Below are 56258 nucleotides of genomic sequence, written 5' to 3' on the forward strand. Positions count from 1 at the left end.
CTGCACACCCTGCGCTGAACGTCCCCTGCGGGAGCTCTGCCCCGGCCGMCCCCSGACGCACCCCGGAACCCGGGCGCGCCGGAGGTCGGCCGGGGCAGAGCTCCCGCAGGGGACGTTCAGCGCAGGGTGTGCAGGCCGTCGGCGTGCCGCGCCCCGCTCTCCGCGGCGATCTCGTCGAGGGTCTGCGCGTCCCGGACGGGTGCGCAGCGCACCGTCTCGCCGTCGAGGACGTAGCCGTGCACCGCGGGGCGGGGCAGGCTGTTGTACGCCCAGGGGGTGGAGAAGTAGTAGGCGCCCGTGTCGTACAGCACCACATGGTCGCCCTCGACGAGGGCGGGCAGCGGCCGCGCCTCGGCGACGACGTCCCCCGCGAAGCAGCAGGGCCCGGCGATGTCCTGGGCGACGTCGGGGCCGGACTTGGGGCGCCCCCGGGCGTCGAAGGCGCCGACGCGAAGGGGCCAGGCACGGGGCATCAGCACGGTACGGGTCGCGGTCTGCGCCCCCGCGTGGGTCACGGCGATCCGGCGGCCCCCCGCCTGCTTGGCGTACTCGACGCGGGCCGCGATGAACCCGTTCTTGGCCAGCAGCGACCGGCCGAACTCGGTGACCAGGCCGTATCCTCCGTCGAACAGATCCGGCACGGCGGCCCGCAGGGCGGCGGTGTAGTCGTCGTAGGTGGGGCGCACGGCGTCGTCGGCGAAGTTGACCGGCAGGCCGCCCCCGATGTCGAGGCTGGTGACCTGCCGCCGGCCGAGGCGCTCGTTGATCTCCTCGGCGAGCCGGTACGTCTCGGCGACGCCCTCCGCGATGAGCTCCAACGGGCAGCCCTGTGAGCCCACATGGGCGTGCAGCCGGGTCAGCCACGGCCGCTGGGCGAAGGCGCGGTGCACGGCCTCGCGACCGCCCTCGTCGCGCAGCGCCACCCCGAATTTGGACGTCTCCGTCGCCGTGCTCATCGCGCCGATCGACCCGCCGCCCACCTGCGGATTGACCCGCAGTCCGACGACGGAGGCGCAGCCGTCCGGGCGGACGGCGCCGATGCGGTCGAGTTCGTCGAGGTTGTCGGCGTTCAGGGCGACGCCGAGGGCGAGCGCCTCGGCGATCTCCTCCCGGGTCTTGGCCGGTGAGTCGAGGACGATGCGTGACGGGTCGCAGCCGGCGTCGAGCGCGAGCCGCAGTTCGCCGGGGCTCGCCACCTCGCAGCCCATTCCCAGGCCGGTGAGCAGCCGCAGCACCGGCACGAGCGAGGACGCCTTCACGGCGAAGGTGTGCAGGACGTCGGGGACCGGGGCGAACGCGGTGTGCAGGGCCCGGACCGACGCCCGGATCCCGTCGGTGTCGAGGAAGCCGGCGACGGGCTCCCCGGGGGTGAGCAGTCCCTCGTCGAGGGCGTGGCGCAGGACCCGGGCCGCGCGCCCGGCGGCGGTCGACGTGTCCTCGGCGGGCAGGGCGGTCGGGGACGGGTTCTCGGGGATCTCACTGTGCGAAGTCACATGCCTGCTTTCGTCGCGCGGGTCGGATGGCACGAGCGTGCTCCGCAGGCGCCGCCGCCGTCTTCGTGGCACAGGACAAAGGTCCGGCGATTGCTTGTCCGTGCGGCACAGGACCGTACCGAAAGGTGTCATATCACCTCACCCGTGCCGCGAGCGCTCGTGGCGAGGCGTACCGCCAGGGTCACCAGCAGCCGGGTGTCGGGGTCGTCGAGGTCCACACCGAAGCGCTCCCGTACGCGTCGCAGCCGGTACCGCAGGGTGTTGGGGTGCAGGACGAGGCTCCGCGCGGCGCGCGGGACGTCGCCGGCCGCGTCGAGATAGGCGGTGAGCGAGCGGACGAGCTCCCCTCCCGCCGCGAGGTCGGCCTCGACCATGGCGTGGACCGGCCCGCCCTGGCGTTGCCACAGCGGGCGGACCGCGTCGAGCACCCGCAGCACGGCCACGGTGGGCGCCACGTCGTCGGGGCCGGCGTGCCGCACGGGCCGCTCCGCCTCCCCTGCCGCGCCGGATGCGCCGGGCAGCCCCGGCGCGGCCCCGCGCGCCCGGCGCGCCTCGCGCTCCCGCAGGGCGCGGACGACCAGCACGGCCTCCTCGCGGGAGTCGGCGGCTTCCAGCGGTGAGCCGACCAGCCGGCCCGCCCCGATCCAGACGGCGGGGGCGTCCGGCACGGCGGCGGCGAGCGAGTCGAGCTCCCGGGCCAGGGTCACGGCCTCCCGCCCGTCCCCGTCGGGCACCGGCAGCAGCACGGTGAGCCGATGGCTCTCGCGCAGTACGCGCACGGCGGGCCGGTGGGCGGCCGCCTGCAACGCGAGTGCCTGGAGGCCGCGTTCGGGCACCGGGGCGGTGCTGCGGTCCCGTTCGGCGACCAGGACGACGCAGGGCAGCTCCGGGGCGAGCCCGAGGGACCAGACGTGCGCACGGCGGTCCCCGCCGCCGCGCAGCAGTTCGCGCAGCGCGTGCTCCTCGCGGCGCCGGTTGCCGCTCACCCGCAGGCGGTGCTGGAGCAGGTGGGGCACGGCCACCTCGGCGGCGCGGCGCAGGACCTCGCGGGCGTCGGGCGAGAAACTGCGGCCGTCGGCCGCCGCCCAGATCGAGCCGAGGATCTCGCCGCCGCTGCGGACGGCGACGACCAGGCGTTCGGGGTCGGTGCCGTCCGCGGCGCGGTGGATGACGTCCCGCGAGGTCCACAGTGCCTTCAGCAGCCCGCTGCGCCGCAGTTCCGCCACCCGCCAGTCCGGGACCCTGCCGCCGAGGATCGTCGACTGCCGCAGGGGATCCGCTTCGGGGCTGGTCGCGGAGTGGGCGAGGACCCGGAAACGGGTGTCCTCGACGGTGATCGACGCCTGGCAGGAGCGGGCGACGACCGCGGCGAGGCCCGGGAGTCCGCCGCCCGCGACGTCCCCGGCGAGACGGTCCCCGGTGCCCACCGCCGCGAACGCGAACGCCGCGCGCAGCATCTCGATCGTGTCGGACCAGTCCGCCCAGCCGGCCCGGGCCAGCAGCGCGACGCCCGACGCGCGCGCGGCGGCGACGACGTCGCCGTCCGGCGTCCCGTCCCCGCGCCCGCGGACCACGACCGCCCCCGCGCCCCGCCCCGCCGCCTCCCGCACGGCCGCGGCCGTCGCGTCCGCGGACTCCGCCGAGACGCCTGTCACCAGCACGATCCGACCGTCGTACGACCGGGTGGCGTCCTCGTCCCCGATGATCACCCCGACCAGCGCGGTGTCCTGCCCGGCCGGGGCGAGAACCAGCCGCACGATGCCGTCCTCGTCGTACGCGAGCACCTGCCGCAGGGTGACCGCGTCCTGCGGGGCACCCCCGTCCGCTCCGCCGCTCATGCGGGACCGGCACGGCGGCCGGTGGGTGCGTCCATCCCGCCAGCATAGGAACGCCGGCTCACCTCCGGGGCAGCGCACCCGGCGGGCGCCGTGGCCGCGCGTCCCGGGACGGCCTCGCGCCTGCACGAAGCGCCCGGGCGGGCCCGACGAGCGGCCGCACCACCGCCCCGCCGGGGGTCCGGCGCGGGACGGCGTCGAAATCCGTGTGCGGGCCCGGGCGGGGGCCTGTCAGGCTGCGGCGGATGGACCGTGAAGAGATCTCCCGCCTCGCCCACACCGACCATCCGATCGCCGCGCCGGTCGGCGACGACGCGGTGCGGCGGATCCTGGCGCACGCCGTTCCGCCGGGCGACGGCGCGCGCGTGCTCGATCTCGGCTGCGGCGGAGGGGAGTGGCTGCTGCGGGCGCTGGCCGCGTATCCGGGACTGCGGGCCACGGGCGTCGACGTGTCCGCGGGCGCGCTCGCGCACGCCCGGCGGAGCGCGGACGAACGAGGCGTCGGGGAGCGCCTGACCCTCCATCACGGGGACGCGGCCCGGTTCGCCGCCCCGCACACCTACGACCTGGTGATCTGCGTCGGCGCCACGCATGCCTTCGGCGGTCTGCCGGCCACGCTCGCGGCGGCGCGGCGGCATCTCGCGCCCGGCGGGCGGGTCCTCGTCGGCGAGAGCCACTGGGCGGGCGACCCCTCCCCCGAGGCCGTGGAGATGCTGGGCGAGCTCGCCGGTCTGGCGGAGACGGTGGACCTGGTCACCGCCGACGGCTGGGCGCCCGTCCACGGTCACATCAGCACCCGGCAGGAACTCGACGCCTACGAGTGGGCCTGGACGGGGGCGCTGACCTCGTGGGCGCTGGACCACGCCCAGGAGCCCGACGCCGCCCAGGCGCTCGCGGTCGCGGCCGGCCACCGCGACGGGTGGCTGCGGGTGTACCGCGACGCCTGGGGCTTCGTCTGTCTGGTGCTGCGGCCGTCACCGGCCTGAACGGAACGGCTACGCCTTGCGGGCCACCGCCCCGTAGAGCGAGATCACCGCGTCGGGGTCGGCGATCTCGTCGACCCCGAGTTCCGGGTGCCACTCGGTCACCGTGACGACTCCCGGATCGACGAGCTCCAGCCCGTCGAAGAACCGCGACACCTCGGCGTGCGTCCTCGGCGCGAGGGTCACTCCGGACGCGGAGTACATCTGGACGCCGCGCAGCACCGCCGTCGGGTCCAGGTCCGCCGTCAGCTGCGACAGCACCAGGAAGCTTCCCGGGGGCAGGGCGTCCACGAGCGCGGACACCAGCTCGTACGGGCGGTCGTCGTCACCGAGGAAGTGGGTGAGCGCGACCAGGGACAGGGCGAGCGGCCGGTCGAAGTCGACCGTCTTGCGGGCCTGTTCCAGGATGCGGGCCGGATCGCGCACATCGGCCTGGACGTAGTCCGTGGCGCCTTCCGGTGTGCTGCGCAGCAGCGCCTCGGCGTGGGTGAGCACGATCGGGTCGTTGTCGGTGTAGACGACCCGGGCCGCGGGGGCGACGGACTGCGCGATCTGGTGCAGGTTGGGCTCGGTGGGTATGCCGGTGCCGATGTCCAGGTACTGGCGTATGCCCGCCTCGCGCGCGAGCCAGCGGGTGACACGCTGCATGAACCAGCGGTTGGTCCGGGCGACGTGCTGGGCGGTGCCGTCGAGGCTCATGATCTGCCGAGCGAGGGCCTCGTCGACGGGGTAGTTGTCCTTGCCGCCGAGGTACCAGTCGTACACGCGGGCCGGGTGGGGCCTGCTGGTGTCGATCCGTCCCGACGTGGCTAACGCGTCACGGTGCGCCTCGGTCCCGGTCATGTTCACGCTCCTTGAGTCCGCCGGCACGACACCCTCGCGCCGGCCGGGCATGATCCTTGCAGCAGGGTGGCGTACGGGCAACCAACAGGCTTTCCGCGAAGGGGGGTTCGCCCGTGCCGGGCCGGGGCTTGCCGTCTCAGCGCGGGGGCGCCACCAGGCCCCACTCGTAGGCGGTGATGACGAGGTGGACCCGGTCGCGGGCGGACAGTTTGGTGAACAGGCGGCCGACGTGGGCCTTGGCGGTGGCCGGGCTGATGAACAGGGCCGCGGCGATCTCGGCGTTGGACAGGCCGCGGCCGACGAGCGTGAGCACCTCCCGTTCCCGCTCGGTGACGCCCTCGCCGCTCGTGCCCTTCCCGTGCCGCGAGGTCTCGGGACGGGCGGCGAACTCCGCGATCAGGCGGCGGGTCACACCGGGCGCGATCAGGCCGTCGCCGGCGGCGACCACGCGGATCGCGGTCAGGATGGCGTCCAGGTCCATGTCCTTGACGAGGAACCCGGCGGCCCCGGCGCGCAGGGAGCCGTAGACGTACTCGTCGTCGTCGAAGGTGGTGAGGACGAGGACACGGGCGCCACCGGGGGCGCCGGTGATGCGCCGGGTGGCCTCGATGCCGTCCGTGCCGGGCATCCTGATGTCCATCACGACGACGTCCGGACGTGTCTCCCCCGCCATGCGGACCGCCTCGTCGCCGTCGCCGGCCTCCCCCACGCACACCAGGTCGTCGGTGGTGTCGACGAGGACGCGCAGTCCGGCACGGACCAGCGGCTGGTCGTCGACGAGCAGGACGCGCACCTCGGACGGCGCGGTCATCGGGTGCCCTCCGGCAGCGGCAGCCAGGCGGCGACGCGGAAGCCGCCCTCGGGACGGGGGCCGGCCGTCAGACGGCCGTCCAGCAGGGCCGCGCGTTCGCGCATCCCGGTGATGCCGTACCCGCCGCCGGCGTGCGGCGCGCCGTCCGTGCCGTCGAGGCGGTCCGTCGATCCGTGGGGCCCCTTTCCGACGCGGGGCCCGCGCCCCTCCGGGGAGCCGCACCCGTCGTCGGTGACCTCCACGGCCAGGCGGTCCGTTCCGTAGTCGACGACCAGGGTGCACCGCGCAGTGCCCGCGTGTCGGGCTACGTTGGTGATCGCCTCCTGCACGATGCGGTACGCGGAGAGCTCGACGTCGGGCGGCAGGGCGCGCCGCTCCCCGCGCCACCGGACGCCGACGTCGAGGCCCGCGTCCCGGAACGTGCCGAGCAGACGGTCGAGGTCGCCGAGCCCGGGCGCCGGGTCCCGGGGGCGCTCCTGCGGATCGGCCCGCCGCAGTCCGCCGAGCATCCGCCGCAGCCCGGCGAGGGTGTCGCGGGACGTGGTCTCGATGGCGGCGAGCGCGTCCCGGGCGGCGGCGGGGCGGGAGTCGACGACCCGGCGGCCGACGCCCGCCTGGATGGCGATCACGCCGATGCTGTGCGCGACCATGTCGTGCAACTCCCGTGCGATGCGCAGGCGTTCCTCGGTGACGGCCTGGCGCGCGGCCTGCTCCCCGAGCGTACGGGCGTGTTCGCGGCGCTCGCGGATCATCAGCCCGGTCATCCAGGCGATGGCCACGGCGAGGACGATCAGCAGGACGGCCGAGACGAACCGGTCCGACCCGGAACGGTGGTAGCTCGCGGCCGCGACCTGGACCGTGAGGGCCGCGCAGGCGCCGGCGACCACGGTCCGCGTCCTGCGCGTGGCGGCCATGTACGCGAGCGCGGCGTCGGTCACCACCGCCTGGAGGGCGGCAACCTGCCAGGCGTTCCCCTCCCAGCCGCGCTGCGCCGTCCCGGGCGGCGGGCCCACGGGGCCGGGGCCCGCGGCGAGCACCGATGCCGCGGTCACCGTGGCGGCGAAGCCGCCCGCGAGCACGAGTACGAGGGTCACCAGCGGCCGCCGCCGCAGCAGGGCGACGGGCAGCACCGCGAGGAGGGCGGGCAGGACGAGCCGCATGCCCGTCGGCTCGCTCTCGTGGAGCACGGCGGTGTGGAGCAGCAGGGGGTACGCGAGGGCGGTGCACCAGGCCGCCACCGACCGGGCGACGCCGCCGGCGGCGTGCCGGGCGGCCTCCTCCCCGTCCGGGCCCGTCTCACGGGCGGGGGCGTGCGCGGGTGCGTCCTCGTCCGGGGCGGGCGTCCCCCGGTCCGTTCCGGGTGCCCGGGCGGGGGCGTGCCCGGCGGAGGCGTCCTCGTCCGGACGGCCGGTGGACCGCACGGAGGCGTCCCCGTCCGGACGGGCCGCCCCGTCCGGGTGGGCCGGGACGGGACGTGGGGAAGCTGTGCGTATCCGGTGCCGCCAGGCCCTCACGGTCCGGCGGCCCGGCTGCGGGGCGGTCATGGGCCGATCCTAGGGAGGCGCAGGTCCGCGGGCATCGGCCCCGGGGCGTACACCCCGGGGCCACCTCGGCGGCGAGTGCCGTGTCCCGCGGGCCGATGCGCGGCGGCCCCCACCCCGGCACGGTGTTCCCCGTGATCGACATCCACGAACTGACCAAAAAATACGGGGCGAAGACGGCCGTCAACGGTCTGAGCCTCACGGTCCGCCCGGGCCGGGTCACCGGCTTCCTGGGCCCCAACGGCGCCGGCAAGTCCACCACTCTGCGGCTGATCCTCGGCCTGAACGCCCCCTCGGCAGGGACGGTCACCGTCGACGGCAGACCGTTCCGCGACCGCCCCCGGGGCCTGCGCCACGTGGGCGCCCTCCTGGACGCCCACGATGTGCACGGCGGCCGCAGCGCCCGGGCGCACCTGTCGGCGCTGGCGGCCGGCAACGGACTCGGCGGACGGCGGGTCGCGGAGGTCCTGGAGGAGGTGGGGCTGGCATCGGCCGCCCGTCGGCGCATCGGCGGCTTCTCGCTCGGGATGAAGCAGCGGCTCGGCATCGCGGCGGCCCTCCTCGGCGACCCGCCCGTGCTGCTCTTCGACGAGCCGCTCAACGGGCTGGACCCGGAGGGTGTGCTGTGGGTGCGCGGACTCTTCGCCCGCCTGGCGGCAGAGGGCCGCACGGTGCTGGTGTCGAGCCATCTGATGCGCGAGATGGAGCACACCGCCGAGGAACTGGTCGTCATCGGCCGGGGCGAGCTCATCGCTGCGGAGAGCCTGGCCGCGTTCTCGGCGCGGGGCGCACGGCGGACAGTGTCCGTCCGGACGCCCGATCCCGCCGCGCTGACGGCCGTGGTGACGGCCGAGGGCGCGGAGCTGCGTGCCGAGGCGGACGGCTCCTGCACGGTGACGGGCCTCGGCGCGGACCAGGTCGGCGCCCTGGCGCACCGGCATCGGGTGCTGCTGCACGAACTCACGCCGCAGGGCGCCTCCTTGGAGGAGGCGTTCATGCAACTGACGGCCGGTACGGTCGAGTACGGGACGGGGAACGCACGATGACCGCACACACCACGGGCCCGGCCACGACCACGCCGCTTACGGACGCGAAGGCGGGCCCGCGCACCGCGCCCGCCGACCCGCGGCCCCGCTTCCGTCATCTGCTGGCCGCCGAGTGGATCGCGCTGCGGTCGCTGCGCTCCACCCACTGGGTGCTGTGGGCGGGGGCTCTGCTCGTGAGCGGCATCAATGTGAACTCGGCCCTGTCGAACGTCCGTTGGCTGTCGGACATGCCCGCGCCGCCGCCGGGCCTCGAGCAGGATACACGGCCGGAGTTCCTCTTCGACCCGCTGACGAGCGCGTTCACGACGCCCGCGTGGCAGATCCTGATGGTGATCGCGGGCAGCCTCGGCGCGATGGCCGTCTTCGGCGAGTACACCACCGGCCAGATCCGCACCACCTTCGCCGCGGTCCCGGACCGGCGGGCGGTGGTCGCGGCCAAGGCGGCGGTCCTGGCGGGCGTGACCCTGGTGCTCGGCACGGCGGTGACAGCCGTCTCGTTCGGGGTCACCCAGTGGATCCTGCGGGACCACGACGGGCTGTCCGTCACCTCGCCGGGCGCCCTGCGCGCGGTCGCGGCGTCCGCCCTGCTGGCCCCGCTGTGCGCGCTGGTGGGCCTGGCGCTGGGCGCGGTGATCCGTCATGCGGCCGGGTCGGTCGCGGCGGTGGTCGGCGTGCTCGTGCTGCTGCCGACGCTGTTCCTGGGCGAGACGTACCGCTGGGTCAAGGAGATCGGCAACGCGATGCCGTTCAACGCCTGGAACGCCCTGGTGGAGAACCCGGCCCGGGACCACGCCCCGCAGAAGTACCCGGTGTCGCTGACCGAGGCGTGGACGGTGTTCGGGGTGTGGGCGCTGGTGGCCGTGCTGGTCGCGGTGGCAGTGACGGACCGCCGGGACGTGTAGCACCCGGCCGGGCCCCGCGGGTGGGGCCCACCACCCGTACTGCCCTCAGCCCGTCACCCGTACGGCGACGGCCGCCGCCGGCAGCTCCACGACCACCTCGTCCCCCTCGGTCTCCGCCGTGGGCCGGAAGCCCAGCGACGTGTAGAGGTGCCCGGCGGCCGCGTTGTCGGGCTCGTACGACAGGCGCAGGACGCGGCAGTCCTCGCGTCCGGCCAGCCAGGCCATCAGCGTCCGCACGGCCGCCCGCCCGACGCCCGCGCCCTGCGCGGGGCCGTCGATCAGCATGCCGCCGATCCAGTGGGAGCCGTCGTCCTCGTCACGAGCCCACATCACATGGCCGACCACCGTGCCGTCGGCGGTGACGGCAAGGGAGTTCCACACACCCTCCCGCGACGACAGCAGCAGATAGCGGGCCGCGAGCGCGGGCGCGAACCGGCGCTGCTCGTCCAGCGGGGCGACATCGGCGACGGCCCGCCAGTTCTCGTCGTCCACCTCGCACAGGGCGACGTGACGCCCGGCCCGGTCCTGGAGTCCTGAAGTGATCACCGGCGCAGACTACGCAGCGGAAGGCGGTGACGCGAAGCGGTTTGCCCAGCCGCCGGGCCCCGTCCGCCGGCACGGGGCCCGCACCGGACGCCGGCGAGCGCACCGGTAGCCTCCCGGTGGTCCCCTCGGTCGACGGCTCCACCGACCGGCGACCGGATGACCCGAACGAGGCCCCGGGGGTGCCGTGATGACCAGTCCTTCCGCCGACCGCGCCCTGTTGTTCCTCGATGTCGACGGGCCGCTCATCCCGTTCGGCGGCGATCCGCAGGAGTACCCCCGCTTCCGGCACCCCGGCGCGGACCTCGGCGGGAACCCGCTGCTGTCCAGGCTCGACCCCCGGCACGGGGCCCGCCTCGCCGCCCTCCCGTGCGAGCTGGTCTGGGCCACGACCTGGACGGACGACGCCAACGACTGCATCGCGCCGCTCCTCGGTCTGCCGCGACTGCCGCTGCTGGACTGGCCGGACACACCGGACCGGCACACGGCGCTGCACGGAAAGACCCGGGCGATCGTCGCGCATGCCGGCGGGCGGCCGTTCGTCTGGGTCGACGACGAGATCACCACGGCGGACCGCGTCTGGGCGGCGGCGCACCACCCGGGACCCGGCCTGCTCCATCGCGTCGACCCGCGCGCCGGCCTCACCGACGCGGACTACGCCACGATCGGGACGTGGCTGCGCGGCGCGCCCGGGGCCGGCCGGCCGCCGCAGGCGCGACGCTGACGCGGCCGGGAGGCGGGTGCCGGCGACCCGTGCCGCGGCCTGCTACGCCAGGAGGAGCGTCGCCCACACGGTCTTGCGGGCAGGCGGCGGCTCCGCACCGACGTCGACGCCCCAGGCGTCCGCGAGGGCGTCGACGATGAGCAGGCCGCGCCCGCTCTCGGCGTCGCAGTCCTGGGCGGGCGGTACGGGCAGCCGCTCGGCCCGCAGGTCGGTCACCTCGATCCGCAGCGTCCTCGGCGCCTCCAGCACCAGGGTCAGCCGGAAGTCGCGTCCGGGCACCCGGCCGTGCCGGACGGCGTTGGCGGCCAGCTCGGCGACGACGTGCTCGGCGGCCCGCGAGGGGCGGCCCCAGTCGGCGAGCCGGCGCTCCGTCAGTCGCCGCGCCAGGCGGGCACCGCGCCGGGTCGGCGACAGCAGCACGGTGAAGCGGCGGCTCTCGCGAGCGGGCTCGGCGGCGGAGGGGGAATCAGGGGAGGGCCGGGACGGCATCTCTACGTTCACACGACTCAGGGTGTGCGCTCCGCAACGCTGTGACCAGCACGTTCGCCGGTACATGCGGGCGCGGTACGGGTGCGGACGGCCGCTGGTGACGGGCGTCCCGCTAGCTGCTCGCCCGGGGGCGCGCGTCTGGCCTGCCCGCCCCCGACACGCCCCACCCGATGGGGTGTTGTCCGCCCGGCAGGCGGTGGGGCCGCGCACGCGCGCCGTAACCTGCTGTGCAGGTCCGGTACACGCCGGGTGCGTACCGGCGGCTGCGCGGAGCGGGGGCGATTGCGGGATGGAACTGACGGGACCGGCGGACGGCGAGGACGAGACCGAGGACGCCGCCGACCTCTTCCGGGTCGTGGGACGGCAGTTGCGGCTGCTGCGGGAACGGGCCGGACTGACGCAGCGGGAGCTGGGCGAGCGGCTCGGCTACAGCGAGGAGCTGATCCGCTCACTGGAACGCGGACGCAGGACGCCGCAGCCGGAGTTCCTCGACGCGGCGGACGAGTTGCTGGGCGCGGGCGGGCTGCTGGCGGCCGCCAAGGAGGACGTGGCGCGCGCCCGCGCCAGGGCGCGGGTGAAGCATCCGGCGTGGTTCCGGGACTACGCCAAGCTGGAGGCGGAGGCCGTCGAGGTCCACGAGTACGGCAGCCACGCGGTCCCGGGGCTGCTTCAGACAGAGGCCCACGCGCGAGCCCTCTTCGCCATGCGCATCCCCCTGCTCGACGAGGCGACCATCGAGCAGCGCGTCGCCTCCCGCCTCGATCGCCAGGCGTTGCTGACGCGGTGGCCCGCCCCCATCCTGACGTGCATCATCGAGGAGTCGGTCCTGCGCAGGCCGATTGGAGGCGAGGTCGTCCACAAGGAGCAGTTGGAGACACTGCTCAGGCTCGGCCGGTTGCGAAGTCTGGAGCTTCAGGTCATGCCCACCAGGAGGGACGAGCACGCCGGGATGGGTGGCCCGTTCATTCTCCTCACTCCCAAGTCCCGTCCGCAGGTGGCCTATCTGGAGGTGCAGAACATCAGCAGGTTGGTCACCGAGCCCGATGAGGTACGTATCCTGGCGGCACGCTACGGCAGCATCAGGGCGCAGGCGCTGACCCCACCGGAGTCCTTGGCTGCCATCAAGGAGTTGTTGGGAGAAGCATGACTGCCGATGACGTCACGTCGTCACTCGCGTGGCTCAGGAGTTCGCACAGCTCCAACGAAGGCGGAGCGTGCGTCGAGGTCGCCGCCACCGCGCGGGCCGTGCACGTCCGTGACTCCAAGGACCTGGCCCGCCGCCCGTTCACCGTGGGGCGTCACGGCTGGGCGGACTTCGTGCGGTACGCGGCCGGGCACTGAGCGGAGCGCCTCACCCGCAGGTCGGCGGGCGGTCGTCGAACGGGACGATGCGGAGCCGGTTCATGGGCAGCTTCAGTGCCTTCCCGGCGCCCGCGTCCCAGAGGACGACCGTGCCCTGGGCGTCGCCCACCTTGACGTACGGGCGGGACGGCGCGAGGACACCGCCGTCGACGGGGATCTTCTCCGGTTCGCCGACGGGCTGGACGCACACCCATTCCGGCTTGATCCCGAAGTAGGGGCTGGGGGTGCGGCCGGCCTTCGCCGCCGCCACCGCCTGTTCGCCCGCGCGGCCCGCCGGCAGCACACCGTTGTCGAGCGTGCCGATGACCAGGAGGTAGAAGGTGGCGGCGACGAGTGCCGTGGTGCCCAGCCAGCGGTCCTTGATGAACCGGTGGTAGTGCTTCATGTATCCCAGGAGTGAGAGCGCCACCAGCCACAGGCTCATCGACGCCATGAGCTTGAACGAGACGACGAGTTGCCACGCCTTCGGCACGGACACGTCCTCCAGGTTCAGCCCGAAGGCCTCCAGGTAGAACGTGTGCAGCCCGAGCCCTGCCGTGGGCACCAGGCCGAAGAAGACGGGCAGGAGGGCCGGGAGCAGCCAGGGTGCCGTGCGCTGCCAGGTCCACTGCCGCACGAGCAGGCGGATCCCGTTGAAGACGAGGAAGCCCGCGATGACGTAGGTGAGGACCTGCGAGCCTTCGCCGCGTACCGGCGCCTCGCTCGCGGTGTCGGCGCCGATGCCGAGGCCGAAGGCGGCGAGCACCGTGACGGCTGCCGCGAGAGCGGGGGCGGGGAGTTCCGGCAGGTTCCGCCGGGCCACGGCGACCATCGCCGGGAGCAGCGCGGCGACGAAGAGGGCGAATCCCCACCACGAGCCCGGGCCCTGGGCCCAGCGGTCGGTGATGCGGGCTCCGGCCCAGACCGCGGCCACCATGAAGGCGAACAACCAGACGAACGTCCGCGCCGCCTGCCTGCGGTTGCCGAGCCGGGTCGGCCGGCGGCGTGACGATCCCGCGTACCGCCGGGCGGCGACCGGGGCCGGGGGCGGTGTCGCACCGGGGAGCGGACGGGCCGCGAGATGCTGCGCCGCCGAGGCGGACGTCGCCGTGATCAGACGCCCGGTGTCCTGGCTGCCCATGTTCTCGGCACGCCAGAGGGCCCAGCGTTCGCTCCAGCGCCGGAGGCGGGGCAGAGGTGCGGTGCGGGGGTGCACCGGGGGCCTGCGGTAGGCCATCCAGTGGAGTCTGTCGACGGGGTCGCGGACGACCCGGTCGACCGCCTCGACGTTGAGGTCGAGCTGGAGGTCGTCCGAGACGACCTCGATGCGCTCACGGGCCCCGCGCACCGCGTTGAGCGGGCTGCCGGGGAAGCGTGCCTCGATCGTGTACCAGACGCGGCGCTCGGTGGTGGCCGATGCACTGGTGCCCCGCTTCTCCAGGACGGGCCAGCCGCGTTCGGCCAGCGCCTCTTCAAACATCTCGCATTCGAGCCGCGTTCCCCGCAGTTCGACCAGCGCGACCGCACGCTGGTCGAACCTCGAACGGTGTGGCATCCGTCGCCCCCTCTCCCTCGCGTCTGCGGCGCCGGCCGGCGCGCACGCCGGCATGACGCGTCCTGTGCATGTCGGTCGTACGGCGTCGCTCCCCGCGCGGGCCCGGTCACGTTCCCGGCGCCAGAGCACGTCGTCTACTGCGCGCTCGTCGCGGTCTCCTCGGTCCACGCGGTGCGTTCCGCGGCGGTGAGCCAGTGGTGGTACCACCCGGCGAACGACAGATGCCCGCGGGTGGAGTCGAGGCGCAGCGGGACGACGCCTTCGCCGACGGCGCGCACGTCCTCCCACACCGTGCCGCTCAGGGGGCCGGTGACCACGAGGAGGTTGTCGTAGGCGCAGCCGCGGTCGCCGAGGTGGAGGGTGCCGTCGACGAGGGCGTCGTACAGGGCGTCCTCGCGGGCCTGCCAGGCGGCGTGCGCGGCGACGAAGGCGTCATCGTCGGTGTGATCGGCGGGCTGGGGCTCGGTGCGGGCGTGTTCGTCGAGCAGGGCGGTGAGTTCGGGGCGGAACGGCCGCGCCGCCTGCCGGTCCGCGGGCGGTGCGCCGGGGGCCGGGGGCCGGAGCGGGAACAGCCCGTAGTCCGGGCCGGCCCCGCCGGCGCCGACCTCCAGCAGGAAGGCGCGGTACTCCCGCGGCAGGGTGACACCGAGGCGCGCCTCCACCGCCGCGAGCTGTCCGGGGGTGAGAACGGGGAGCAGCTCGAACCCGTGGCCCGTGCGGTCCGCGCCGAAGACCTGGCGCCAGCGTGGCGCGTCCCGCAGGGCGAGCACCCGCTCGCGTACTCCCGTCCACATCATGGCGTCCTCCCCGTGCCGCGGGTGCGGATCAACTCCCGTACAGGAGACTGTCGTACGGTGCCGCGACCACCGGTCCGCACAGTCCGGGGGGCAGGCGGACGCCGTACGCGTCCCCGACGGGCGCGGATGCCGGTTCGGGGCGGGCGAGCCGGGGTGCCGGGGTCATGGGCGGCACGCTACCCGTTCGCCGTGCGGTGGGTCCCGGCGGGTGCACCGGGGGCGGCGGCCACGGGCCCGGGGCCGTCCCGTCCGCCCGGAGCGGCCGGTTCCCCGCCCTCCGGCGCCGGCCGTCCTCCTGACGTGTCTTCAGGTGCGCGGCTCGCCGTCGGGGGCCCTGAAGGTCACGTCCGCCGCCCGCGGGACGACCTCCGCGTCGCTGCCGAGGGCCCACTCCGCGACCCGGGAGACCACCGCCGCCGGCACGCGGTCGCCGAGGCCCTCCGCGGGCGGGATGTCCTGGGTGGCGTGGGCGTCGTGCGGCAGGACGACCCGGTAGTCCAGCGCCAGGGCCGTACGGGCGGTCGCCTGGACGCACATCTCGGACATCACCCCGCACACGGCGAGCGCCCGCACCCCGTGCCCGTTCAGCAGCTCGCCGAGCGCGGTCCCGGCGAAGCCGTCGTCGTGGGGCTTGCGGATCACGGTCTCCGCCGGGCCCTCCTCCACCGGGTGATGGAGCTCCCAGCCCGGCGTGTGCGGCTCGTCCTCCGCACCGGGCGGGCCGTCGTTCTGGAGGTGCACGACGAGTGCGCCGCCCGCACGGGCGCGCGCGAGGAGGTCCGCCGTCCGGTCGGCCAGCCGCGCGGCGTCGGGTACGGCGCCGGCACCGGTGACGAAGGCGGACTGGACGTCCACGACGATCAGGGCGTCGACGGGCGGTACACGGTTGCTCATGCCGTCATGATGTCGGCCGGGGCGGGCGCCGCTCCACCGGGTTTCCGGTGCGCAGGCGCGGGCCTCCGGCTGTCGGTGGCATGTGATCGGATGACGGCATGACCGACACCGCCGCCTCCTTCCGGCTGCTGCCCGGAGCCCCCGACTCCCCCGTCGTGCTGCACGTCCCGCACGCCTCGCGGGCCGTGCCCGAGGACGTCCGGCGGGACATCGTGCTGGACGGGCCCGCCCTCGCCGGGGAACTGGACCACATCACGGACGCCTGGACCGACGAGATCGCGGCCGGGGCCGCCGCCGATGCGGCGGTCCGGCCCTGGCGCTTCGTCAACCGGCTGTCGCGGCTGGTCGTCGACCCGGAGCGGTTCCCCGACGAGCGGGAGGAGATGCTCGCGGTGGGCATGGGCGCGGTCTACACCCGCACCACGCACGGCGAGGCGCTGCGGCCGGAGGGATTCGACAGCAGCGCCCTGGTCGCCCGTTACTTTACGCCGTACGCTCAGGCGCTCCAGGAGGCCGTGGACGCTCGGCTCGCGGCCACCGGGCGCGCGGTCGTCCTCGACGTGCACTCGTATCCGACGGTCCGGCTCCCCTACGAACTGCACGGCAAGGGCCCCCGGCCGCCGGTCTGCCTGGGGACGGACGCCTTCCACACGCCGCCCGAGCTGCTCGCCGCCGCCCAGGAGGCGTTCGCGGACTTCGGCGGGACGGAGCCGGACAGCCCCTTCGCCGGGACCTACGTGCCGCTGAAGCACTACGGGAAGGATCCGCGGGTCGCCGCGCTGATGATCGAGATACGCCGCGACGTCTACATGTCCGAGCCGGGTGGCGCCCCGGGCCCGGGCCTCGGGGCGCTCGCCGACGCCCTGGCCCGGCTGGTGGACGCGTCGGGGCCGCGGGACTGAGCCGGGGCACCGGGATCGGCGGTCCGGGCGGGTGCCCGGATGCGGGCCCCGGGGGCGCCGGGCGCCCTGCACGATGCCGGGCGGGTGCCGGCGCGCGTGCTTCCGAACCGCGGACGCGCCCGACCCGGGTCGTCAGGGACACCGGGCGGGTCAGCCGTGCCAGCGGCCGTCGGTCATCAGGTCACGGCCCCGCATCTCGTTCACCTCGCGCCACGCCTGGATGTCCACCGGGGTGACGCGGAAGTACGGGTACGGGGGCCGGGCCGCCCTCGGGTCGAAGCCGGTGTGGGCGGCGAAGGCGTCGGCCTCGCCCGGAGCGAGGTCCTCCGCCTCCAGCACGGCGGCGGTCCCGTGGACGAGCACGACGTCGCGGGTCGCGCCGAAGGCGAGGCGCACCCGGCCGCTCGCGAGCAGGTTGCGGGCGGTGGGGTTGGTGCGGTGGGTGGAGATCAGGAACGTCTCGCCGTCCCAGCGGAACGACAGCGGCACGAGGTAGGGCCCGCCGTCCGCGTCCGCGGTGGCGACCCAGACGTCGACGTCGGTCTCGAAGCGCCGGCGGGTGTCCTTCAGCCGCTCGTCGAGGGTGCGGGGTGCGTCGGTGGTCATGGGCCGCTTCCGTTCGGTCGGCCGGCCGTGGGCCGGACAGGCGTGCCGGGCACCGGCCGGTGCCCGGCGCCCGGTGCCAGCATGGCCGACGGCCCGGCCCGGCCGGCGCCCGGGGCGGACCACGGGCGGGGCGCAGAGCCCGTCCCCGGGCCGGTGCACGATCCTTCCTGCGTCGGTGCTCTGCGGGCACACTCGGGCGTTCCGCAGCACCGCGCACCCGTTTCTCCGCTGCCGCGGCGGGGCGCGGCGCTGTCGTGGTCCTGCTGGTGGCGACCCCGCGCCGATCGCGCGCACGGCGCGTCCGAGGAAAGGGGCGCTCACGGGCCGGCAGCGGCCTGCGGCCGCGTCGTCGCGCGCCGGACGGGCCGGCGGAACCGGGAGCGGTCCGCCCCGAGCGGCGGGCGGCCGTGCAGACCCGGCACCGGCCGCGCGCCGCCACGGGAACCCCGGCGCGCGGCCAGGGAAACCCCCGCACCGCCGCGCCCCACGCGGAACGCCCGGAGCCCCGGGGGCGGTTGCCCCCGGGGCTCCGGGCGAGACGGTCGGCTGGCCGGCCGGGCTAGCGGCGGCTGCGGACGAGCAGCCACAGGAAGTACGGCGTGCCGATCACCGCCGTCATCAGGCCCGCGCCGAGCTGCGCCGGGGCGATGACCGTTCGGCCGAGCAGATCCGCCGTGCACACGAGCACCGCGCCCAGCAGCATCGAGACCGGCAGCACCCGCACGTGCCGGCGGCCCACGAGGGCGCGCGCCGCGTGCGGGGCGACCAGGCCCACGAAGGCGATGGTGCCCGCCGCTGCCACCGAGGTGGCGCTCAGCAGGACGGCCGCCGCGAGGAACCCGAACCGGGTGCGGGCCAGGCTCAGTCCGAGCAGCCGCGGGGTGTTCTCGTCGAGCGAGACGAGGTCGAGCTCGGTGCGCCGGACGGTCGCCGCGACGGCGCTCACCACGAGGACGCCCAGCAGGGGCAGCGCGTCGGGCATCGTCCGGCCGTAGGTGGAGCCGGACAGCCAGGTGAGGGCCTTCGTCGCGTTGAACGGGTCGGTCAGCACGATGAGCAGGCTGATGAGTGCCGTGGTGCCGGTGGCGACGCCGATGCCGACGAGGACCAGCCGGTTCTGCTGGAAGCCGCCGCGGGCGGACAGTCCGAAGACGAAGACCGCGGCGACGGCGGCCCCCGCGAAGGCCGCGCCCGCGATGCTCCACGATCCGGCCAGCGGCACGGTGGTGACCAGGAGCACCGCGCCGAGCGCCGCTCCGCCGGAGACGCCCATGACGCTCGGCTCGGCGAGCGGGTTGCGGGTCACCGCCTGGATCAGGGTCCCGGCGAGCGCCAGCGCCGCACCCGCGAGGATCGCGGCGACGACACGGGGCACCCGGGTGTCGAGGACGAAGGTGATGGACCTGCCGGCGTTGCCCTGCGCCCAGTTGACGACGTCGCCGAGCAGCAGCTTGGCGTCTCCGATGAGCACACCGGCGATCGTGATGCCGACGAGCGCCGCCACCAGGACGCCGACGGTCGTCAGGAAGACGGCCCGGCTGCGGATGCGGAGCCGGTCGACGGCGGCGGCGCCGGCGGTGTCCTTGACCCGGACGGCCATCACCACGAGGAAGACGGCGCCCACGATGCTGGTGACGACTCCGGTCGGCACGGCGACGGCGAGGTCGGTGCTGACGAAGGTGCGCAGCAGGACGTCGGCGCCGAGCACCAGTCCGGCACCGGTCAGTCCGGCGACCGGTATCGCGCTGCGGGACCTGGTGAAGCCCCGGAACCGGCGGGCGAGCGGACGGACCAGCGCCGGGGCGACGAGTCCGACGAACCCGATCGGTCCGGCGAGGGTGACGGAGGCCGCGGACAGCAGTGCGGCGAGCGTCACGACGGTGACGCGGGTGGCACGGACCGGGACGCCGAGGCCGCGGGCCGCGTCGTCGCCGAGCGCCAGGGCGTCGACCCGGCGGCCCGCGAGCAGCAGGCCCACGAGTCCGACGAGGGCCAGTGGCAGCATCTGGAGGACGCCGTCGAAGCCGTTCTGGCCGATGCTGCCCTGGTTCCACTGGTAGAGGCCCTCGGTCTGCTCGGGGAAGAGCAGCAGGAGTCCCTCGGTGACCGAGGTGAGGCCGAGCATCAGGGCGGTGCCGGCGAGGACGAGGCGCACGGTGCCGGAGCCGAGGCCGGAGAGGCCGAGCACGACGGCGGCCGCGGTGAGTCCGCCGATGAGGGCGACGCCGGACGAGGCGATGAAGGGCAGCGAGACGCCGGTGACGGACACGACGGCGAGCGCCAGGTAGGAACCGGCGTTCACGGCCAGGGTGTCGGGCGAGGCCAGCACGTTGCGGCTGACCGCCTGGAGGGCGGCGCCGGCGAGGCCGAGGGCGAACCCGACGAGGATCGCGGCGGTCATCCTCGGCAGCCGGGAGGCGATGACGACGGACGCGTCGCCGGGGTCGGCCCGGCCGGTGAGCGCCTTCATGACCTCGGACGCGCCGACCGCGGCGGTGCCCTGGGTGATGTCCACCAGGGCGAGTGCCGCGACGAGCAGCACGAGCGCGGCCGTCACCGCGGCCGCGCCCGTCCGCGGCGTGGCCTTCGTGTCCGGCTGGTCCTGCGAAGGCCGGCGGGTGTCGGGAGTGGTTGCGGTGACGGCCATCGCGTTACTTCGTGAGCGCGGCGACGACGGCGTCGATGTACGCCTCCATCGAGACGGGTCCGCCGAACATCCAGATGCCGTCGTCCAGGCGGTGGACGTTGCCCTTCTTGACGAACTCCAGGTTCTTCCAGACGGCGTTGTCGGCGAGCTCCTTGCCGAACGGGTCGCTGGAGGCGTCGGTCTTGTTGCCGATGTAGGCGAAGTGGACGTCGCCGAGGGAGGTGAGGCCCTCGACGTCGGTGGAGGCGAGGCCGTAGGCCGGGTCGCCCTCCATCTTCCAGGCGTTCTTCAGACCGATCTTCTCGCTCACCGCGCCGAGCAGCGAGGTGGACGTGTACGGGCGCACCGAGACCTGGTTGGACTGGGCGTAGCCGTCGGCGAAGGCGTACCGGGCACCGCCGAGTCCGGCGTCGGCGAGGGCCTTCTTGCCCTCGGCGATCTTGGCGTCGAGCGACTTCCTGGTCTCGTCCGCCTTCGCCTCGGTGCCGGTGGCCTGGGCGATGAGGTCCAGGTTCTTCAGCATCTGGCCGATCTGGTCCTTGCCGTCGGCCGAGGTGAGGGTGAGGACCGGGGCGACCTCGCGCAGCTGCTTCACGGCGGGCGCGGGCAGGTCGCTGGTGGCGACGATCAGGTCGGGCGCGAGGGCGGCCACGGTGTCCATGCTGGGCTCGCCGCGGGTGCCGATGTCCTTGGGCTCGTTCTTCAGCGGGACGCCCGCGGCCCAGGCCTTGTAGCCCTTGACGTCGGCGACGCCGACGGGGTCGACGCCGAGCGTGACGAGGCTCTCGACGACGTTCCACTCGGTGCCGACGACCTTCTTGGCGGGGCCGTCGAGCTCGACCTTCGCGCCGGTGGCGTCGGTCAGGGTGATGGACGTGGGCTCGGCCGAGGCCTTGTCGGTGTCGTCGGCGGCCGGTTCGGTGGTGCCGCACGCGGACAGGGCGAGCGCCGCGGCGACGGTGGCCGCGGTGGCGAGGAGGCGTCTCATGAGGGTGTGCCGAGCCTTTCGGTTCTGGTGTGGTGGCGGCCTATCGCGCGGGTGCGCAGGCGACCGGTGAGGGGGTCGGTGTCGACTTCGATCCGGATGCCGTAGGTGGCGGTGAGCCGCTCGGGCGTCAGCACCTCCTCGGGCAGGCCGTCGGCGATGACGCGGCCGGCTTCGAGCAGCACGACGCGGTCGGCGACGGCGGCGGCCTGGTCGAGGTCGTGGAGGACGACGCCGACGGCGATCATGTGGTCGTCCGCCAGGTCGCGCACCAGGTCGAGGAGTTCGATCTGGTAGCGGAGATCCAGGTAGGTCGTGGGCTCGTCGAGGAGCAGTACACCGGTGTCCTGCGCGAGGCATCCGGCGAGCCAGACGCGTTGCAGCTGGCCGCCGGAGAGGTGCTCGGCGCCGCGTTCCGCGAGCTCCTCGACGCCGGTCAGGCGCAGGGCGCGGTCGACGGCCGCCCGGCCGCCCGGGTCGGCTCCGCCCCAGCGCCCGCGGTACGGGTAGCGGCCGAACTCGACGACGTCCCGGACGGTCAGGCCGCTGGGTGTGGGACGCGCCTGGGTGAGCAGGGCCACGCGGCGGGAGAACTCGCGCGGGCTCAGGGCGAGGGCGTCGGTCTCCTCGTCGATGGTGACGGTGGCGCTCCGGGGGCGCTGCAGCCGTGCCAGCGTCCGCAGGAGCGTCGACTTGCCGCTGCCGTTGGGCCCGACGAGGGCGGTCACACGGCCGGGCCGCAGGGTCATGGCAGCGTCGTGCACGACGTCGACACCGTCGTAGGCGACGGTGACGCCGGTGGCCGACATGGTGTGCCCGCCCACGGTGGGTGCGTTGGCCGCTTCTTCAGCAGATCTCACGCTGCGAAGGTTAGCCTAACCTAAACCTTGCTGTTCAGCAGGGGGCGGAAACTTTTCGCAGCCCCGCAGGTGAAGCGGCCGGGCGCACGGCCCGGCGCACGGAAGCGACCCGGCGGACGGGCCCCCCGGCGGCCGAAAGTCGCCCCTGGTGACGCCCCGGACCGGGTCGTCGGCGCGCGGGGTGCCGCAGGCGGCGCGGACGACGGGCGGTCGCCACCGGCGTCCCCGCTGCGCACCCAGGCGCGTCCCACACCCAGCGGCCTGACCGTCCGGGACGTCGTCGAGTTCGGCCGCTACCCGTACCGCGGGCGCTGGGGCGGAGCCGACCCGGGCGGCCGGGCGGCCGTCGACCGCGCCCTGCGCCTGACCGCCCGCTCGCGGCCCAGGCCGCCCACGCACCCCGCGGTGACCTCCCGGCCCTCCTCGAATTCACCGACATCGCCCCGACCGGTGTCCGCGACCGGGCCCGGGAAGGCGATGCGGGAGTCGGTGTGGCCGCCCGCGCCTTCGAAGCGGAGCACGATGCCGAAGCGGTCGAGCGCCAACGGCCGTACGCGAAGGGCGTCCTGGAGGGCGCCGGGGTCGGTGAGGCGGGTGAGCCGGTCGACGACGTCCTGGTGGTCGTCGACGAGGTGCAGCAGCATCGCGGCCTCCTGCGCGGCCAGCACGTCCGGCTCGGCGCGCGCGAAGTCCTCCGGGCCGATGTGCTCCACGCGCCCGCGCCGTTCGATGCCGGCGCGGACCAGGTCGAGGCGGAGGACGAGCGTCCTGGAGGCGGCGCGGGCGTCGCACGGGGTGAGGCGGCCGGCCAGGGTGACCTTGGCGCGGACCCGGTCGCGGACACCGGTCGGGGCGATGTCGGTGAATTCGAGGAGGGCCGGGAGGTCACCGCGGGGTGCGTGGGCGGCCTGGGCCGCGAGCGGGCTGTCCGCCGGTGCGTGGAGCAGCAGCCGGCCCTTGCGGTCGACGCTGTGCATGGCGACCAGGTCGTAGCAGCTGTCGTCGGCGGTCAGGCTCAGCGACCGGGCGGCCGCGACGACGGAGCGGATGCGCTCGGCGGTGCCGGGCTCGTCGACGCGGTTCTTCGCCGGGATCATCGTCTCTCCTTTGTTAGGTAAGGCTAACCTAACAAATAAGGAGGCTGTCCGGGTCGGACGACGTGACGAGGGGCCCCGCGGCGCGCCGAGGGCGGCCGTGGGGCGGGGCGCCCCGGGACGGCTACAGCGAGATCAGCCGGAAGATGAAGAACAGGGCGATGACGACGGCCCCGGCCACGATCAGCCAGACCCAGATGCCCGGGTGCTCCCACGGGCCTCCGTCCGCTCGTTCCTCATGGGCCTCGGCGATGGAGCCCTCCGCCGGCGGGGTCTCCTCGGGTGGTACCAGTGGATCGGTCATGTCTCCAGGCTCGCGGAGACCGCGCGACGGCGCACCCGCTGCGGCCCGCTGCGGCCCGGTGCGCCGGCACGCGCGCCGCCGGACGTCAGAAGGCGTAGCGGATCGGGAGCCACGGTGTGTGGCGCTCCACCAGGCGGCGCACGGTCTCCACCGCCTCACCCTTGACGCCGTTGCGGTAGCGCACGTTCCAGCCGCCGTTCTCCGAGCGCTTGGGCTGCTGGATCCCGGGACGCCACAGCGCGGACTCGGCCCGCGGGTGCCAGGCCAGGTTCACCTCGTGCAGGTCCTGGTTGTGGGTCAGCATGATCACCTCGGCGGCGGCCTGCTCCTTGACCGTGCGCGGCAGGACGTCGTCCATCCTGCGCAGCAGCCCGGCCCACGCCTCCTCCCAACCGGGTCTGATGACGACCGGGGAGAAATTGAAATGGACCTCGTAGCCGGCCTCCACGAAGTCCCCTGCCGCGGCGATCCGGTCCTCGACGGGACTCGTGCGGACGTCCAGCAGCCGGGCGTCGTCCGGGGGCATCACCGAGAAGCGGATCCGGGTGCGCCCGCGCGGGTCGAGCAGCAGCAGATCGGGGTTGACGAACTTGGTGGCGAAGGACGCCTTGGCCGTGGGCCAGCGGGAGAACGCGTGCACCAGATCGGCCGTGTTCTCGCTGATCAGCGCGTCCACCGAGCAGTCGCCGTTCTCGCCGATGTCGTACACCCACGCCTCGGGGTCGCACTGGTTCGGTTCGCTCTTCGGCCCCTGGGACAGCACGTGCCGCCCCAGGCGGCCGATGACCCGCTCGATGTTGGTGAAGACGGTGACCGGGTTGGCGTACCCCTTGCGGCGCGGGACGTAGCAGTAGGCGCACGCCATCGCGCATCCGTTGGAGGCGCCGGGGGCGATCCAGTCGGCGGACCGGCCGTTGGGCCGGACCGTGAGCGTCTTCTTCTCGCCCAGGACCAGCACGGTCTTCTTGATCCGCACCCAGTTCCCGGCGTTGCCCGGATTGCCGTGCAGGCCCGGGATGCGCCAGTGCGAGTCGACGGGGATCACCTCGGCGTCCGGGAACCGCGCGAGGATCTCCCGGCCCCGCGGCGAGGCCGCCGCCGCCGGCTCGGCGTGGATCTCCCGCACCTCCAGCATCCGCCGGGCCTCCTCGGAGGTGCGGAAGGACGGCCCCGGGGGCCGGGGGACCGGCGGACCGGGGCGGATCTCCTCCAGGCCGAACAGCGCGTCGGGCTCCGTGGGCCCGGACGGCGTTCCGAAGGTGCTCACACCGAAACCGTACACACCGGCCCGAGGGTGACACGGCACCCGTGAGCGGTGTCCCCCGGCCGCACCCGGAGGACACCGCCGCGGGCGGCGGCGGTCACCCGCCGGCCGGACCGCCGCCCGGGGCGCCCACGCCCCAGCGCACCAGGGACGCCCCCAGCGACATACCGCCGCCGAAACCGGCGAGCAGCACCAGATCACCCGGCAGCAGTGCGCCGGAACGGTTCGCCTCGTCCAGTGCGACCGGTACCGAGGCACTGCCCACGTTGCCGTACTTCTGCAGAGTGCGGTGCGTCGTCGCCCGCTCCAGTCCGGCGAGCCGGACGACCTCCCCGAGCATCACCCCGTTCGCCTGGTGCGGGACGAAGTGGTCGACCTCGCCGATGCCGACGCCCAGCCGGTCCGTGAGCGCGACCAGCGCACCCGGCACGTGCTCGGCGACGAAGTCCCGCACACCCCGTCCGTTCATCCGGAAGAAGTGGCCGCCCTCGGCCACGGTCTCGTGCGAGGCGGGGTGGCGGCTGCCGCCGGCCTCCACCCGGATCAGATCGTGCGCCGCACCGTGGCTGGACAGATCGGTGCCGACGATCCCGTACGGCTCCGCCACCGGCCCGACGACCGCGGCACCGGCGCCGTCGGCGAAGAGGACCGCCGTGCGGCGGTCCTCGAGGTCGAGGATCCGCGAGTACAGGTCGGCGCCGATCACCAGCGCGTGGCAGCCCGGACGCCCCTGCGTCAGACTGCGCGCCAGCTCCAGCGCGTAGACGAACCCGCTGCACACCACGTTGATGTCGAAGCAGGCGGCGCCGTGCGCCCCGAGGGCGTCCTGGACCAGGTACGAGGTGGGCGGCTGCGGGAAGTCGCCCGTGGACGTCGACACCACCAGGTAGTCGATCTCGCCGGCCGTCATCCCGGCCTGCTCCAGAGCGCGCCGGGCCGCGTGCACCGCGAGGTCGGACGTGGCCTCGTACGGCGCCGCCCAACGGCGCGACACGATCTGCGTCTTGCGTTCGATCCACTCGGCGGTGACCCCCGCCCGGGCGGCGATCTCCTCGTTGGAGACCTCCTCCTTGGGCAGGTAGGAGCCGGTCGACAGGATCCCGATCCGCGTGCCGGACGTGTCCGTCGCTTGTGTCATGTGGGCGTTCCCTTCCGGGACGCGGCGCCCGCGGCGCACGCGTCCTGCTCTGGAGTCGTTGCCGCCGGGCCGTCGTCGCCGCCGGGGGCCGTCGTACGCGCGCCGGGCCCTCGGGCCGTGGCCGGGATCGCCGGCCGGACCGGGCCTCTCGGAGCGGCGGGGAACCCACCGGCCGCGCCGCGGCGGCGGTGCGGGGCGTCCTCGCCCCGCCCGCCCCGATGCCGGATACGGTACGCACCCCCGGCGGCCCGGACCTACCCTTACCTCCCCCTAGCCCGCTCTCCAGTGCCGCCACCGCGGGCTGGGTGAGCACGGCGACGATCTCGGAGACGGCGGCCTCCGCCATCTCCTTGAGGATCTTCTTGAACGCGATCCGCGTCGCGACGATCTTCCCGCCCGCCAGCAGCGCGGTGAGTCCGGCGGTGAAGGGAGCCGCCGCCAGCGCGATGCCCACCGTCGCGCACAGGTCGGCCAGTTCGCCGACCGCGGCGATCTTGCGCGCCACGATGATGTCCGCGACCCGGTCCAGCGCCCCGGCGATGATCCGCGCCGCGCCCGCCAGGTCCTTGTTCTTCGCCTGGACCTTCTGCCAGTGCTTGTCCAGCGCCGTCAGCGACTCGCTCTGGCCCGTCGACAGCAGCCGCTGGATGTGGCCGTGCGCCGAGCCCGCGTCGTCGTCCGCGTCGTCCGCGAACTCCCGCAGCGCGTCCGCCATGTCGCGGTACGCGTCCTCGTCGACGTTCGGCCACCCCACGCCCACGACGTCCAGCATCGTGTCGACGCCCTCGGGAATGGTGTATCCCACCCTGATCAGCCCCGTTGCGAATCGAAGATCCAAGACGTGTCAGCATTCCATGGTGCGTACTGCGGATTCCACGGGGTTCCCGGTCCGAGCTGTATGACTTTGAGAAACATCAGGTGCGCGTGCAGAGGTTGCCTTACCGTACTGAGCCCGGTCTGCACGACCGCTCCAGCTGAGCCCGGGGCGACGCCGCACCCGAGCCGAGACCGAATCATGTCCGGAAGCCCTCAGGAGAAGGCCGGCAATGCCGCCGCTCTTGAGGAGACCGCCTACGAACTCGGCAGCGTCCTCGGCAGCATTGCCGCAGCCGCCTACAGTGCGCGCCTCAGCGACAGCGTTCTGGCCGGATACGACCTGAACGACCAGCAAGCGGAAGCCGCCAGGGAGTCGGTCGGTGGAGGTATCGAAGTCGCCGCGCAGACCGGCAACGGAGAACTGGCATCCCGCGCAGCCGAAGCATTCGTCGACTCCCTGACCCAGACCGGACTCGTCGGCTTCTTCACCATGCTCGTCGCCGCCGGCATCGTGACTGTGCTCGTACCCCCGCACCCTCGACATCACCAAGCAAACAACCCACTGACAACGGCACGTTAGTCGGGCCACTGAACACAACCACGCCGTACGGCGTGAAAAGCTACGGCGCGCAGGCCCCTCGGTCCCAAGCGCCCTCGGGGCCGCCTGCGGCCTGCTGCCTTCCCGCCCTTGCCGCGATTCTTGCCGAACGTGCTCCGTCTTCGGTTGTCATCCCGAGGCGCATGCGTTGTTCAGCACGCCGCATGAGGGTGCCCGATGCGCAGCGGAGCCTCGGTCAGCCGGGTGATGTCCTCGATGCCGACGCCCGGCGCCGTCTCCACCAGGGCCAGGCCCTCCTCCGTGACGTCGAGGACGCCGAGGTCCGTGATGACGCGGTCGACGCACCTCTCGCCGGTCAGGGGAAGCGTGCACCGGGTGAGGAGCTTCGGGCTGCCGTCCCTGGCCGTGTGCTCCATCAGGACGATGACGCGCCGGGCCCCGTGGACCAGGTCCATCGCGCCGCCCATGCCCTTGACCATCTTGCCGGGGATCATCCAGTTGGCCAGATCTCCGCGTGACGAGACCTGCATGGCACCGAGGACGGCGGTGTCGATGTGGCCGCCGCGGATCATGCCGAAGGACAGCGCGGAGTCGAAGAAGGACGCGCCGGGCAGGACGGTGACCGTCTCCTTGCCGGCGTTGACGAGGTCGGGGTCGACCTCGTCCTCGCGAGGGTAGGGGCCGGTGCCGAGGATGCCGTTCTCGGAGTGCAGGGTGACATGCAGCCCGGGGGGCAGGTGATCGGGGATCAGCGTGGGCAGCCCGATGCCGAGGTTCACGTACGAGCCGTAGGTGAGTTCGGCCGCCGCGCGGGCAGCCATCTGCTGACGGGTCCAGCTCATGGGCGTACGGTCCTCTTCTCGATCGTCTTGTCGGCGGCCTGCTCGGGGCTGAGGGCGATCACGCGCTGGACGAAGACGCCCGGCAGGTGGATCTCGTTCGGGTCCAGGGCGCCCGGGTCGAGGAGTTCTTCGACCTCGGCGACGGTGACCTGCCCGGCCATGGCGGCCAGGGGGTTGAAGTTCGCCGCGGACTTCCGGAAGACGAGGTTGCCGTGCCGGTCGCCGCGCCAGGCCCGTACCAGCGCGTAGTCCGTGGTGATGGCTTCTTCGAGCACGTAGGGCCGCCCGTGGAAGGTGCGGGTCTCCTTGGGAGGGGAGGCCACCTCTACCGTGCCGTCGGAGCCGTAGCGCCACGGCAGTCCGCCGGTCGCGACCTGGGTGCCGACGCCGGCGGGGGTGTAGAAGGCGGGGACGCCGGTGCCGCCGGCCCGCAGACGTTCGGCGAGCGTGCCCTGCGGCACCAGCTCGACTTCCAGTTCTCCGGCCAGGTACTGGCGGGCGAACTCCTTGTTCTCACCGACGTAGGAGCCCGTCACGCGGGAGATCCGGCCGGCGGCCAGCAGGATGCCGAGGCCGCGGTCGTCGGTGCCGCAGTTGTTCGACACGACCTTGAGGTCGGTGGCGCCCGCTGTGTGCAGGGCTCGGATGAGAACGTCCGGAATGCCGCTGAGGCCGAAGCCGCCGACGGCGACCGAGGCGCCGTCGAGGATGTCGGCCACGGCTTGGCCGGCGTCGGGGAAGACTTTGTCCACGAGAGATCCTTATGGTGCGTGTCCCGGCGGGACGGCGGACCGGCCGCCGTCCACGACGAGGTGGGAGCCGGTGATGCAGGACGCCTCGTCGGAGGCGAGGAAGACCGCCGCGTTCGTGACGTCGTCGCTCGTCCCGCATCGCCCGAGGGGTATGTGCCGGTCGATGGAGCGGATGGGGTGGTCGGCGGCCGCCAGGTGTGCCCGAGACTCTTCCGTGTCGATCAGGCGGGGGCTGATGCAGTTGGCGCGCAGGCCGTGCGGGGGGCCTTCCGCGGCGAGCTGCCGCGTCAGAGCTATGACGCCACCTTCGGCCGCGGCATGGGCGGTGTGCTGGTTCGTCATGGAGATGCCGAGCCCGGCGGTCGGGCCGAGGGCGACGATGCACCCGCGTGCCGCCGTCAGGTGCTGCCAGGCTGCCTGGGCGGACAGCCACACCGAGTCGAGTTCCGCGCGGACGGTGGTGCTGAAGTCCGGGTGGGGCCGCGTCGCGACGGGCCCGAAGCGGACAGCGTCGGCGTTCGCGCACAGGATGTCGATGGCGCCGAACGCGTCGACGGCTTCCGACACCCAGGCCCGGACGGAGACCTCCGTGATCCCATCGAGCCGGCAGGGGACGAGGGCGGTGCCTCCCTCCCGGGCGATGAGCCGCATGGTGTCGAGCGCACCGGCGTGGTCGAGGTCGCCGCCGACGACGAGGGCACCCTCGCGGGCGAAGCGTACGGCCGTCGCCCGGCCGAGGCCGCTGGCGGTGCCGGAGATCAGGGCCACCTTCCCGTCGAGGCGCTTCACGGGCTTTCCGGCCGCAGCGCGTCGGAGACCGACTTGACGCCGCCGTGGGCGGTGAGGCCGCCGTCCACGGGGATCTCGGCGCCGGTGACGTACGAAGACTCGTCCGCCAGGAGGAACACGACGACCGGAGCGATCTCGTCCACGGTGCCGGTCCGGCCCAGCGGGGTCTCGCGGATGTTGGCGTCGCGGAACGCGGGCGCGGCGGAAGCGGTCATCGGGGTCTCGATGTAGCCGGGGTGCACGATGTTGACCCGGATGCCCCGCGGGCCGAGCTCCATGGCCGCGGTCTTCGTCAGCCCGCGAAGTGCCCATTTGCTGCTCGTGTAGGCGACGGGGTAGTGGCCCGTGAGCGCCGCGGACGAGCCGACGTTGACGATGGACGCCCCGGGCCGCATCAGCGGGGCCAGGTGCTGGATCCCCAGCAGGGTGCCGGTGACGTTGGCCGCGTGCACGCGGTGGAAGTCGTCCGGCTTCACCTCGTCGAGCCGGGCGCGCCAGGTGATGCCCGCGTTGTTCACCAGCCCGTCCACGCGGCCGTGGGTGGTGCGCAGTTCCGCGGCGAGACCGGCCCACTGTTCGCCGCTGGTGACATCGAGGGCCCGGCAGTCGCCCTCGGGTTCGATGTCGGCGGCGACGACATGGGCGCCTTCGCGGGCGATGGCGGCCGCTTCCGCGGCGCCCTGCCCCCGGCCGGCTCCCGTGACGACGATGACCTTGCCGGCCAGGCGGCCGGAGGGGGTGCCGGTCACGGGCGCTCCCTGGTCCGGCGCCGGCCGCGCTGGACGGGGACGGGTGCGCTGCCGGCTACGACGGTGTTGGAGACGGTGCCCAGGCCCTGCACGGTGAGCGTCACCGTGTCACCGGGCGCGAGGGGCGGGGGCGTACGCCGGCCGCTGATGCCCCACAGCTCGGCCAGGCAGCCGCCGTTGCCGCAGGTGCCGGAGCCCAGCACGTCGCCGGGGCGGACAACGGTGCCGCGGGAGGCGTAGGCCGCCATCTCCTCGAAGGTCCAGCTCATGTTGGACAGCAGGTCGGTGCCGACGGTCGTGCCGTTGATCTGCGCGGTCATGGCGAGGCGGAGGAAGCCGTCGTCGTCCCGGTAGGGGCAGAGCTCGTCGGCGGTGACGAGGTAGGGGCCGAGGGTGGTGGCCGTGTCCTTGCCCTTGCACGGTCCGAGTCCGACCTGCATCTCGGCGGCCTGGAGGTCGCGGGCGGACCAGTCGTTGAACACGGTGTAGCCGATGATGTGGTCGCGTGCCTGCTCCGGGCCGAGGTCCCGGCCTTCGAGGCCGATGACCGCGCCCACCTCGAGTTCGAAGTCCAGGAGTTCCGAACCGGGAGGCATCGGGATCTCGTCGTTCGGCCCGTAGACCGCATGGGGGTTGGTGAAGTAGAACGTCGGCGCTTCGTACCACTGATCGGGGACACCGACCGCGCCGCTCATGGAGCGCCTGACTCCCTCGACGTGCTCCTCGAAGGTGACGAAGTCGCGGATGGAGGAGGGCTGGAGTGGCGGCAGCAGCCGCACGGCGGACACCGGGGGACCGGCGGGGGCGCGGAGCGCTGCCGTGCCGGCGTCGAGCAGAGCGGGCAGGCCGCCGCCGCGGGCCAGGAATTCGGCCAGGGAATCCACTCCTGCCAGGGGGTGGAGGACACCGTCGTCGAGGACGGCGACGTGGTGCCGGTGTCGGAAGACGTAGGAGGCGAAGCGCATGGTGGCTCCTGCGGGGTGGGGCGGGACCCGGGGGCGCGGCAGGCAGTCAGGGCGTTGACAGGAGTGCCGTGCCCCCGGGAGCTGGCGGGGATCAGACCGGTGGGGCGACGAAGCAGCCGCGGTCGGGGTCGTTGAACGACTCCTTGGCGACGAGTTCGTTCATGGGGTTGGCCGTGCCCCACTGGTCGGTGACCTCGGGCTCGGAGAAGTCGTACACATGGGGGTGCCAGGTGTCCTCGTCGAGGTTCTCCAGCTCGGTGGTGTACTCGACTGTGTTGCCGTGCGGGTCGAGGAAGTAGGTGAACGTGTTGTCGCCCGCCATGTGGCGGCCCGGGCCCCAGACCTTGCGGAAGCCGGCCCGGATGACGCGGCCGGATCCGCGCATGTACTCGTCGATGCCGCGCATCTCGAAGCTGATGTGGTGCAGGGCGGTGTGGGGCCCCTTGGCGAGTGCCATGGAGTGGTGCTGGCTGCTGATCCGCATGAAGTGCATGACGTCACCCATATGGGGCGAGCTGAGACTGTCGGAGAGCCGGAATCCGAGGTGCTGCTCGTACCAGAGCCGGGTGCGCTCCAGGTCGGGGGAGTTGAGCACCACATGGGAGAGCTTGACGGGGATGGCCTCCTTCTCCTCGATCCTGCGGTGGCGGCGCACCTCGACGTCGGCGGAGACCTCGATGGTGCGGCCGTCGATGTCGAAGAACCGGAAGCCGTAGCCGCCGCCGGGCGTGTCCACCTTCGCGGGCCGGCTGAGCAGCGTGACGCCGCCGGCCAGGAGGCGTTCGGCGAGGGTGTCCACGTCCCCGGCCGTGGCGGCTCCGTAGGAGACGAGGTCGAGACGCTTCTCCTCGGCCTTGCGGAGCCGGACGACGTACTGCTCGGGGCTGCCTTCGGCGGCGAGGAACGAGATGCCCGAGTCCTCGGCCACCTTCGTCAGGCCCCAGACGCCGGCGTAGAAGTCGAGTTGCTTGTCGTAGTCCGGCACGGCCAGGTCGACGTGCCGCAGGTGGGTGAGCAGGCGTGGGCTCATGGGGGTTCCTCCTCGTTGAGGTGTCAGGTCAGGCGCAGCAGGGCCGCGGCGTTGGCGCCGCGCACGGCGTGGAACTGGTCCGCGGGAAGGCGGGCCGCGCGCAGCGCGGCGACGGGGTCCTCACTCCCCATGTCGAACGGGAAGTCGGAGCCCAGCAGGACCCGTTCGGCGCCCGCGACGCGGACCAGTTCCCGCAGCACATGAGGGTCGTGGACGAGGGAGTCGAACCAGATCCGGCGCAGATAGCTGCTCGGCAGGTGGGCACYCGCCGACCCGGCGTCGGACCGGGCGGACCAGGCGTGGTCGGACCGGCCGATGTAGGTGGGGAGATAGCCCCCGCCGTGCGCTGCGACGATCTTCAGTTCGGGGTACCGGTCCAGGACGCCGGAGAAGACGAGATGGGAGAGGGCGACCGCGTTCTCGACCGGCTGGCCCACGGTGTTGGACAGGTACCACCGGTCCAGCCGCTCGTCGAGCGTGCAGCCGAAGGGGTGCAGGAAGACGACGGCGCCCGTCTGCTCGGCGCGTGCCCACAGCGGTTCGTACGCGGGGTCGGACAGTTCTCTGCCGGGAGCGTGGCTGGAGATCTCGACGCCGAGCAGGCCCAGGCCCAGGGCGTGGTCCAGGGCCTGAACACACATGTCGGGATGCTGCAGCGGCACCAGCCCGAGACCGCGCAGACGGGCGGGCGCTGCCGCGCAGTGCGCGGCCGTCGCGGCGTTGGCCGCCTCGTAGATCTTGGTGGCCGTCGGCCGGTCGGCCCAGTAGTGGTAGTGCGAGGGGGAGGGGGAGACGAGCTGTACGTCGACGCCCTGCGCGTCCATGGCGGCGATGCGGGCGCTGACGTCGGTGAGGCGTCCGATGCGCGCGGCGATCATGGGTCCGTTCACCGCGAGTGCCGCGGCACCGTTGCGGCGGGCGTCGAGCGCGCGGGCCTCGGCCAGGGCAGGGGCGTCGGCGACCAAGGTCTCGACGTCCGGCAGGAGCAGGTGGGCGTGGACGTCGACGGTCGGCCCGGGGCGGGCGTCGTCAAGGTTTGGCTGCTGGTGGTCGGTCACGGCAGTTCCTTCAGCATGTGCATGGTCCGGCCCATGAGGCCGGGGACGTCGGCGTCGCGGACGCCGTCGAGCTGCCACCGGCCGATCTGGACGGAGGCGTCGACGACGGCCCGCACCCGGGGGATGCGGCGGTCGTAGTAGTTCTGGAGCACCTCGTCGTCCCACACCTCGGATGCGAGCAGGAGCTCGGCGAGGACGAGGGCGTCCTCGAGGGACATGGCGGCGCCCTGCGCGATGGTGGGCGGGCAGCAGTGCGCCGCGTCGCCGACGAGGACGACCTTTCCGCGGTGCCATGAGCCTTCGACCAGCATCCGGTCGAACCAGGTGTAGTTGATGACCGAGGAGTCGGTGATGGAGGCCGTGATCTCCGGCCATGCGCCCCCGTAGCCGGACGTGAGACGGCGCATCTCGTCGGCGTACGTCTCCGGGGCGATCGACGCGCGGTCGCGGTTCTTCTCGACGACGTAGGCATACAGGGTGTCTTCGGAGGTGGGGCAGTAGCCGGCGATGAACGCGGGCCCTCCATAGGCGAGGTCGGTGCGGGTGACGGCCGCCGGCCGCGGTGCGGCGACCCTCCAGATCGCCATGCCCGTCGGCTCGGGCTTGTCGGTGATGCCGATGGCCGCGCGGGTGGCCGAGTTCAGCCCGTCGGCGGCGACGACGAGGTCGTAGCGGCCCCGGCTGCCGTCGCTGAAGCGGACGTCGACTCCCTCGCCGTCCTGGTCCAGGCTGTCCGCGGTGATCCCGAGACGGACCGTCGTGCCGCCGGCACGGACGGCGTCGATGAGGATCTGCTGCAGCCGCGGGCGCTGCATCCCCACGGTGGCCGGGAGGTCGTCACCGCCGGCGCGCAGGTCGGGGGCGACGTGCAGGATCGTGCCGTCGACGGCGGCGATGCCGACCTCGCCGAATCCGAAGCCCGACTCCTCGACCTGGGGCCACACGCCGAGCTCCCGCAGGACCCGCAGCGCGTTGCCGCCGAGGGTGATGCCGGACCCGGCGGTGGCGTTCCCGTCGGAGCGGGCTTCGATCAGGTCCACCTGCACGCCGGCGCGGCGCAGCAGGATGGCGGTGGCGTTGCCGGCGGCGCCTCCGCCGATGACGAGGACGGAACGGGCAGCAGGTGCAGTGGTCATGTCGGGGGTCCTCCCGCGAGGGCCGCGCGGCTCGGCGTCGGCGTTGACGTGATGCGGATGTGCGGCGGTGCCGCGGAGGTGAAGCCGTGGGGCCCGCAGCTGTCCCTGTGCGTGCCCCCGGGGGCGTGTTACTTGACTGCCACGGGGTTGACCGGAGAGCCGACCGCCCCGGTGACGGGGAGGGGGGCGGCGGTCAGCCAGAACTCGTACACGCCGTCGGCGGCGCAGTCCTCGGCGAGAGCGTCGAGGTCCCACATCTCGCCGATCAGCAGGCCGATGTGGGGGATGGCCACCTGGTGCAGCGGCTGGAAGGCGTGCTCGAACTCGTTCGGCCGGACCTCGAAGCCCCAGGTGTCCGTCGCGATCGCGGCGATCTCGGTGCCGTGGAGCCAGCCGGCCGTCGTGAACGAGAGGCCGGGGGCCGGCCCTCCGGCGTACTCGCCCCAGCCGTCGCGGCGGGCCCGGGCGAGCTGTCCGGTGCGTACGGTCACGATGTCGCCGCGCCCGACGTGGACGCCGTGGGCGTCGGCCGTGGCACGCAGATGTTCCTCGGTGATCGCGAAGCCGTCGGGCAGTTCGCCGTCCTCGCCCAGGTGCCGGCCGACGTCGAGGAGCACACCGCGTCCGGCGACGTCCGCGGCCATGTGCTCGATGCCGGTGACCTGGTCGCCGGCCGAGGTCACGACGTCGGCGGCGTTCCTGCCGTTCCACGCCTTGCCGTGGTCGAAGATGTGCCCGAGGCCGTCCCACTGGGTGGAGCACTGCAGCGGCATGGCGATGACGTCGTCCGCGCCGCCGAGGCCGTGCGGGAAGCCCTGGATGCCGAGGGCCGCTTCCACGCCCGTGTCGAGCATGGTGTGCACCGGATTCGTACGGCGCCGCCAGCCTTTCTGCGGGCCGTTCATGTCGAACGACTGGGAGAGCGAGAAGCTCGCACCGCGCCTGATCAGGCCGGCGCTTTCCCGGCGCTTCGCCGCATCGAGGAAGTTGAGGGTGCCGAGCACGTCCTGCTCGCCCCAGCGGCCCCAGTTCGAGTAGGCCCCCGCCGCTTTCGCGATCTCGGCCTCGGGCGCGTTGCGATCGAGGCTCATGACGTCTCCGCCACACATCGGGTGCGCTGGACGCCGAGTCCCGTGATGGATCCCTCCATCACGTCGCCGTCCTGCAGCAGCCTGCCCCAGTGCATGCCGTTTCCTGCCGGGCTGCCGGTCAGCACGAGGTCACCGGGCAGCAGACGGGCGTACTGCGAGGCGTAGGACACCATGCGGGCGACGGAGAAGATCATGTCCTCGGTCGACTCGTCCTGCATCACCTCGCCGTTGAGCTTGAGCGTCACCTGCAGATCGCCCGGGTCGGCCACCGAGAGCGCGGGGACGATCCACGGTCCGAGCGGCGTGAACCCGGGGGCGTTCTTCGAGGCCAGCCAGTCGGTGCCGATCTGCGGCATGTCCCGCCGGAAGACGGTCGCCCGGTCGGTGAGGTCGTTGGCGATCGTGTAGCCGGCGATGTGTTCGAGGGCCTGCTCCACCGTCACGCGGTAGGCGGGCCGGGAGACGACGGCCGCCAGCTCCAGCTCCCAGTCGGGCTGCTCGACCGAGTACGGCAGGGTCACGTCGTCGTACGGGCCGGTGATCGCGCTCGGCAGGCCGAGGAAGACGTAGGGCAGGTCGTCGGCAGCGCGCTGGTCCATCAGGGCCGCGGCTTCTGCCCGGGCCTCCTCCGGGGACAGCGGGTCGTCCAGCGCACGGTGGGCGACGTGGAGGTCGATCACATGCTGGCGGTAGTTCGCGCCCGACTGGAAGACCTGGCGCGGCTCGACCGGTGCGTGGACGGTGAACTGCTCCAGTTCGCGCCAGGGTTGGGAGCTGTCCGCGGCGAGGGCCTGGAGGCGCGGCAGGGTGTCGTCCCACGTCTCCAGCAGCGACCTGACCGTCGCGGTGGGATCGGCGAGGGCGGGACGCAGGTCCAGCGCGGTGCCCCGGGGGAGGACCAGCGCGGGAAACTCCTGCCCGGCGTGCGCGGAGAGCGTGGCCAGGGCGAAGGGGCCTGCGAAGAGCGGAGAGAGTGCGGCGGGTTTCACGGACGTGTCCTCCTGATTGCGTTACGACTAATCTGGACGCGACCGCCGAATCAGGGAAATCGATTGTACGGATAGGGATCATCGATGGTGTTTATGATTGGTGGTCGACGGGCCGGAGCCGCCGCATGAACCTCGCAAGTCTCGACCTCAACCTCGTCGTCGCACTGCGCGCCCTGCTGGAGGAGCGCAACGTCACCCGCGCCGGCCAGCGCGTAGGACTCAGCCAGCCGGCCATGAGCGCTTCACTGGCCCGCCTGCGCCGCCACTTCGACGACGACCTGCTCGCCCGCGTCGGCGGCCACTACGAGCTCACCGCCCTCGGCCAGGTCCTCCTCGACCGCACGGCGACCGCGTGCGACCTGCTGGAGCGACTGTTCACCAGCCAGGCCGACTTCGATCCCGCCACCGAGGCACGCGAGTTCACCCTCATCGCCTCCGACTACGCCGTGGCCGTCTTCGGCGCGGCGCTCGCCCGCACCGTCCACGCGGAAGCCCCTGGGATCACCCTGCGCTTCGTCCGGACCCCGATCACCATCATCGACGACACCGCCACCCTCCTGAGCACGACCGACGGCCTGCTCATGCCCCACGGCGTCGTCACCGGCATGCCGTACAGCGACCTCTACACCGACGAGTGGGTCTTCCTGGTCGCCGAGGACAACGCCGACGTGGGCGACACCCTCACACGGGATGACCTCGCCCGCCTGCCCTGGGTCGCCTACCAGCGGACCTACGACGCGCCCGCCGTCCGCCAGCTCGCCATGCTCGGCATCGAGCCGCGCGTCGAAGTGTCCGCCGACAGCTTCCAGAGCCTGCCCTTCCTCGTCGAAGGGACCGGGCGCATCGCCCTTCTCCAGCGGCGCCTCGCCCTCCTGCTCAGCGGCTCGGCCGCCGTCCGCCTCCTCGACCCGCCCTATGACGCCGTGCCCCTGCGCCAAGCCCTGTGGTGGCACCCGGTCCACGCCCACGATGCCGCCCACACCTGGCTGCGCGAGACCGCCGTACGCGTCGCAGCCGCCATGAGGGACACCCCCGCCAACGGCTGACACCGCTCCGCCGGACACTGCGTCCCGCTGCAGGCTGCCGCGGGCGGGTATTCACCCCGCCGATGCCCCGGCATCACACCGTTCGATGGAACGACCCCTTCCATCGTGTCGTGCCCATGGCGCAGGGTTTCCCCGGGCATCCCGTCCGGCCGTCCCCACGCCGGGCGACGGTGGCCCTGCGGCCGCAGGGCCGCCCCCGTCCCCACCGCGTCCGGAGCCGCCGCGCCGCGGCGCCGCACGCCCCCCGCCGACCGCCTCACGAGCACGCCTCATCTCCCCGCAGCCATTGCTCGGGGGCGGCCGTGAGCAGCCGATGCACGATTCACGACTGGAGCCGCCATGAATCGCCGCACGTTCCTGTCCGCCGCAGCCGCCACCGCGCTTGTCATGGGCCCGGCCGCCGCCCTGGCACGCGCCCGCACCACGGAATCCGAAGCCGCCTCGCGCGTCGACGAGATCCTCGCCCGGATGACCGCAGCCCAGAAGGAGGCGCTCATCCGGTGCGACTTCGCCTCCCTGGCCTCACTGGGCATCCCCGCGCTCACCATGGTCGACGCACCTGCGGGCCTGCGCGGCGAAACGGGTGTCACCGCCTTCCCCGTGCCCCTCGCGCAGGCCGCCACGTTCGACCCGGACCTCGCCGCCCGACTGGGCGCGGCCATCGCCACCGAGGCACGGGCCAAGGGTTTCAACAACGCCCTCGGCCCGACCGCGGACATCCACCGCACCTGGCACTTCGGCCGCCAGGCCGAGACCCTCGGCGAGGACCCCCTCCTCGCCGGCGTCATCGCGACCCGCATCGCCCAGGAGATGCCCAAGCGGTACGTCCTGCCGACGGTGAAGCACTTCGCCGCCTACACCCAGGAGACCGACCGCTTCTTCGGCGACGTCCGGGTCTCCGAACGCGCCCTGCGCGAGATCTACGAGGAGCCCTTCCGGCGCATCCTCGCCGCCGCGCCCGACATCTCCGTGATGATGGCCTACCCGAAGATCAACGGAACCTTCGCCACCCAGAGCCCGGCGCTGTTCGACGACGTCAAGAACACCCTCGGGCTCAAGGGGTACACCGTGCCCGACTTCTGGGCGGGCGACGACCAGGTAGCCGCGGCCAAGGCGGGCATGGACCTCGCCGGCCTCGGCCCGGGAGCCGTCAAGGTCGCCGCAGGCGACCTGACCGCCGCCGTCCCGGCCTCGCGTCTCGACGACGCCGCACGCCGCATCCTCACCAGCATGGTCACCGCAGGGCTCCTCGACCACCCCGTTCCGGCACCCGCCCAGAACGTCAGCACCCCCGCACACCAGAGCCTCGCCCACGACGCGGCGGTCAACTCCACGGTGCTGCTGGCCAACCGCGGCGGCGCGCTCCCCCTCCCCGCGGGCCTGACCTCGCTCGCGGTGATCGGCCCCGCGGGCGGCGACGCCCTCACAGGCGTTTCCGGCTCCGCCTACGTCGACCCCGGCACTTGGCAGAATCCGCTGGCCGCACTCCGCAGCCGCGCCGGCACCGGGACCGGCGTCACCCACGCCCAGGGAACACTCGGCGACGTCCCCCTGCCCGTGGTCCCGACGAGCGCGCTCAGCCACAGCAACTCCCCGGGACTGAGCGCCTCCTACTACGCGGGGGCCCAGCCGACGGGAACACCCGTCGCCACGGGAACCAGCACCACCCTGGACTTCACCAGCCCGCCCGCGACCGCGCTGCCCGATGTCTGGTCCGGTGTGTGGACCGGCCGCATCACACCGACCAGCACCGGGCTGCACCGCTTCTCCCTGCTCATCGCCGGTACGGCGAAGCTCGTCGTCGGCGGCACGACCGTGATCTCCGGCACGCGGCGCATGCGGCGCTTCTTCCTCGGCCCCTACGACTACCCGCTCCAGGGCACCATCGCGCTCACCGCCGGGCAGCCGGTCGACATCCGCGTCGAGTACACCAACAGCACCGCGGACACCGGCACCTGCGGGCTCACCCTCGGATGGCAGCCGCAGTCCCTCATCCCGGCCGCGGTCACCGCCGCCCGCGCGGCCGACGCCGCCGTCGTCCTCGTCAACCGCATGGCGGGCGAGGAGATGGACCATCCGGGCTTCGGCCTGCCCGGCGACCAGAACCAGTTGATCAGCGCCGTCGCCGCCGTCAACCCCCGCACCATCGTCGTGCTCAACACGGACGGCCCCGTCGACATGCCCTGGCTGCCGGACGTCGAAGCCGTCGTCCAGGCCTGGTACGGCGGCCGCGGCATGGGCACCGCGCTGGCCGCCGTCCTCTTCGGCGACACCGACCCCGCCGGCCGCCTCCCCGTCACCTTCCCCGCCGACACCTCCCAGGGGCCGGGCACCACCCCTGCCACCTATCCGGGAACCGGAGCCCGCGTGGAGTACGCGGAGGGCACAGCCATCGGCTACCGCTTCTTCGACGCCAAGAACCAGACCCCGCGCTTCCCGTTCGGCCACGGCCTGTCGTACACGACCTTCGCCCTGGGCGGACTCGAAGCCTCCTACAGCGCATCCACCCGCAACGTCACCGCATCCCTCACCGTCACCAACAGCGGCCCCCGCCGCGGCACCGAAGTCGTGCAGCTCTACGCCGCGCTGCCTGCCGCGGCCGGCAGCGACCCCCGCCGGCTCGTCGCCTTCGGCAAGGTCACGCTCGACAAGGGCGCCTCCACCCGCCTCACCTTCACCATCCCCGCCCGTGACCTCGCCGTCTGGTCGTCGGGCACCTTCACCACCACGCCCGGCCAGTACGTGCTGCACGCCGGTCGGTCTTCCCGCGACCTCGCCGTCCAGCGCGCCTTCACGATCTGATCCCCGGGCTCGGGACACCGCCGCGGTGTCCCGAGCCCGTCCGGCACTCCCATTGACCCCTGCGAACACTCCGCCTATGGTCGTCCGTGCATCAATCATTGGTGTACTGACGATTTCGGATGTGTCGCCTCCATCCCACCCGCACCCGGTCTCCGAGGAGATCCCATGCCCGTACCCACCCCCGCACACCAGCTGGCCGTCATCGGCGGCGGCATCGGCGGACTGGCCGCAGCGCTCGCTGCCGCCCGCGCCGGGCGCACCGTGACGCTCTTCGAACGAGCCGCCGAGTTCGGCGAGATCGGCGCCGGACTCCAGCTCGCCCCCAACGCCTCCCACGCCCTCGACACACTCGGCGTGCTCCCCGCCGTCAGGCACTCCGCCGTCGCCCCGCACCGCCTCGCCATGATGGACGCCCTCACCGGCAACGAGGTCGTGACACTCGACCTCCGCGGCGACGCCTACCGGGACCGCTTCACCCACCCCTACCTCGTCACCCACCGCACCGACCTGCACAGCGCGCTCCTCGACGCCTGCACCGGCCACGGTCTGATCACCCTGCGCACCGGCCACACCGTCACCGACGCCCGCCAGGACACCGACGGCGTCACCCTCACCTTCGACGAAGACGAGCACGCCCCCTTCACCGCCGACGCCGTCATCGCCGCCGACGGCCTCCACTCCCGCCTGCGCCGGTCTCTCGTCGGCGACGGCGACCCGGTCTGCTCCCGCTACGTCGCCTACCGCGGCACCATCCCCACCGCCCGCATGACCGGCTCCATGTCGAAGCTCGCGGCCACCTCCGCCGTCATGGTCTGGGCCGGACCCCGCATGCACCTGGTCCAGTACCCCCTGCGCAGAGGCGAGCTCTACAACCAGGTCGCCGTCTTCGAGAGCGACCACTACACCCCCGACTCCGACGACTGGGGAACCGAGGCCGAGCTCGAAGAACGCTTCGCCGGCGCCTGCTCCACCATGCGCGACGCCCTCCCGCTCGTCGCCCGCGACCGCCGCTGGCCGCTCTTCGACAGGGCCCCCCTCACCACCTGGACCTACGGGCGCATCACCCTTCTCGGCGACTCCGCGCACCCCATGCTCCAGTACCTCGCCCAAGGCGCCTGCCAGGCGCTGGAAGACGCCGTCGTCCTCGGCCACGCCCTGGCCCACCACGACGACGCCGCCACCGCCTTCACCGTGTACGAACAGGCCCGCCGCGGCCGCGCCGCCGCCATTCAGACCAACGCCCGCTCCTTCGGCGACATCTGCCACCTCGAAGGCATGGGCGCCACCCTGCGCAACCTCCACCTCGGCGGACGCGACCCCCACGACTTCGACGACATCGCCTGGGTGTGGACGCCCACACCGGCGCCCGCGGCCGAGGCCCTGGGCGCTTCCGCCTGACTGCCCGGAAGACCACTCCGACCGAGGAAGGAACCGCATCATGACCGACGACCCCGCCTACAAGGCCCTCGAAGACCTCGGCGCCGCACCCCTGTGGCGCTTCTACGGCAACCTGTTCCCCGCCGAGCCCCGCAGCAGAGCCGTGCCGTACGTCTGGAACTGGCGGCAACTGCGGCCGCACCTGATGCACTTCTCCACAACGCTCTCCCTGGACGAGGCGGAACGCCGGGTGCTCATGCTGGTCAACCCGGCCCTGACCGACCCGCCCGCCACCGTGAACACCCTCTACGCGGGCCTGCAGATCATCCTCCCCGGCGAAACCGCCCAGGCCCACCGGCACACGTCCAACGCCTTCCGCTTCATCCTCGAAGGCACCGGCGCCTACACCACCGTCAACGGCGAGCCCGTCCACATGAGCCCCGGAGACCTGCTCCTCACCCCCGGATGGCACTGGCACGACCACACCCACCAGGGCGACGCGCCCATGATCTGGCTCGACGCCCTCGACTACCCCCTGGTCAACGCCCTGGAGGCCGGCTTCTACGAGAAGTACCCCGACCGGCTCCAGCCGCTGACCCGCCCCGCCGACGCGGGCAGCCGCCAGTTCCTCCACGGACGCCTCACCCCCACCTGGATCACCCCCGAAGGCCTCAACTCCCCGGTCACCCGCTACACCTGGACCGAGACCGCCCGCGCCTTCGACGCCATAGCCGACACCGCGGACGGCAGCGCGGTCGACGGCATCGTGCTCGAATACACCAACCCCTGGACCGGCGGGCCCGTCATGCCGACCATCGGCTGCCGCGTCCAGCGCCTGCGGCCCGGCTTCGACGGCGCCGGCCACCGCCACACCGCCTCGACCATCTTCAGCGTCGTCCGCGGCGAAGGAGCCACAGTCGTCGACGGCGTCCGCCTCGACTGGGCCGAACACGACACCTTCGCCGTCCCGGGCTGGTCCACCTACCGCCACATCAACACCTCGGCCTCCAACGACGCCGTCCTCTTCAGCTACAGCGACGAGCCCGTCATGCGCTCCCTCGGCCTCTACCGCGCCGAAGACGCCGACGCCTGACCAGCCCCCGCCGAACCACACGGAGACACCCATGCGCCTTGCCCTCTTCGACGCCGGCCGACTCGGCGCCGTCCTCGGCGACGACATCGCCGACCTCACCGACCAGCTCGGCACCGCCACCGCGCACAGCCCTGCCGGAGCCCTCCACCACTACATCGAGCAGCTCGCCGAGCGGGGAGCACCGCTCGACCTCGACACCGCGCCCCGCACCCCCCTCGCCGACGTCACCCTGCGCGCCCCGCTGCCCCGGCCCGGAAAGATCATCGGCGCGCCGGTCAACTACCTCGACCACAAGGCGGAAATGGAATACGCCACCTCCATCGCCGAACTCGGGGTGTTCCTGAAGGCCAACTCCTCCGTCATCGGCCCCGGCGAGCCGATCCGCCTGCCCTACAGCGACAAGCGCACGGACCAGGAAGGCGAACTCGGCGTCGTGATCGGCCGCACCGCTTCCCACGTCTCCGCCGGGAACGCCCTCGACCACGTCTTCGGCTACACCTGCCTCCTGGACATCACCGTGCGCTCCGACGAGGACCGCTCCACCCGCAAGTCCTTCGACACGTTCACCCCGATCGGCCCCTGGGTGGTCACGGCCGACGAGGTGCCCGACCCCGACGCGCTCGACCTGCGGTGCGATGTCAACGGCAGCACCCGCCAGAAGGTCAACACCCGCGACCTCATCTTCGGCGTCCCCGAACTCGTCGCCTACATCAGCTCCGTGATGACCCTGCACCCGGGCGACGTCATCGCCACCGGCACCCCCGCCGGCGTCGGCTCCCTCCAGCACGACGACACCGTCGTCGTCGACATCGAAGCCATCGGCCGTCTGGAGGTCACCGTCGACGCCACCCGCGCCACGCCGTACGACCAGCGCCCGGGGCGCAGAGCTCCGCACTCCGGCGCCCAGCGCTGACGCGTCCGCACCGGACAGCCGCCCCGCTCGTAGACTCGCCGGAACGGCGTGCCCGGCGGGGCGGCACCACATCAGGGAAGAAGCACACCATGACCCAGGCCCTCGACCTGGAGGAGTACGTCGGTCACCTCATCCGTCGGGCGGAGCAGCGCCACACGGCCCTGTGGTCCACCCAGGTGTCCCGTGATGTGACCTCGCAGCAGTTCGCCGTGCTCAACGCCCTCGCGGCCGGCCCGGACATCGACCAGCGCACGCTCGCCGCCGCCACCTCGCTCGACCGCTCCACGGTGAACATCATCGTCCGGAGGCTGACCGAGCAGGGGCACGTCCGTCAGAACCGGGACACGGACGACCGCCGGCGCACGCTGCTCCGGCTCACCGCGGACGGCGTCCGCCTGCTGGAGACGCTCATCCCTCGCGCGCAGCACATCAACACGGAGCTCCTCCAGGCACTTCCCACTGCGGAACGGGACACCGCCCTGCGCCTGCTGAAGCTGCTCGCCGGCGCCTGAACATCCCGAGCACCGAGCACGGAGGGCCGAACAGGGTTGTTCGGCCCTCCTCGGCGTCGGTGCCTACTGAGGCCGCGTGCGGTACGCCCGGTCCAGAGCGGCCGCCGCCTGCTCCGGGGTGGCGCTGCCGTCGAACAGGGCCTTCACCTGGGCGAAGTGCTGCTGCTGCACACCGGGATGGGGCCACAGCTGATCCATGAACGGGACCGTCGTGCCGCCTCGCTGCCGCTCGGTGAGCTCGGCCAGCGCGGGGCTCGCCTCGAACTCGTCGTTCGGGATCGCGGGCAGTGTCGCGCCGCCCCGGTTGTACAGATTCTGTCCCTCGGCCGACCCGAGGAAGTCGGCGAACACCAGCGCGTCGTCCAGCCTGCCGCTGTGCGCGTTGACGCCGTACGCGGCGGACACCGCTCCCGGCATACGTGTGCGCTCGGCGTCGTTCCCCGCCGGGAGGGCGAAGAAGCCGAACTGCGCTTCGGGCGACGCGGACTGCAGCTCGGCGAGGCTGCTCGCGACCTGCACCACCCCCACGGCCCGGCCCCCGGAGACCATCTGCAGCGTCTTCTCGTAGGTCGTCTCCAGCGGAAGGTCGTTGAAGCAGCCCTGCTCGTTCATCTCCAGATACTTCGAGAAGGCCTCGGTCCACCCTGAGCCGGCGAACGACGCGTCGGCGTCGCGCATCTTCTCGTCGAAGTCGGGCGTCGACGCGTAGACCGTCGTCGCGGCCAGGGCGTAGCTGATCAGCTGCGTCACCCACGGGGTCTTGTTGCCCAGGGCCAGGAGCACGGTGCCGTTCTCCCGGGCCGTCCGGCACAGCTTCAGCAGGTCCTTCCACTCCTTCGGCTCCTCCGCGCCCAGCGCTGCCAGCGCCCGCTTGCTGTAGATCACGCCGATGCCGCTGTAGTTGACCGGGACGACATAGGCATGCCGGTCGACCTCGGTCACCGGGCGGGCGCCCTCGGGTACCTGCGAGGCGAACTCCCGGGCGCTGAGGTCCCACAGGTGCCCGTCGGCTTCGAGGGCCTGCACGGAAGCCGGGTTCCCGTTGCCGGGCCAGACCGTGAAGACATCCGGCCCCTCGCCACCGGCCAGCTGCTTGCCGAGACTGCGCTGCTGGGTGTCGGTGTCGGCGTAGGTGACGTCGACCTCGATGTCGGGATGGCTCTTGCGGAACGCCGACACCACCGCGTCCATGGACGATCGGTCGGTCACGTTCGCGGTGACGCGCAGCGGCGCGGAGGAACCGCCGGAACCGCTGCCGCAGGAGGCGAGCGGGGTGATCAGCAGTGTGGCGACGGCAGCAGTGGCCACACGTCGTCTTGCGGGGGATGACACAGGAGCTCCCGGATGCGTGCTGACGGGCCCGGCACGGATCAGGTCCGGGCCCGCGGAAGGTCTTCGACGGTGAACGGCTGAGGCCGCCGGCTCACCCGAGGCGTGCCGGCGGCAGTGGGCCGTGTGATCAGGCGGTCGAGCCGGCGGTCGCGGTGAGCGCCGCCTTCCTCGTACGCGCGGTGAGAAGGGCGAGCAGCAGGCCCGCGGCGGCGAACACGGCTCCGACCACGACGTACAGCGCATGCGGGGTCCAGCCGGCGTCGAGCAGGGCACCGGCGATCGTGGGCGCGGCGATGGCGCCGATCCTGCCGACGCTGATGGCGGCGCCGACACCCGTCGCCCGCAGATCGGGTCCGTAGATCGTGGGAGTGAGCGCGTACAGGCCGGCGATGCATCCGTTGACAAGCACACCGATCACCGCGCCGATGGTGAAGGCGAGGACGAGGCTGTCGGTCGACGCGGCGAACAGCACCAACAGCACGGCGGAGCCGAACAGGTAGCCCCGCAGCACGGTCCGCAGCGCCATTCTGGCGGCGAGGACGCCGAGGAGCGCGGTGCCGAAGATGCCGCCCAGGTTCAGCAGGGTGCCGCCGGTCAGTCCCTGGGAGGCGGACAGGCCCGCTTCGACCAGCAGCGTGGGAGTCCAGCTGGTGACGACGTAGAACGCGGCCATCACCAGGAAGAAGGCTCCCCAGACGACCAGGGTGGGGCGGCGCAGCTCCGGGGACAGGAGTTTGCCGTAGCCCGCGGCGATCCTCGGCCGGGCGGCTTGCGAGTCGGGGAGCGCATCGACTCCGGGAAGGCCCATGCGGCGTGCCAGGCGGTTGACCCGCTCCAGGGCGTCGGACGGCCGGCGGGTGGTCAGGAAGTCGAGGGACTCGGGAAGGAACAGCGCCGTCAGAGGCACGGCGACCACCGTGGCCAGACCGCCGAAGAGGAACACCCACCGCCAGCCGAAGTGGTCGATGACCAGGACGGACGTGAGTCCGCCGATCGTCGCTCCCAGGGCGTAGCCGGTCGAGTTCAGGCTGACTGCCAGGCCGCGCCAGCGGCGGGAGGCGAACTCTCCGGCGATGACATTGCTCGCCGCGAGAACGGCGCCGATACCGACGCCCGTGACGACGCGCAGTGCGCCCAGCTGCACGGCGTTCTGGCTCGCGGCGGAGAGCAGCATGCCGACCGCGGCGACGGACAGGCCGCCGAGGATCACCGGCTTGCGGCCGATCCGGTCTGCCCACGGTGCGACGAAGAGCGCACCGACGGCCATGCCGACCAGACCGGCACTCAGCAGCAGCCCCAGCTCGCCCGCTGACAGGTCCCATTCCCCGGAGACGCTCTTGCCGGTGAACGCCATGACGAGGACATCGAATCCGTCCAGCGTGTTCAGCAGCACGCAGACACCGATGGCCGTCCACTGGAAGCGGCTCATGGGGCCGTCGTCGAGCGCCTCGCGCAGGGACGCGCTCACCGCTCGCTCCTGTGCCTGAGGGGGAATCCGCAACACTTGTACATGGCAGCACTCCGTTGTCGACTGCATGGTTATCGGACGACGAGAGGCCGAATATCGCCGTGCCGCCCGTCGGAGCACACATGCTGGACAGCCGGCGCCGCGGCGAACAGGTGCCTTTCCGTATGCCGGGAAAGCAAATGTTGCGGGCACAAGACGCCCAGAGGTCGCGGGCGTTACGGGCTCACAGTCCAGGGGTCTTGCGGCCTACAGGTCCAGGGTGTTGAGCGCCCGGGAAATGGCGCGCCCGCTCGTGCGCACCAGGTCCGCGAGAGCCGACGCGTCGACCGTGCCGTGCCGTACGACGAGCGAGACCGCGGCGACCACGTCGCCGGCGGGGGATTCCACCGGGGCGGCGACCGACACGGTGTCCAGTGAGAGCTGTCGGTCGCTGATGGTGTAGCCGCGGGCCCTGCTGTCGGCCAGCATCGCGCGCAGCCGGTGGGGATCGGTGACCGTGAAAGGAGTGCGCTGCAGTACGGGCCGGGCCAGCACCTCCTCCTGGACGCCGACGGGGGCGTGCGCGAGCAGGACCAGGCCGGCGCCGGAGGTGGTGATCGCCAGTCGGCCGCCGACCCGGGTGAGTGTCGGCACCGCTCCCGTGCCGGCGATGCGTTCGATGAAGACCAGGTCGGTGCCCTCGCGGACCGCCAGCTGCACGTTTTCCCGCGTGATCTGGGACAGGTCCTCCAGGTAGGGCAGCGCCCGGTCCCGCAGGCCGTGCCCCCGCGGGGCGAGTGATCCGACTTCCCACAACCGCAGGCCGATCCGGTAGAGGCCCTTCGCGTCCCTCTCCAGTGCGCCCCACGCCAGGAGCTCGCCGAGCATGCGGTGCACCGTGGACACGGGCAGGCCGCTGCGCCGGGCGAGCTCGCTCAGCGACAGCTGGGGGTGCTGGGCATTGAAAGCAGCGAGTATCTTCAGGGCGCGGGCGATCACCGGCCCGGTGGCTTCCGGGCCGGGGACGCCTCGGCGCTGCCTCCCCGGCGCCCGTGCGGGGTCATCCTGCGGGCCTGTCACGGTGGACTCCTCACTGAAGCACTGCGGGCACCGAGGCGGCTGTCCACCACCTCGGTGCCCGGCTGTCGGCGACTGCCCGCGCGGATTGCCCCTACGCGGCTGCCGCCCCGCGGACCTCGTGCTCACCCGGGCCCACCGGGACGCTCCGGCCGTCCGGCAGGTGTATCACCGCGCGGCACCCCTCGGGTACGCGCACGCCGATCCGCAGGTCCGCTCCGTCCAGCTCCCAGCGCAGCCCCGCGCGACCGTACGGAGTGATGTGCTCGGCCTGGGCCCAGGTGAGGCCGGCGCCGGGCCGGGGGTGGAACGCGATGTCACGGTAGCCGGGAGAAGCCGGTGCGATCCCGGCGACGACGCGGTGCAGCCAGTCCGCCACGGCACCCAGCGCGTAGTGGTTGAACGACGTCATGCCGCCCGGATTGAGGGTGCCGTCGGGCCGCAGGCTGTCCCACCGCTCCCACACCGTGGTCGCGCCCTGCTCCACCGGATACAGCCAGGACGGGCACTGCGTCTGGGTCAGCAGCCGGTAGGCGGTGTCCAGGTGGCCCGTGTCGGTCAGCGCGTCGCAGATCAGCGGAGTGCCGACGAATCCCGTCGCGATCCGGGCGTCGTCGGCCAGGACGAGCTCCGCCAGGCGATCACCGGCTCGTCGGCGTGCGGCCTCGTCGGCGAGCAGACCGAAGGCGATCGCCACGCAGTAGGCGGTGGGGGCGTCACTCGTCATCCGTCCCGACGGCAGGACGTAGCGCCGTCGGAAGGCCGCCGCCACCTCGTCGGCCAGGTCCGCGTAGCGCTTCGCGTCGTCGGCCGCCCCGAGGACCTCGGCCGACCAGGACATGTGCCGGGCCGACCATGCGAAGTAGGCCGTGGCCACCAGCCCGGCGTCGGTGCGCCCGGCGCCCGGGTCGTCCGGGGGCGCTGCCGGGTCGAGCCAGTCGCCGAGCTGGAACCCGGTGTCCCACAGCCGGTCCGGCCCGGCCAGGCGGGTCACGAGGTCGACCCACTTCGTGCCCGTCTCGTAGTGGCGACGGAGCAGCTCGACATCGCCGAAGCGCTGGTGGAGCAGCCACGGTGTCAGAGCGGCGACGTCGCCCCAAGCGGCGCCGGGACGCAGGGGGGTCCAGATCGGGCCGCCGGGAATCACCGGTACGTACCAGGGCACGGTGCCGTCGGGGAGCTGCTCGACACCGACGTCCGTCAGCCATGAGTCGAGCATGCCGGCGCAGTTGTACAGGAAGCTCGCGGTCGGGGCGAACACCTGGATGTCACCGGTCCAGCCGAGGCGCTCGTCGCGCTGGGGGCAGTCGGTGGGGATGTCGACGAAGTTGCCGCGCATGCTCCACACGACGTTCTCGTGGAGCCGGTTGATGCGGTCGTCGCTGCAGGAGAACCAGCCGGTGCGCTCCATGTCCGTGTGGTACACGAGCGCGGTGACGTCGGCCGGGTCCAGCTCGCCGGGCCAGCCGCTGATCTCCGCGTACCGGAAGCCATGCAGGGTGAAACGCGGCTCCCAGGTCCGCGGGCCCGAGCCCGCGAGCACGTAGGTGTCGGTCGAACACGCCTCCCGCAGCGGTCCGGTCGCCAGCTCCCCGCCCTGCAGGACTTCCGCGTGACGCAGTCGCACTTCACGGCCCGCCGGACCGTCGACCGTGATGCGCAGGCGACCCACCAGATTCTGTCCGAAGTCCAGGATGTACCGGCCGTCCTCGGTCCGTCCGATGCCGGTGGGCGAGCGTTCCTCCGTGCACCGCACCGGCGGGCCGGTCGGTGCGACGAGGGTCTTCGGATCGCGTCGGTGGACGACTACGGGCGACCACGCGGTGTCGCCCGCAGCACCGGGCGAGGACCATCCCGGCTCCTCCAGACGGGCGTCGAAGTGCTCGCCCTCGTACAGGCCACTGCTGAGGATCGGCCCCGGAGCGGCGCTCCAGGAGGCGTCGGTGGCGATGACGGTCGCGGAGGTGTCGGCGTGGACGATCTCCAGCTGGGCGATGAGGGACTGGTCGACGCCGTAGATGTTGCGGGTGCCGCCGTCGAAGCCGAAGCGGCCCCGGTACCAGCCGTCGCCCAGCCATGCTCCGATGACGTTGTCGCCGGCCGTCAGGTGGGACGTGACGTCGTAGGTGCGGTAGCGCAGCCGCTCGGGGTACACGGTCCACCCCGGGGAGAGGGCGTCGTCGCCGACGCGCCGCCCGTTGATCTCGACCTCGTACAGGCCGTGCGCGCTGACATGGAGCCGTGCGCGCACGAGCGGCCGGGAAAGGGTGAACCCGCGGCGGACACGGGCCGGCCGGCGCTCGGCGTCCGGGTCCTCGGGCCAGGCGGCGCCGACGGGCTGGGCCTGCCAGTCGTCCGGCTGGAGCAGGCCCGCCTCGACGGCCGACGGCGGGCTCCATGCGGACGACCTGTCGTCGGCGTCCCAGATCCGGACGCGGACGGTGACACGTTCGCGCGAGGCGAGGGGACTGCCGGGCCAGGCGACCAGGAGATGGTCGCTCCCGGGTATGCGGCCCGTGCGGGTGGTCGTGCCGTCGCGGTGGACCTCGAGTTCGTATGCCGACTGCAGGGTGCTGCCGCTGGGGAGTGTCCAGGACAGGCGGGGACGGGCGACGCCGATGCCGAGGCCGTCGAGCAGGTGCTCGAACGTCACCGGGCCTGGGGAGTGCTGCATGGGGGTGGGCCTTTCGCGTGCGTGGGGAGGACGGCTGCGGGTGCAGCTCGTTCATCCCTTGACCGCTCCTCCGGCCAGGCCCTTCATGACCTTCTGGTTGAGGAACAGGTAGATCAGAAGCGTGCCGAAGACGTTGATGCAGATGGCCGCGAACAGCGGTCCGTACTGGGTGGCCCCGAACTCGCCGCTGAAGTTGAGCAGACCGACCTGGATGGTGCGCATGTCCTGGCTGTTGGTGAAGGTCAGGGCGATGAGCAGGTCGTTCCAGATGAAGAAGAACTGGACCAGGCCCACGGTCAGCACGGCGTTGCGGACCATGGGGACGCTGATGGACCAGAACGAGCGCAGGATGCCGGCCCCGTCGAGCGTGGCGGCCTCGAACATCTCGCGCGGAACGGTCTTGTAGTACGTCGCCATCATGAACACGGTGAGCGGCAGACCGCTGCCGGTGTACGTGAGGATCAGGGGCCACAGGGTGCCGGAGAGACCGACCTGGAAGTACACGGTGAACAGGGGCAGCAGGATCATCTGCGCGGGCACCATGATGCCGGCCAGGAACAGCAGCAGGGTGACGCTGCGGCCCTTCCACACCATGATCTGCAGGGCGAAGCCCGCCGCGGTGCCGAGCAGCAGGATCAGAGCAAGGGAGGGCAGTACGGCCAGCAGGCTGTTCTGCACGTAGAGGCCGATGTTGCCGGTGGTCCATGCTTCGCCGTAGTTGCCCCACTCCCAGCTCGTGGGCAGGCTCCAGGAGGGGTTGTCGAGGTAGTCGTCGTTGGACTTCAGCGAGGTCAGGAACATCCACGCGAGCGGGTACAGCTCGATGACCAGCAGGACGGCGACGACGGGCTTGACCCACAGCCCCTTGAACCGGCGGCGTACGGGCGGCTTGTTCATCAGGGGAAGGGGACGGGGCGCGAGCTTCGCGGGCGTGTCGACGGACATGGGGGTTCAGCCCTTCGTGAGGTCGCGCCGGGACACGCGGAAGACGACGAGGCTCACGACGAGGCTGAGCACCGTCAGCAGCAGCGCGATCGCGCTTCCGTAGCCGTAGTCGCTGTAGGTGAACGACGTCTGGAACATGTAGAGGGTGAGTGGTGTGGTGTCGTTGCCGGGGCCGCCGTTGGTCAGGGCCACCACGGAGTCGAAGACCTTGAGAGTGCCGTTGATGCTGAAGATCAGCGACGACATCAGCACCGGCAGGGACAGCGGCAGCACGATGTGCCGGATCAGCCGCAGGCCGGACGCTCCGTCCAGGCGGGCGGACTCCAGCACCTCGTCGGGGATGTCCACCAGGCCGGCGAAGAGCAGGACCGCGTAGAAGCCCATCGACCTCCACACGTCCATCAGGATCAGCACCCAGAACGCGTTGCCGCCGTCGCTGAACCAGTCGACGCTGCCGAGTCCGACGGCCTCCAGGAGCGCGTTGACCGGTCCGTTCTGCGGCGCGACCTGGAACATCTGCTTGAAGAGCAGGCCGACGGCGACCGTCGGCAGGATCACGGGGAAGAAGACCAGCGTGCGCACCAGCGCGGACGCCTTCTTCAGGAAGAAGACGTACAGCAGGGCCAGGAGATAGCCGGCGACGACCTGGCCGGCGGTCACGACGGCGGCGTACTTCAGGGTGAACCACAGGGCTTCGTGGACGGCGTCGTCGGTGAACAGGCGCTCGAAGTTGGCCAGACCGTTGCCGGTGAACCCGTTGATGGCGTTGCCCTTGGTGAAGGCGTACCCCAGGGACCAGAGCATCGGGACGAGCATGATCAGTGTGTAGACGAGCAGCGCGGGACCGACCAGGATCAGAATCGCCTTGCGGTCACCGAGTACACGGTGCATGAGTGGAGTCCAGTTCGTAGGTGTGGCGGGCCCGGTACGGTGCCGGGCCCGCCGTGTGTCACGACTGCCGGGTGCGGCAGGCCGCCGGTGCGGCCGAGGGCACCCGCAGGGGTCAGTTGGCCGCGAGTGCGTCCTGGACCGTCTTCATGAACTCCTGCGGGCTCATGGACCCGGTCACCAGGCCGGGAGCGCTGGTGTTGCTGATGGTCGTGGCCTTGGTGCTGAACAGCGCCTCGAACCAGAGCACGTTCTGCTTGGACTCACCGATGGTCTTGCGCACCTGGGTGGTCACCTCGTTGGCGTCGCGGACCTCGGTGTTGACCTTGAAGCCGGAGATCGCGCCCTGGTCCTTGAGCACGGTGCTGCCGTAGTTCTTGGCGATGCAGGTGACCCAGGCGCCGGTCTTGTCGTCGAACGACTTCGAGCCCAGCGTCACGCCCAGGCCGATGTTCGACGGGTACTGGTCGATGGAGCCCTTGCCGCCGGTGACCGCGGGGAAGGGCATGAAGCCGACGTTCTCGGCGCCGACCTTGTTCTGCTCGGGGTTGGAGATGCTCGCCAGGGCCCAGCTGCCCATGTAGAACATGCCGGCCTTGCCGTTCAGGAAGGTGTTCATCGCCGTGTCGTAGTCGATGGAGCCGACGCTCTTGCCGAAGTAGTTCTTCTTGCCGAGCTCGGCGATCTCCTCGGCCGCCTTCACGTACTCCGGGTCGGTGAGCTTCGCCTTCCCGTCCGCGACGGCCTTCATCGCCTCGGGGCCGAGGGTGCGGTACAGGTACCCGCTCAGCAGCCGGGTGATCGGCCAGCCCTGCTGCCCGGAAGCGGCGAACGGCTGCACACCGGCCTTGTCGAGCTTCTCCGCCGCGACCTTGAGCTCGTCCCACGAGGCCGGCGTCTCGATGCCGTTGTCGGCAAAGATCTTCTTGTTGTAGAAGATCCCCTCGATGTTGTACTCGTATGGCAGGACCGCGAGCTTCCCGCCGTAGAGGGCCTTGATCGTGGAGACGGCCGCGGGCTCGAGCTCGTTGTACGCCCCCAGAGCCTTGAGCTCCTTCTCCAGGTCGGCGATCTTGCCCGAGGTGTTGAGCTCGTTGGTCAGGGCGGGAGCGTTGCCGGCGGCGAACTGGACCGGCAGGGCGTCCTGGCCGGCGAGCAGCTGCAGCTTCTGGTCGAGGCTGGCCTGCGGGACCGTCTCCACCTTCAGCGGCTGGGCGTCGTTCTCCGTCTTGCAGGAGTCCTTCGACAGCGTGGTCAGCGCGTTGCGCACGGTGGTGTTCTCCGTGGCGCTGAGGTAGGTGAAGTCCTTCGACGCCTCGGTGGAGCCGGAGCCGGAGCCGGAGCCGCCGCACGCGGTGGCGAGGAGCGCGACCGCGGAGGCGGCGGCGGTCAGGGCGGCGAGGCGCGTGTTTCTGGCACGGGACAGACGAGTGGTCACAGCTGGCTCCTGAGGTACGGGAAGAACCGGAGGCGAAGGAGGCAGGGTTCGAGAAGGAACCCGCGATGTCGAGTGTTTGTAGAACGTTCTTCACTCGAAGTGGCACCACCCTGCACTCCGGCACCGCCGACGTCAAGACATGGAGGCGTAACGTTCCCGAAAACGGGCCGTACCCGGCACCGCAGCTGCATGCCATGATGTAGACCGTTGTTCACGCTGAGGGAGATCGAGGGGGCGCGGCCAGCCATGGAGCCGACATCTGAACGCAAGAAGCGGGTGACCATCACCGACGTGGCCCGTCACGCCGGGGTGTCGACCGCGGCCGTCTCCAAGGTGCTCCGCAACGCCTACGGTGTGAGCGAATCGATGCGCGACCGGGTGCGGGCCTCCATGGCCGCTCTCGAGTACCGCCCCCACGCCGCCGCCCGGGGAATGCGCGGGCGGACCTACACGATCGGCGTGCTGCTGGACAACATCCGCAACGCGTTCTTCGCCGACATCCTCGACGGCATCCGCGACGAGCTGCACCAGAGCGACTACACGGTCCTCATCGGCGCCGCCGGCTTCGACGCGGACGACCAGGCGCGCACCATCCGCTCCATGGTCGACCGGCAGATGGACGGCATGATCCTCATCGCGCCGAGTTCACCGCGCGGCGAAGTGCTCGCCACCGCCAAGGCCCTCCCCACCGTCGTCATCGGACACCACGACCCGTCCGACGTCTACGACTCCGTCGTCGACGCCGACGGCGCCGGCGCCGCTCTCGTCGTGGACCACCTCGTCGCCCTCGGCCACCGGCGGATCGCCCTCGTCTCCGCAGCCGGCACCAAGGGCAGCATGTGGCAGCTCACCCCCGAGGCCGTCCTCACCGACGGATACCGCCAGGCCATGGCGCGCCACGGACTCCGGGCCGAGACCCAGGTCCTGCACGCCAGCTACTCCGACGACGGCGGTTACAAGGCCGGCATGCAGCTCCTCACGGCCGACCACCCCCCGACCGCCATCATGACCGGCGCGGACGTCGCGGCCCTCGGGATCTACCGCGCCACCGACAGCCTCGGCCTCAAAGTCCCCGACGACCTCTCCCTGGTCGGCTACAACAACACGGCCATCGCGGCCCTCAGCTCCGTACAGCTCACCAGCGTCGACCAGGCCGGCCACACCATGGGCTCCGCGGCCGCACGCATGCTCATCGAACGGGTCGAAGGCCGCCGAGACCGGGCGATGCAGTCGACCATGAGCCCCCGCCTCGTCGTCCGCCGCACCACCGCGGAGCCTGCGCGCACCTGACGTGCCGCGCCCTGACGTGCCGCGCGTCCGCCCGAGGACGACCGCGCGGCACGAATGCTAGGCGTGGAAGGTATGGGTGCCCGCGCCGGCCGTCACTGCTTCGAGACCGGGCAGATCCACCAGCGCCTCGCACCCCGGGGGCACCGTCACCTCGACCGTCAGACGACCCTCGGCCTTGTGCCACGACACCTCCGCCCGCCCGTAGGGGGTGTCGTGTGCGGCGCGTGCACGGCTCAGCCCGCCACCCGGGCGCGGCCGGACCAGCAGCCTGCGGTAGCCGGGAGCCGCCGGAGCCAGGCCGCCGACCGTGCGGTGCAGCCAGTCGGCCACGGTGCCGAGCGCGTAGTGGTTGAAGGACGTCATCTCGCCCGGATTGACGCTGCCGTCCGCCAGCATGCTGTCCCAGCGCTCCCACATCGTGGTGGCGCCCATCTCCACCTGGAACAGCCACGAGGGGCACGACCGCTCCGTCAGCAGCCGGTACGCCGCATCGACGTGCCCGGTGGCGGTCAGCGCGTCGCAGACCAGGGGAGTTCCGAGGAACCCCGTCGCCACCGTGAACCCCGCGTCCGCCACCAGTTCCGCCAACCGCGCGCCCGCGAAGGCGCGTTCGCCCTCGCTCGCCAGCAGCTCGAAGCCGATGGCCAGGGCGTAGGACGTCTGCGTGTCCGCGGCCATCCTTCCCCGCCCGTCGGTGAAGGTCTCGACGAACGCGTGCCGCACCTCCTGCGCCAGTGCCGCGTACCGGTCCCGGTCGGACCGCCGGCCGAGCAGGCCCGCGGCTTCGGCCAGCACGGACGCGCTGCGCGCGAAGTACGCCGTGCACACCAGCGCCTTCGGCGTCCGGCTCTGCGCGGCCTCGTCCGGTGGCGCAGCCGGGTCCAGCCAGTCACCGAACTGGAAGTCGTCACGCCAGATGCGGTCCGGGTCTGCGGCCTTCTCCACCGTGTCGACCCACCGGCGCATGTCCCGGTACTGGCGCTCCAGCAGACCGCGATCCCCGTAGCGCTGGTACAGCGCCCACGGCACCAGAACAGCCGCGTCACCCCAC

The 56258-nt window shown here is 72.6% G+C and carries 51 protein-coding genes and 3 pseudogenes (1 of these 54 running past the window's edge); 16 read left to right on the forward strand and 38 right to left on the reverse strand.

The genetic code is table 11. The features are described from left to right. Window positions 1-116: 116 nt before the first annotated feature. Entirely contained in the window at window positions 117-1448 is a 1332-nt protein-coding gene (locus EAO77_RS30355) for a diaminopimelate decarboxylase (RefSeq protein ID WP_147991694.1), read from the reverse strand. A 173-nt stretch (window positions 1449-1621) separates the two neighbouring features. After that, window positions 1622-3331 carry a PucR family transcriptional regulator gene (locus EAO77_RS30360; RefSeq protein WP_147991544.1) on the reverse strand — a complete coding sequence of 570 codons (1710 nt, stop codon included), beginning with the start codon at window positions 3329-3331 and terminating at the stop codon, window positions 1622-1624. Between the two features lie 242 nt (window positions 3332-3573). Between EAO77_RS30360 and EAO77_RS30365 the strand changes: the two genes are divergently transcribed. Further along, entirely contained in the window at window positions 3574-4314 is a 741-nt protein-coding gene (locus EAO77_RS30365; RefSeq protein WP_147991545.1) for an SAM-dependent methyltransferase, read from the forward strand. A gap of 9 nt (window positions 4315-4323) precedes the next feature. Here the strand turns inward: EAO77_RS30365 and EAO77_RS30370 are convergent, their stop codons facing one another. The 3 genes from EAO77_RS30370 to EAO77_RS30380 all read right to left on the reverse strand — a co-directional run bounded on the left by EAO77_RS30370 (window position 4324) and on the right by EAO77_RS30380 (window position 7509). Further along, window positions 4324-5154, reverse strand: a complete 831-nt coding sequence (locus EAO77_RS30370; RefSeq protein ID WP_147991546.1) for an SAM-dependent methyltransferase — start codon at window positions 5152-5154, stop codon at window positions 4324-4326. 136 nt (window positions 5155-5290) lie between these two features. Beyond that, complete coding sequence (locus EAO77_RS30375) at window positions 5291-5965, reverse strand: response regulator (protein WP_147991547.1); 675 nt, start codon at window positions 5963-5965, stop codon at window positions 5291-5293. After that, the gene (locus EAO77_RS30380; RefSeq protein ID WP_147991548.1) at window positions 5962-7509 is read right to left on the reverse strand and encodes a sensor histidine kinase; all 1548 of its coding nucleotides are present in this window, start codon (window positions 7507-7509) and stop codon (window positions 5962-5964) included. Before EAO77_RS30380 ends, EAO77_RS30375 begins: the two co-directional genes overlap by 4 nt. A gap of 95 nt (window positions 7510-7604) precedes the next feature. On the opposite strand from EAO77_RS30380, the gene EAO77_RS30385 reads away from it, so the two are divergent. Together EAO77_RS30385 and EAO77_RS30390 are read left to right on the forward strand one after the other, a co-directional pair. Beyond that, complete coding sequence (locus tag EAO77_RS30385) at window positions 7605-8552, forward strand: ATP-binding cassette domain-containing protein (RefSeq protein ID WP_222723718.1); 948 nt, start codon at window positions 7605-7607, stop codon at window positions 8550-8552. Beyond that, entirely contained in the window at window positions 8549-9454 is a 906-nt protein-coding gene (locus EAO77_RS30390) for an ABC transporter permease subunit (protein WP_147991549.1), read from the forward strand. The genes EAO77_RS30385 and EAO77_RS30390 overlap by 4 nt, the downstream gene beginning before the upstream one ends. A gap of 45 nt (window positions 9455-9499) precedes the next feature. Here EAO77_RS30390 and EAO77_RS30395 read toward each other — a convergent pair whose 3' ends face one another. Beyond that, window positions 9500-10000 carry a GNAT family N-acetyltransferase gene (locus EAO77_RS30395; protein ID WP_147991550.1) on the reverse strand — a complete coding sequence of 167 codons (501 nt, stop codon included), beginning with the start codon at window positions 9998-10000 and terminating at the stop codon, window positions 9500-9502. A 187-nt stretch (window positions 10001-10187) separates the two neighbouring features. Between EAO77_RS30395 and EAO77_RS30400 the strand changes: the two genes are divergently transcribed. Next, window positions 10188-10721, forward strand: coding sequence for an HAD domain-containing protein (locus EAO77_RS30400; protein ID WP_147991551.1), 534 nt, complete (start codon window positions 10188-10190; stop codon window positions 10719-10721). Window positions 10722-10763: 42 nt separating this feature from the next. Here EAO77_RS30400 and EAO77_RS30405 read toward each other — a convergent pair whose 3' ends face one another. Then, window positions 10764-11210 carry an ATP-binding protein gene (locus tag EAO77_RS30405; protein WP_261994220.1) on the reverse strand — a complete coding sequence of 149 codons (447 nt, stop codon included), beginning with the start codon at window positions 11208-11210 and terminating at the stop codon, window positions 10764-10766. Between the two features lie 289 nt (window positions 11211-11499). Between EAO77_RS30405 and EAO77_RS30410 the strand changes: the two genes are divergently transcribed. Both EAO77_RS30410 and EAO77_RS30415 read left to right on the forward strand, forming a co-directional pair. Beyond that, a complete protein-coding gene (locus tag EAO77_RS30410; protein WP_147991552.1) occupies window positions 11500-12357 on the forward strand; it encodes a helix-turn-helix domain-containing protein in 858 nt (285 codons plus the stop codon). Further along, window positions 12354-12551 carry a DUF397 domain-containing protein gene (locus EAO77_RS30415; RefSeq protein WP_147991553.1) on the forward strand — a complete coding sequence of 66 codons (198 nt, stop codon included), beginning with the start codon at window positions 12354-12356 and terminating at the stop codon, window positions 12549-12551. The genes EAO77_RS30410 and EAO77_RS30415 overlap by 4 nt, the downstream gene beginning before the upstream one ends. A gap of 10 nt (window positions 12552-12561) precedes the next feature. Here the strand turns inward: EAO77_RS30415 and EAO77_RS30420 are convergent, their stop codons facing one another. The 4 genes from EAO77_RS30420 to EAO77_RS30430 form a co-directional block, all read right to left on the reverse strand. Further along, on the reverse strand, window positions 12562-14106 hold the full coding sequence (locus EAO77_RS30420) for a hypothetical protein (protein ID WP_147991554.1): 1545 nt from the start codon (window positions 14104-14106) through the stop codon (window positions 12562-12564). Window positions 14107-14240: 134 nt separating this feature from the next. Beyond that, complete coding sequence (locus EAO77_RS30425; RefSeq protein ID WP_147991555.1) at window positions 14241-14903, reverse strand: SMI1/KNR4 family protein; 663 nt, start codon at window positions 14901-14903, stop codon at window positions 14241-14243. A 28-nt stretch (window positions 14904-14931) separates the two neighbouring features. Next, a complete protein-coding gene (locus EAO77_RS38980) occupies window positions 14932-15069 on the reverse strand; it encodes a hypothetical protein (protein ID WP_187283484.1) in 138 nt (45 codons plus the stop codon). 140 nt (window positions 15070-15209) lie between these two features. Then, a complete protein-coding gene (locus EAO77_RS30430) occupies window positions 15210-15797 on the reverse strand; it encodes an isochorismatase family protein (protein WP_147991556.1) in 588 nt (195 codons plus the stop codon). Between the two features lie 98 nt (window positions 15798-15895). On the opposite strand from EAO77_RS30430, the gene EAO77_RS30435 reads away from it, so the two are divergent. Continuing rightward, a complete protein-coding gene (locus tag EAO77_RS30435) occupies window positions 15896-16699 on the forward strand; it encodes an N-formylglutamate amidohydrolase (protein ID WP_147991557.1) in 804 nt (267 codons plus the stop codon). 150 nt (window positions 16700-16849) lie between these two features. Here the strand turns inward: EAO77_RS30435 and EAO77_RS30440 are convergent, their stop codons facing one another. From EAO77_RS30440 to EAO77_RS30455, 4 genes are all read right to left on the reverse strand, one after another. Then, entirely contained in the window at window positions 16850-17305 is a 456-nt protein-coding gene (locus tag EAO77_RS30440) for a pyridoxamine 5'-phosphate oxidase family protein (protein WP_147991558.1), read from the reverse strand. 559 nt (window positions 17306-17864) lie between these two features. Next, complete coding sequence (locus EAO77_RS30445) at window positions 17865-19952, reverse strand: iron ABC transporter permease (RefSeq protein ID WP_147991559.1); 2088 nt, start codon at window positions 19950-19952, stop codon at window positions 17865-17867. Window positions 19953-19956: 4 nt separating this feature from the next. Then, complete coding sequence (locus EAO77_RS30450; RefSeq protein ID WP_147991560.1) at window positions 19957-20940, reverse strand: iron-siderophore ABC transporter substrate-binding protein; 984 nt, start codon at window positions 20938-20940, stop codon at window positions 19957-19959. Then, window positions 20937-21746 carry an ABC transporter ATP-binding protein gene (locus EAO77_RS30455; RefSeq protein WP_280521570.1) on the reverse strand — a complete coding sequence of 270 codons (810 nt, stop codon included), beginning with the start codon at window positions 21744-21746 and terminating at the stop codon, window positions 20937-20939. The genes EAO77_RS30450 and EAO77_RS30455 overlap by 4 nt, the downstream gene beginning before the upstream one ends. 279 nt (window positions 21747-22025) lie before the next feature. On the opposite strand from EAO77_RS30455, the pseudogene fecE reads away from it, so the two are divergent. Beyond that, window positions 22026-22166: pseudogene (gene fecE / locus EAO77_RS30460) on the forward strand (Fe(3+) dicitrate ABC transporter ATP-binding protein FecE); the annotation flags it as partial. A 140-nt stretch (window positions 22167-22306) separates the two neighbouring features. Here fecE and EAO77_RS41510 read toward each other — a convergent pair. The 5 genes and pseudogenes from EAO77_RS41510 to EAO77_RS40535 all read right to left on the reverse strand — a co-directional run. Continuing rightward, window positions 22307-22894 (reverse strand): annotated as a pseudogene (locus EAO77_RS41510) (DUF2470 domain-containing protein); the annotation flags it as partial. A gap of 121 nt (window positions 22895-23015) precedes the next feature. Next, the gene (locus EAO77_RS30475; RefSeq protein ID WP_147991563.1) at window positions 23016-23195 is read right to left on the reverse strand and encodes a DUF6480 family protein; all 180 of its coding nucleotides are present in this window, start codon (window positions 23193-23195) and stop codon (window positions 23016-23018) included. An 85-nt stretch (window positions 23196-23280) separates the two neighbouring features. Continuing rightward, window positions 23281-24462: a spore photoproduct lyase family protein gene (locus tag EAO77_RS30480; RefSeq protein WP_187283485.1), complete on the reverse strand. Its 1182-nt coding sequence runs from the start codon at window positions 24460-24462 to the stop codon at window positions 23281-23283. 94 nt (window positions 24463-24556) lie between these two features. Continuing rightward, complete coding sequence (locus tag EAO77_RS30485) at window positions 24557-25597, reverse strand: 3-oxoacyl-ACP synthase III family protein (protein WP_147991564.1); 1041 nt, start codon at window positions 25595-25597, stop codon at window positions 24557-24559. Window positions 25598-25874: 277 nt separating this feature from the next. Beyond that, window positions 25875-26402: pseudogene (locus EAO77_RS40535) on the reverse strand (type IV secretion protein Rhs); the annotation flags it as partial. Window positions 26403-26612: 210 nt separating this feature from the next. Here EAO77_RS40535 and EAO77_RS30495 point away from each other — a divergent pair. After that, window positions 26613-26993 (forward strand): hypothetical protein, encoded by a 381-nt coding sequence (locus EAO77_RS30495; protein WP_147991565.1) that lies wholly within the window; start codon window positions 26613-26615, stop codon window positions 26991-26993. Window positions 26994-27163: 170 nt separating this feature from the next. On the opposite strand, the gene EAO77_RS30500 is transcribed toward EAO77_RS30495, so the two are convergent. The 10 genes from EAO77_RS30500 to EAO77_RS30545 all read right to left on the reverse strand — a co-directional run bounded on the left by EAO77_RS30500 (window position 27164) and on the right by EAO77_RS30545 (window position 36373). Next, window positions 27164-27814, reverse strand: a complete 651-nt coding sequence (locus EAO77_RS30500; RefSeq protein WP_147991566.1) for a CoA transferase subunit B — start codon at window positions 27812-27814, stop codon at window positions 27164-27166. Continuing rightward, window positions 27811-28566: a CoA transferase subunit A gene (locus EAO77_RS30505; protein ID WP_147991567.1), complete on the reverse strand. Its 756-nt coding sequence runs from the start codon at window positions 28564-28566 to the stop codon at window positions 27811-27813. Before EAO77_RS30505 ends, EAO77_RS30500 begins: the two co-directional genes overlap by 4 nt. A 9-nt stretch (window positions 28567-28575) precedes the next feature. Further along, entirely contained in the window at window positions 28576-29355 is a 780-nt protein-coding gene (locus tag EAO77_RS30510) for an SDR family NAD(P)-dependent oxidoreductase (RefSeq protein ID WP_147991568.1), read from the reverse strand. After that, window positions 29352-30104, reverse strand: coding sequence for an SDR family NAD(P)-dependent oxidoreductase (locus EAO77_RS30515; protein ID WP_147991569.1), 753 nt, complete (start codon window positions 30102-30104; stop codon window positions 29352-29354). The genes EAO77_RS30510 and EAO77_RS30515 overlap by 4 nt, the downstream gene beginning before the upstream one ends. Further along, complete coding sequence (locus EAO77_RS30520) at window positions 30101-31069, reverse strand: fumarylacetoacetate hydrolase family protein (protein ID WP_147991570.1); 969 nt, start codon at window positions 31067-31069, stop codon at window positions 30101-30103. Before EAO77_RS30520 ends, EAO77_RS30515 begins: the two co-directional genes overlap by 4 nt. A 91-nt stretch (window positions 31070-31160) precedes the next feature. Beyond that, the gene (locus tag EAO77_RS30525) at window positions 31161-32099 is read right to left on the reverse strand and encodes a VOC family protein (RefSeq protein WP_147991571.1); all 939 of its coding nucleotides are present in this window, start codon (window positions 32097-32099) and stop codon (window positions 31161-31163) included. 23 nt (window positions 32100-32122) lie between these two features. Continuing rightward, window positions 32123-33157, reverse strand: a complete 1035-nt coding sequence (locus tag EAO77_RS30530) for an amidohydrolase family protein (RefSeq protein ID WP_147991572.1) — start codon at window positions 33155-33157, stop codon at window positions 32123-32125. Then, a complete protein-coding gene (locus tag EAO77_RS30535) occupies window positions 33154-34293 on the reverse strand; it encodes an FAD-dependent monooxygenase (RefSeq protein ID WP_147991573.1) in 1140 nt (379 codons plus the stop codon). Before EAO77_RS30535 ends, EAO77_RS30530 begins: the two co-directional genes overlap by 4 nt. A gap of 128 nt (window positions 34294-34421) precedes the next feature. Continuing rightward, the gene (locus tag EAO77_RS30540) at window positions 34422-35384 is read right to left on the reverse strand and encodes a cyclase family protein (RefSeq protein WP_147991574.1); all 963 of its coding nucleotides are present in this window, start codon (window positions 35382-35384) and stop codon (window positions 34422-34424) included. Continuing rightward, a complete protein-coding gene (locus EAO77_RS30545; protein WP_147991575.1) occupies window positions 35381-36373 on the reverse strand; it encodes a fumarylacetoacetate hydrolase family protein in 993 nt (330 codons plus the stop codon). Before EAO77_RS30545 ends, EAO77_RS30540 begins: the two co-directional genes overlap by 4 nt. A 125-nt stretch (window positions 36374-36498) precedes the next feature. Between EAO77_RS30545 and EAO77_RS30550 the strand changes: the two genes are divergently transcribed. The 6 genes from EAO77_RS30550 (at window position 36499) to EAO77_RS30575 (ending at window position 44116) form a co-directional block, all read left to right on the forward strand. Further along, window positions 36499-37419: a LysR family transcriptional regulator gene (locus tag EAO77_RS30550; protein ID WP_147991576.1), complete on the forward strand. Its 921-nt coding sequence runs from the start codon at window positions 36499-36501 to the stop codon at window positions 37417-37419. A gap of 339 nt (window positions 37420-37758) precedes the next feature. Continuing rightward, window positions 37759-40221 (forward strand): glycoside hydrolase family 3 protein, encoded by a 2463-nt coding sequence (locus EAO77_RS30555; RefSeq protein WP_147991577.1) that lies wholly within the window; start codon window positions 37759-37761, stop codon window positions 40219-40221. Window positions 40222-40386: 165 nt separating this feature from the next. Then, window positions 40387-41619 (forward strand): FAD-dependent monooxygenase, encoded by a 1233-nt coding sequence (locus tag EAO77_RS30560; RefSeq protein WP_147991578.1) that lies wholly within the window; start codon window positions 40387-40389, stop codon window positions 41617-41619. Window positions 41620-41659: 40 nt separating this feature from the next. After that, complete coding sequence (locus EAO77_RS30565; RefSeq protein ID WP_147991579.1) at window positions 41660-42691, forward strand: cupin domain-containing protein; 1032 nt, start codon at window positions 41660-41662, stop codon at window positions 42689-42691. Between the two features lie 31 nt (window positions 42692-42722). Further along, window positions 42723-43604 (forward strand): fumarylacetoacetate hydrolase family protein, encoded by an 882-nt coding sequence (locus tag EAO77_RS30570; RefSeq protein ID WP_147991580.1) that lies wholly within the window; start codon window positions 42723-42725, stop codon window positions 43602-43604. A gap of 89 nt (window positions 43605-43693) precedes the next feature. Beyond that, the gene (locus EAO77_RS30575) at window positions 43694-44116 is read left to right on the forward strand and encodes a MarR family winged helix-turn-helix transcriptional regulator (RefSeq protein ID WP_147991581.1); all 423 of its coding nucleotides are present in this window, start codon (window positions 43694-43696) and stop codon (window positions 44114-44116) included. Window positions 44117-44179: 63 nt separating this feature from the next. Here EAO77_RS30575 and EAO77_RS30580 read toward each other — a convergent pair whose 3' ends face one another. From EAO77_RS30580 to EAO77_RS30610, 7 genes are all read right to left on the reverse strand, one after another. Then, window positions 44180-45424 (reverse strand): extracellular solute-binding protein, encoded by a 1245-nt coding sequence (locus tag EAO77_RS30580; protein ID WP_222723712.1) that lies wholly within the window; start codon window positions 45422-45424, stop codon window positions 44180-44182. Between the two features lie 151 nt (window positions 45425-45575). Beyond that, a complete protein-coding gene (locus EAO77_RS30585) occupies window positions 45576-46916 on the reverse strand; it encodes an MFS transporter (RefSeq protein ID WP_147991583.1) in 1341 nt (446 codons plus the stop codon). Between the two features lie 246 nt (window positions 46917-47162). Then, complete coding sequence (locus tag EAO77_RS30590; RefSeq protein ID WP_261994202.1) at window positions 47163-47975, reverse strand: IclR family transcriptional regulator; 813 nt, start codon at window positions 47973-47975, stop codon at window positions 47163-47165. Window positions 47976-48066: 91 nt separating this feature from the next. Then, window positions 48067-50646 (reverse strand): alpha-L-rhamnosidase, encoded by a 2580-nt coding sequence (locus tag EAO77_RS30595; protein ID WP_147991584.1) that lies wholly within the window; start codon window positions 50644-50646, stop codon window positions 48067-48069. 51 nt (window positions 50647-50697) lie between these two features. Further along, entirely contained in the window at window positions 50698-51591 is an 894-nt protein-coding gene (locus tag EAO77_RS30600) for a carbohydrate ABC transporter permease (protein ID WP_147991585.1), read from the reverse strand. Window positions 51592-51597: 6 nt separating this feature from the next. Beyond that, on the reverse strand, window positions 51598-52482 hold the full coding sequence (locus EAO77_RS30605) for a carbohydrate ABC transporter permease (protein WP_147991586.1): 885 nt from the start codon (window positions 52480-52482) through the stop codon (window positions 51598-51600). Window positions 52483-52594: 112 nt separating this feature from the next. Then, on the reverse strand, window positions 52595-53917 hold the full coding sequence (locus EAO77_RS30610; protein WP_147991587.1) for an ABC transporter substrate-binding protein: 1323 nt from the start codon (window positions 53915-53917) through the stop codon (window positions 52595-52597). 246 nt (window positions 53918-54163) lie between these two features. On the opposite strand from EAO77_RS30610, the gene EAO77_RS30615 reads away from it, so the two are divergent. After that, window positions 54164-55207, forward strand: a complete 1044-nt coding sequence (locus tag EAO77_RS30615) for a LacI family DNA-binding transcriptional regulator (RefSeq protein ID WP_147991588.1) — start codon at window positions 54164-54166, stop codon at window positions 55205-55207. Between the two features lie 57 nt (window positions 55208-55264). Here the strand turns inward: EAO77_RS30615 and EAO77_RS30620 are convergent, their stop codons facing one another. Continuing rightward, a protein-coding gene (locus EAO77_RS30620) for a glycoside hydrolase family 78 protein (RefSeq protein WP_147991589.1) crosses the window boundary here: on the reverse strand, window positions 55265-56258 show its end. The gene runs 1595 nt beyond the window's last position; 994 of the gene's 2589 nt are visible here — the last part of the coding sequence; the start codon falls outside the window, past its right edge; the stop codon is at window positions 55265-55267.

This window comes from Streptomyces sp. T39 (genome assembly GCF_008042045.1).
Classification (GTDB): Bacteria; Actinomycetota; Actinomycetes; order Streptomycetales; family Streptomycetaceae; genus Streptomyces.

What these genes read in the sequence shown, in the direction of transcription:
- EAO77_RS30360 (WP_147991544.1), bottom strand. Translation starts at nt 3,331, where the DNA reads ATGAGCGGCGGAGCGGACGGGGGTGCCCCGCAGGACGCGGTCACCCTG.
- EAO77_RS30365 (WP_147991545.1), top strand. Translation starts at nt 3,574, where the DNA reads ATGGACCGTGAAGAGATCTCCCGCCTCGCCCACACCGACCATCCGATC.
- EAO77_RS30370 (WP_147991546.1), bottom strand. Translation starts at nt 5,154, where the DNA reads ATGACCGGGACCGAGGCGCACCGTGACGCGTTAGCCACGTCGGGACGG.
- EAO77_RS30375 (WP_147991547.1), bottom strand. Translation starts at nt 5,965, where the DNA reads ATGACCGCGCCGTCCGAGGTGCGCGTCCTGCTCGTCGACGACCAGCCG.
- EAO77_RS30380 (WP_147991548.1), bottom strand. Translation starts at nt 7,509, where the DNA reads ATGACCGCCCCGCAGCCGGGCCGCCGGACCGTGAGGGCCTGGCGGCAC.
- EAO77_RS30385 (WP_222723718.1), top strand. Translation starts at nt 7,605, where the DNA reads ATGCGCGGCGGCCCCCACCCCGGCACGGTGTTCCCCGTGATCGACATC.
- EAO77_RS30390 (WP_147991549.1), top strand. Translation starts at nt 8,549, where the DNA reads ATGACCGCACACACCACGGGCCCGGCCACGACCACGCCGCTTACGGAC.
- EAO77_RS30400 (WP_147991551.1), top strand. Translation starts at nt 10,188, where the DNA reads ATGACCAGTCCTTCCGCCGACCGCGCCCTGTTGTTCCTCGATGTCGAC.
- EAO77_RS30405 (WP_261994220.1), bottom strand. Translation starts at nt 11,210, where the DNA reads ATGCCGTCCCGGCCCTCCCCTGATTCCCCCTCCGCCGCCGAGCCCGCT.
- EAO77_RS30410 (WP_147991552.1), top strand. Translation starts at nt 11,500, where the DNA reads ATGGAACTGACGGGACCGGCGGACGGCGAGGACGAGACCGAGGACGCC.
- EAO77_RS30415 (WP_147991553.1), top strand. Translation starts at nt 12,354, where the DNA reads ATGACTGCCGATGACGTCACGTCGTCACTCGCGTGGCTCAGGAGTTCG.
- EAO77_RS30420 (WP_147991554.1), bottom strand. Translation starts at nt 14,106, where the DNA reads ATGCCACACCGTTCGAGGTTCGACCAGCGTGCGGTCGCGCTGGTCGAA.
- EAO77_RS30425 (WP_147991555.1), bottom strand. Translation starts at nt 14,903, where the DNA reads ATGATGTGGACGGGAGTACGCGAGCGGGTGCTCGCCCTGCGGGACGCG.
- EAO77_RS38980 (WP_187283484.1), bottom strand. Translation starts at nt 15,069, where the DNA reads ATGACCCCGGCACCCCGGCTCGCCCGCCCCGAACCGGCATCCGCGCCC.
- EAO77_RS30430 (WP_147991556.1), bottom strand. Translation starts at nt 15,797, where the DNA reads ATGAGCAACCGTGTACCGCCCGTCGACGCCCTGATCGTCGTGGACGTC.
- EAO77_RS30435 (WP_147991557.1), top strand. Translation starts at nt 15,896, where the DNA reads ATGACCGACACCGCCGCCTCCTTCCGGCTGCTGCCCGGAGCCCCCGAC.
- EAO77_RS30440 (WP_147991558.1), bottom strand. Translation starts at nt 17,305, where the DNA reads ATGACCACCGACGCACCCCGCACCCTCGACGAGCGGCTGAAGGACACC.
- EAO77_RS30445 (WP_147991559.1), bottom strand. Translation starts at nt 19,952, where the DNA reads ATGGCCGTCACCGCAACCACTCCCGACACCCGCCGGCCTTCGCAGGAC.
- EAO77_RS30450 (WP_147991560.1), bottom strand. Translation starts at nt 20,940, where the DNA reads ATGAGACGCCTCCTCGCCACCGCGGCCACCGTCGCCGCGGCGCTCGCC.
- EAO77_RS30455 (WP_280521570.1), bottom strand. Translation starts at nt 21,746, where the DNA reads ATGTCGGCCACCGGCGTCACCGTCGCCTACGACGGTGTCGACGTCGTG.
- EAO77_RS30475 (WP_147991563.1), bottom strand. Translation starts at nt 23,195, where the DNA reads ATGACCGATCCACTGGTACCACCCGAGGAGACCCCGCCGGCGGAGGGC.
- EAO77_RS30485 (WP_147991564.1), bottom strand. Translation starts at nt 25,597, where the DNA reads ATGACACAAGCGACGGACACGTCCGGCACGCGGATCGGGATCCTGTCG.
- EAO77_RS30495 (WP_147991565.1), top strand. Translation starts at nt 26,613, where the DNA reads ATGTCCGGAAGCCCTCAGGAGAAGGCCGGCAATGCCGCCGCTCTTGAG.
- EAO77_RS30500 (WP_147991566.1), bottom strand. Translation starts at nt 27,814, where the DNA reads ATGAGCTGGACCCGTCAGCAGATGGCTGCCCGCGCGGCGGCCGAACTC.
- EAO77_RS30520 (WP_147991570.1), bottom strand. Translation starts at nt 31,069, where the DNA reads ATGCGCTTCGCCTCCTACGTCTTCCGACACCGGCACCACGTCGCCGTC.
- EAO77_RS30525 (WP_147991571.1), bottom strand. Translation starts at nt 32,099, where the DNA reads ATGAGCCCACGCCTGCTCACCCACCTGCGGCACGTCGACCTGGCCGTG.
- EAO77_RS30535 (WP_147991573.1), bottom strand. Translation starts at nt 34,293, where the DNA reads ATGACCACTGCACCTGCTGCCCGTTCCGTCCTCGTCATCGGCGGAGGC.
- EAO77_RS30540 (WP_147991574.1), bottom strand. Translation starts at nt 35,384, where the DNA reads ATGAGCCTCGATCGCAACGCGCCCGAGGCCGAGATCGCGAAAGCGGCG.
- EAO77_RS30550 (WP_147991576.1), top strand. Translation starts at nt 36,499, where the DNA reads ATGAACCTCGCAAGTCTCGACCTCAACCTCGTCGTCGCACTGCGCGCC.
- EAO77_RS30555 (WP_147991577.1), top strand. Translation starts at nt 37,759, where the DNA reads ATGAATCGCCGCACGTTCCTGTCCGCCGCAGCCGCCACCGCGCTTGTC.
- EAO77_RS30560 (WP_147991578.1), top strand. Translation starts at nt 40,387, where the DNA reads ATGCCCGTACCCACCCCCGCACACCAGCTGGCCGTCATCGGCGGCGGC.
- EAO77_RS30565 (WP_147991579.1), top strand. Translation starts at nt 41,660, where the DNA reads ATGACCGACGACCCCGCCTACAAGGCCCTCGAAGACCTCGGCGCCGCA.
- EAO77_RS30570 (WP_147991580.1), top strand. Translation starts at nt 42,723, where the DNA reads ATGCGCCTTGCCCTCTTCGACGCCGGCCGACTCGGCGCCGTCCTCGGC.
- EAO77_RS30575 (WP_147991581.1), top strand. Translation starts at nt 43,694, where the DNA reads ATGACCCAGGCCCTCGACCTGGAGGAGTACGTCGGTCACCTCATCCGT.
- EAO77_RS30595 (WP_147991584.1), bottom strand. Translation starts at nt 50,646, where the DNA reads ATGCAGCACTCCCCAGGCCCGGTGACGTTCGAGCACCTGCTCGACGGC.
- EAO77_RS30600 (WP_147991585.1), bottom strand. Translation starts at nt 51,591, where the DNA reads ATGTCCGTCGACACGCCCGCGAAGCTCGCGCCCCGTCCCCTTCCCCTG.
- EAO77_RS30605 (WP_147991586.1), bottom strand. Translation starts at nt 52,482, where the DNA reads ATGCACCGTGTACTCGGTGACCGCAAGGCGATTCTGATCCTGGTCGGT.
- EAO77_RS30615 (WP_147991588.1), top strand. Translation starts at nt 54,164, where the DNA reads ATGGAGCCGACATCTGAACGCAAGAAGCGGGTGACCATCACCGACGTG.